The organism is Streptomyces sp. NPDC003379 (assembly GCF_053589195.1).
In genome coordinates, this window is the sequence record NZ_JBSFRK010000012.1 from 143893 (window position 1) to 200592 (window position 56700).

Consider the following 56700-nt stretch of genomic DNA (forward strand, 5'->3'; position numbering starts at 1 on the left):
GCTGCGCGAACCAGAACCGGATGCGGCCCTGCGACTCGGGGTCGGAGAGCCCGCGCCGCACCCGGTCCGCCTCGTCGCGCCCGCAGCCGGTCATGATGTCCACGATCTGGATGATCTGCTCGTGGAAGACGACGACTCCGTACGTCTCCTTCAGCGGCTCCGCGAGGTCCGGGTGCGGGAAGCGCACGGGCGCGCGGCCGTGCCTGGCCTCGATGAAGGGCCGCACCATGTCGGCGGCGACCGGCCCCGGACGGAACAGGGAGATGTCCACCACGAGGTCGTGGAAGGTCGAGGGCTGGAGCCGCCCGACCAGGTCGCGCTGGCCCGGCGACTCGATCTGGAAACAGCCGAGCGTCTCGGCGGACTTGATGAGCCGGTACGTCGCCGGGTCGCCCGGCGGCACCGCGTCCAGGTCGACCCGCTCCCCCGTGGCCCGCGCGACCTCCGTCACCGCGTGCGCCATCGCCGACTGCATCCGCACGCCGAGCACGTCCAGTTTGAGCAGGCCGAGGTCCTCGACGTCCTCCTTGTCGAACTGCGACATGGGCAGGCCCTCGCCGCTGGTGGGCACGACGGGCGTGCGCGCGAGCAGCGAGGAGTCGGAGAGCAGCACCCCGCACGGGTGCATGGCGACGCCGCGCGGCAGCGCGTCCAGCGCCTCGACCAGTTCCCACAGACGGTCGCGGCCGCCCAGCTCCTCGGCCACCGCCCGCAGTTCCGGCAGCTCCTCCATCGCCGCGCGGGCGTCGCGCGCGCGGATGTGCGGGAAGGCCTTGGCGATCTTGTCGATCTCGGCCGGGTCCATGGACAGGGCCGCCCCGACGTCGCGTACGGCGTGTCGTACGCGGTAGGTCTCGGGCATGGCGACCGTGGCGACGCGCTCGGTGCCGAAGCGGTCGATGATCGCGCGGTAGACCTCCAGGCGGCGGGCCGACTCGACGTCGATGTCGATGTCCGGGAGCACGTGCCGCCGCTTGGACAGGAACCGCTCCATGAGCAGCCCGTGCTCGACGGGGTCGGCGTGCGCGATGCCGATGAGGTGGTTGACGAGGGAGCCGGCGCCGGAGCCGCGCGCCGCGACCCGGACGCCCAGGTCGCGTACGTCGTCGACGACCTGGGCGACGGTCAGGAAGTAGGAGGCGAAGCCGTGGTGGGCGATGATGTCCAGCTCGTGGTGCATCCGCTCCCAGTACGCACGCCGGGAGTCGTAGCCGCGCAGCACCATGCCCGCCGCCGCCCGCGAGGCGAGGACGCGCTGCGCGGTGCGCCGTCCGGCGCCGACCAGGCGCGGCTCGGGGAAGTGCACGGAGCCGATGCCGAGGTCGTCCTCGGGGTCGACCAGGCACGCGGCGGCGGCCGCCCGGGTCTGTTCGATCAGGCGGTGCGCGGTGTCGCGGCGGAAGCCCGCGGCCTCGACGATCCGCTCGGCGGCGCGCAGCATGGCGTCCGCGTCCTTCAGCCACCGTTCGCCGCTGTCCAGCTCCTTGGTCGGGTCGACGGGGACGAGGCGGCGCGCGGCGTCCAGGACGTCGGCGACGGGGCCCTGCCCGGCGTCGGCGTAGCGCACGGCGTTGCTCAGGACGGGTCGTACGCCCTGCTCGGCGGCGAAGCCGACGGTGCGCGCGGCCAGCCGGAGCGAGCCGGGTCCGGTGCCTTTGCGGCCGTGCCAGACGGACTCCAGGCGCAGGTCGTCGCCGTACCGCTCGCGCCAGGGCGCCAGGAGGCGTGCGGCCCGGTCGGGGCGCCCGGCGGCGAGCGCGCGCCCCACGTCGGAGGCGGGGCCGAGCAGCACGGTCAGGCCCTCGCCGTGGTTCTCCTCCCACGGCAGGACGGGCTGCCCGTCAGCGGCGCGGTGCGCGGCGGTGACCAGACGGCAGAGCGTGGCCCAGCCGGTGGCGCCGCCCCGGGCGAGGTAGGTCACGCGCGGGGTCGACTCGTCGATGAAGGCACCGCCGCGCACAGGGGCCCGGCGCCGCTCACCCCTGGCCGGGGCGGGCTCCCCCACCGCCAGCTCGGCGCCGAAGAGCGGCCGTACCCCCGCCTTCGCGCAGGCCTTGGCGAACCGGACGGTGCCCGCGAGGGTGTCCCGGTCGGTGAGCGCGAGGGCGTCCATGCCCCGCTCGGCGGCGCGCTCGGCGAGCCGCTCCGGGTGCGAGGCGCCGTACCGCAGGGAGAACCCGGAAGCGGTGTGCAGATGCGTGAAGCCGGGCACACGCACCTCCTGTAACCCTGAACCGATCCGATCTCGTATCCCCCGCCTCCACCATAGACCAAGTTTCGAACGCATGTACGACACGCGTACGGAGCCCACCCCTGTAGACCCCTCAGGTCGCCCGTTCGGCCCGTCCCACCTGCGGAAACGACCGGCACCCCGGAGCGTGGGGGCATGAGGTTCGCCGACGAATTGAAGAGCGCCGTCACCCCGCGAGCAGCCCTGCTCGTCATCGGCGTACTCGCCCTGCAGCTGCTGTTCATCGCCTCCTACGTAGGCGCGCTGCACGATCCGAAACCGAAGGACGTGGCCTTCGGAGTGGTCGCCCCCGGCCCCGCCGCCCAGCAGACCGCCGACCGGCTGAAGAAGCTCCCCGGTGAACCGCTGGACCCCCGCGTCCTCAAGGACGAGGCCACCGCCCGCCGCCAGATCATGAACCGGGACATCGACGGCGCCCTGCTCGTCGATCCGCGCGGCACGACCGACACCCTGCTGGTCGCCTCCGGTGGCGGCACCGCCCTCTCCAGGGCCCTCACCACGCTCGCCACCGAAGTCGACGCGGCCGAGAAGCGCACGGTGAAGACCGTCGACGTGGCCCCGGCCTCGCGCCACGACTTCAACGGGCTCTCGTCCTTCTACCTGGTCGTCGGCTGGTGCGTCGGCGGCTATCTGTGCGCGTCGATCCTGGCGATCAGCGCGGGCTCCCGGGCCGCCAACCTGCCGCGCGCGGTCATCAGGCTCGCCACCATGGCGCTCTACTCGATCGTCGGCGGGCTCGGCGGCGCGGTCATCATCGGGCCGATCCTCGGCGCCCTGCCCGGCAGCGTCATGGGCCTGTGGGGCCTGGGCGCGCTGGTCGTCTTCGGGGTCGGCGCGATCACACTCGCCCTCCAGGCGCTCACCGGCATCGTGGGCATCGGCCTGGCCGTCCTCATCGTGGTCATCGGGGGCAACCCGAGCGCGGGCGGCGCCTTCCCGCTGCCGATGCTGCCGGACTTCTGGAAGGCGATCGGGCCCTGGCTGCAGCCCGGCGCGGGCACCTGGGTGGCGCGCTCCATCGCGTACTTCGAGGGGAACGCGATCACCGGACCGCTCCTCGTCCTGGCCGCCTGGGCGCTCGTCGGCACCGTCGTCACCCTCGCCCTGTCCGCCCGGCGGCGCGAGACACCCCACAGCTCGATCGACCTCAGCGGCACGAACTACGGCAGGGGCCTCGGCGCCCGCTGAGCGCCTCGCCGAACGCAGAGCCCCGCCCCCGCGTCTTTCGCGGGGGCGGGGCGCGATGCGTCCGGCAGACTCGGCCTCAGCAGACTGGCCTCAGCAGCCTCAGCCTCAGCCTCAGCCGATTTCCGCGCCGTAGGCGCTCAGCGCCTCCGGCACCGGCTGGAAGAACGTCTCGCCGCCGGAGGAGCAGTCACCGCTGCCACCCGAGGTGAGACCCAGCGCGGTGTCACCCGCGAAGAGCGCGCCACCGCTGTCGCCGGGTTCGGCGCAGACCGTGGTCTGGATCAGACCCTCGACCGTCCCCTCCTGGTAGTTCACCGAGGCGTCGAGCGCGGTGACCACACCGTCGTGGACCTGGGTGGTGCTGCCGCTGCGCGTCACCTTCTGCCCGACCGTGGCGTCCCCGGCCTTGGTGATCGCCTGGGCGCCGCCGTCGTAGAGGTTCACCTCGCTCGGGTGCGGGATGTCGGCCGTGTACTTCACGAGGGCGTAGTCGTCGCCCGGGAAGCTCGACGCCTCCGTGGCGCCGATCTCCTGGCCGCCCTGCGAGTCGGACCAGCTCTTGACCGCGTTGCCGCAGTGGCCCGCCGTCAGGAAGTACGGCTCGCCGCCCTTGACGACGTTGAAGCCGAGCGAGCAGCGCGAGCCGCCGCCCCAGATCGCGTCGCCGCCGGCGATGAGGGCCTTGAACTCTCCCTTGCTGTGCTTGAGTTCGGCCTTGCCGCCGAGGCTCTTCACGACGGATTCGACCTTGTCGAGCTTCGCGCCCTTGACCGTGCGGTCCGCCGTGACGACGACCTTGTTGGTGGCCGGGTCCATCGCCCATGAGGTGCCGGGCACGGCCGCCTTGTCGTCCAGCGTGGCGCGGGCGCTCTTCAGCTCCGCGAGGGAGTTCTCGACGATTCTGGCCTTGCCGCCCGCCGACTCGACGGCGTCCGCCGCGCTCTCGTTCAGCACGTTCACGACGAGGGTCCTGGCCTCGGCGTCGTAGTACGTGCCCGCGGCGTCCGCGCCGAGGTCCTCGCCCAGGGACGAAGCGAGCTTTCCGGCCTTGGCCACCGAGAGGGTGTCGGGTGTGGGTGAGGGCGAGCTCTCGCTCGCGTTCGCACTCTGGAAGGTGATGCCCGTGGCGACCAGCGCGGCGATGCCCGCGCCTGCCACGGCGGCACGCCGCTTGGGTATGCGTCGGTGCTTCAAAACTCACGACCTCCTGTGGGGGGAACGACCCGGTCGCAGTGGGGTTCTGACGGGTCGTAAGGTGGTGCGCGGCACGGAGTGGACACACTGGGGCTGCGGCGTTCACCGCGCCGAGGTGACCGCGTCCATGCCAATTTACTTGTCCACTATCCCGACGCCTTGCGGTCGCACACAAGGTCGACTTCAGGACGCGCACGCGGAAACGCCTGTGCGCCCCCTGGTCATCGCGAGCCCCCTGGCACCACGCCGGGTTCCCGTTGCAAACACCGCGCGCTGAGGGGTGGTCGTCAGCCTGTGAGGACTAGTCCTGTCCGGTTCTCGCCCCTTCGGAGGGGGCGGACGGCTGTTGCTGGGGCGGGGGTGACTGCTGTGGCAGGGCCTGCTGGGCCCGCTCCAGGAAGCGGAGCAGCTCCACCGGGAAGGGCAGGACGAGGGTGGAGTTCTTCTCGGCGGCGACGGCCACCACGGTCTGGAGCAGCCGCAGTTGGAGCGCCGCGGGCTCCTCCGACATCTCGTGGGCGGCCTCGGCGAGTTTCTTGGACGCCTGCAGTTCGGCGTCGGCGTTGATGACGCGGGCCCGCCGCTCGCGGTCGGCCTCGGCCTGCCGGGCCATCGACCGCTTCATGGTCTCGGGCAGCGATACGTCCTTGATCTCGACCCGGTCGATCTGCACGCCCCAGCCGATGGCCGGGCTGTCGATCATCAACTCCAGGCCCTGGTTCAGCTTTTCGCGGTTGGAGAGCAGGTCGTCGAGGTCGCTCTTGCCGATGATGGAGCGCAGTGACGTCTGCGCCATCTGCGAGACCGCGAAACGGTAGTCCTCCACCTGCACGACGGCCTCGGCGGCGTCGACGACCTTGAAGTAGATGACCGCGTCGACCCGGACCGTGACGTTGTCGCGCGTGATGCCGTCCTGTGCGGGCACCGGCATCGTCACGATCTGCATGTTGACCTTACGGAGCCGGTCCACGAAAGGCACGATCATGGTGAACCCCGGGCCGCGCACCGCGCGCTGCAGCTTGCCGAGCCGCAGCACCACACCCCGCTCGTACTGCTTGACGACGCGCGCCGCCGCCAGCACATAGACCGCTCCGACAGATCCCGCGGTCACTCCCGCCGCCACCAGCTCCTCGACCATGCCGGCCCCCCAGGGTCCGAAGTGGGCGTGTTGAGCGTCCACTTCGAAGGTAGCTGGCCCCCTGGAAGAGGGCGAGCCCCCGCCCGGAAGCCGGGCGGGGACTCATCCTGCTGTGACTTGCGTACGCGGTCCTCAGTAGACGCTGACGCTGTACGCGCGCAGCGCCTCGGTGACCGGCTGGAAGAAGGTCGTACCGCCGGACGAGCAGTTGCCGCTGCCGCCGGAGGTCAGACCGAGCGCCGTGGTGCCGGAGTACAGCGGGCCGCCGCTGTCGCCGGGCTCGGCGCAGACCGTGGTCCTGATCATGCCGTAGACGACGTCGCCGCCGCCGTAGTTGACGGTCTGGTTCAGCGCGGTGACCCGGCCGCTGTGCGTGCCGGTGGTGGAGCCGCGCCGGGTGACGTTCTGCCCGACGGTGGGGTCGGCGGCGCGCGTGATGTCCTGGCTGCCCACGGTGCCGGACTTCGTGATCGAGTCGTTGGTGTAACGCACGATGCCGTAGTCGTTCGTCGGGAAGCTGGATCCCGACGTGGTGCCGAGCACGGTGGTCCTCGCCGCGTTGGCCCACCACGTCGTCGCGCCGTCGGTGCAGTGACCGGCGGTCAGGAAGTAGTAGGCGCCCGCGCTGTTGCGCACGTTGAAGCCGAGCGAACAGCGCCAGTTGCTCGCGTAGATGGCGTCGCCGCCGGATATGTACTTCTGGAACTTGCCCGGGGTGCGCTGGATCTTCAGCGCGTCCGCGTTGGACCCGGCGGCCGCCTTTATCTCGGCGATCTCGGCCTTGGAGACCGTGCTGTCGGCGGTGACGACGACCTGCTTGGTCTTCGGGTCGACGCCCCAGGCGGTGCCCGCGACATCGGCGTCGAGCACGGCGTCACTGGCCTGTTCGAGCTGCGAGGCGCTGAAGGTCGCCATGCCGTCCTGCGCGCTGGCCGCGGGGACGGCGAGCGCTCCGGCGGCGACGAGCCCGGTGGCCACGGCGAGCAGACGGGTACGTCTCGCCGTACCGGCGTGGGGGATGGTGCGCTTGATCCTCACGTTGTTCCCTCCCGAGGGAAGTCAGTGGGTCCGCGTGGGTTGAGGACCCGTGAGGCGCAGCCAAAGAGCAGGCCCGGATTCCGGATACGCCGTGCCCCTGACAAGCGCTGCTCGGGAGTATTGGGGGGCGAGGACCGGCCGCACAAGGGCTCCTTTCGGCCGTCGACCGGTCGTCGTTCCGTCTCGCCCTGACGCCGCGTCAGCGGTCGATGAGGTTCCGCTCTCCCGCCGCGATCCCCGTGACCAGGGTGTTGCCGGGCGGCGGGAAGGGGCAGATGAAGTGGTCGGCGAAGGCGCACGGGGGCAGCAGCGCGCGGTTGAAGTCGACCGTGGTGCGCCCTTCGGCGTCGGGCGCGGCGGGCCGCAGGAACCGGAAGCGGTAGCTGGACGCGCCGCTGGTGGCATCCGCGAAAACGGCCCAGAGCGAGCCATCGGCCTCGACGCTCACCTGGAGGGTGTGCTCGGTTCCCCCGAGGCGGAAGGAGAGCTCACCGCCGAGGCCGAGGCCGCGCTCCTTGCCGTCCGCGTTGCCGACCGTGACGGTGCGGTCCTCGCCGTACGGCGTGAAGCGTCCGGGCACGGCCCAGCGCGCGTCGTACGAGGTGGCCTCGATGCCCTTGAAGGCGCGGCGCGTGGCGGCGTCCGGGTCGAAGTCGCGTACCGCCCAGAGCCCTTCGCGCCGGATGACGACGAGCCTGCGCTCGCCGTGCGCGACGCGGGCGGCGGCCGGGCCGCTGTCGGCGCCCAGCCGGGCCTCGCCGGTCAGGGGCTGTCCGTCGACGGTCAGACCGTCCTCGGCGCGGGCGGTCAGGGCGACCGCGTCGGGGGTCTCGGCCCACCGTCCCGGGATGTCCGGGATCGAACCATCCGGATGGTCCGCGAGCCAGTGCGTGCCGGTGAGAGCGAGCGGCCCGTAGGGGGCGGCGACCGTCTCGGTGCGCTGTTCGTGCCAGTGCTTCCACTCTCGTACGGCGTCCGCGGCGGCGTTCTCGGAGGCCTCGGCATGCTCGGCGTTCTCGGTGCTCATGGTGGTCAACCCTTCCATACGGGCTCGCGCAGCCCGAGGTGGGAGCGCAGCGTCGCGCCCTCGTATTCCGTGCGGTACGCGCCGCGCTCCTGGAGCAGGGGCACCACCTTCTCGACGAAGTCGTCGAGGCCGCCGGGCGTGAGGTGCGGGACGAGGATGAAGCCGTCGGCGGCGTCGGTGCGTACGAATTCCACCAGCTCCTCGGCGACCGACCGGGGCGTGCCGATGAAGGACTGGCGGGCGGTGGTCTCGATGACGGTCTGACGGATGGAGAGCCCCTTGGCCTCCGACAGGGCCCGCCACTTCGCGGCGACGGCGAGGGGGTCGGCGATCTTCACGCGGCCCTGGGCCAGGTCGGACGTGGGGTCCGGGTCGATGTCGGGCAGCGGCCCGTCCGGGTCGTACGAGGAGAGGTCCACGCCCCACACCTGCTCCAGGGCGAGGATCGCGTTCTGCGGGGAGACCTGCTTGCGGCGGATCTCGGCGGCCTTCTCCTGGGCCTCGGCCGCGGTGTCGCCGAGGACGCAGGTGACCCCGGGCATGATCAACAGGTCGTCGGCGTCCCGCCCGTACTTCGCGAGCCGCCCCTTCACATCGGCGTAGAAGGCGCGGCCCGCCTCCAGTGTGCCGTGCCGGGTGAAGATCACGTCGGCGGCCGACGCGGCGAACTCCCGCCCCTCGGGCGAGTCCCCCGCCTGGATCACGACGGGGTGCCCCTGCGGGGAGCGCGGGACGGTGAACTCGCCCTCGATTCCGAAGTGCTCCCCGTGGTGTACGAAGGGCCGCGGCCGGCCCTGCGGCGTCCAGGAGTCCCACAGCTCACGCGCCGTCGCCAGGAACTCGGCGGCCCGGGTGTACCGGTCGGCCCGGTCGAGGTAGCCGCCGCGCCGGAAGTTCTCGCCCGTGAAGGCGTCCGATGTGGTGACGATGTTCCAGGCCGCGCGGCCCGCGCTGAGGTGGTCGAGCGAGGCGAATCTGCGGGCCAGTTCGAAGGGCTCGTTGAAGGTCGCGTTGACGGTGCCCGCGAGGCCGAGCCGCTCGGTGACGGCGGCGAGCGCGGCCAGGACGGTGAGCGACTCGGGCCTTCCGACGACGTCCAGGTCGTGGATGCGGCCCTTGTGCTCGCGCAGGCGCAGCCCTTCGGCGAGGAAGAAGAAGTCGAACAGGCCGCGCTCGGCCGTGCGGGCCAGGTGCGCGAAGGAGGAGAAGTCGATGTGGGAGCGGGAGTGCGGGTCGGACCAGACGGTGGTGCTGTTGACGCCCGGGAAGTGGGCGGCGAGATGGATCCGCTGGTGTCGCTGTGTCATGACGGCTCCCCCGCGAGCGCGGCGTATCGGTTGGCCGGGCGGGCGAGCCCCAGGTGTTCCCGGAGCGTGCTGCCCGGATAGAAGGTGCGGAACAGGCCGCGGTGCTGGAGCAGCGCGACGGTTCCGTTGACGAGCCGCTCCAGGTCGCGGCGCGGCTCGACGGGCGTGAGGTGGAAGCCGTCGACGGCGCCCGCGCGGTGCCAGTCGGCGATCAGCTCGGCCAGGTCGACGGGCCCGCCCCGGTACGCGGGGCCCTCGGCGGTCGGCAGCGGCCCTCCCCCATGGCCCGGCTCGGCGGCGCACTCGCCGCCGCCGAGGTCGACGACGAGGGCGGCGAGCACCCGCAGCGTGTCCGGGTCGCGCCCGAACCGGGCGGCGAGTCCCCGCAGTTCGGCCCGCGCGGCGTCGGCCTGGAGGGCGGAGGAGGCGCGCACCAGGGCGACGTCCGCATGCCGGGCGGCGGTCTCACGGGCGGGCGGGGCGGTGGCGTCGACGACTCTCACGGGGTGGCCCTGCGGCGGCCGCGGCACGATGGAGGGGCCCCGCACCGAGAAGGCGCTCCCGGCGAAGTCGACGTGGTGCAGCTTGTCCCGGTCGATGAAGCGGCCGCTCGGCACGTCCCGTATCTCCGCGTCGTCCTCCCAGCTGTCCCACAGCCGGGCGGCCACGTCGGCGACCTCGCCGGCCTCGCGCCACAGCTCCTCGCGGGGCGCGGCGTGGCGCCGCCCGAAGAGCCGGGCCTCGGCCTCGGTCGCCGACACGTCGATGGCCCAGCCGGCCCTGCCACGGCTGACCCAGTCGAGCGTGGCCACGGCGGCCTGCACGTGGAACGGTTCGGTGTGCGTGGTCGTGACGGTCGGTACGAGCCCGACGCGGCCGGTGCCGGGCGCGACCCCGGCGGCCACGGCGAGCGCGTCGGGCCCGGACCGGGCGAAGGAGTCGCCGAGCGTCACGAAGTCCAGGGCCCCGCGCTCGGCCAGCCGCGCCAGCTCGGTGTAGGGGGCGGCTCCGTGGACGCCGGGCAGGTCGATGGCGGCGGCGAGGTGGAGGGAGCCGCGGCCGGTGGGTGCGGTGGTCATCGGGCGGAGGGGCCTTTCTCTGGGAACGGGTGCTGGACGGCTTCTGGAGGGCCTGGCGTTCATCGCGCGGCTCCCAGGAGGTCGAGTACGGCACGCGCGGTGGCGTCGTTCTGCCGGAAGGAGGGGCTGTTGGTGCGTGGCCGGGTGAAGGCCCCGGCGCCGCGCGCGTCGGTGTGCGGGCCGAGCGCGAAGCGGCGTGGGTGCGGCACGCCCGCGCGGTCGAGGACGCGTCCGTCGGCGGGGTCGACGGCGAGCAGTCCCGCTCCGGTCGCCGCGGCCCCTTCGGCGTACAGGGCGCGCAGCAGCGGGTCGCGGGTGCGGGCGAGCGTGGGCTGCGGCAGCCGCGCCTCGACGAGGGCGCGGGCCTCGGTGACCCGCCCCGGCAGCGTGGGGCTCTGCGCGCGGAACACGCCGCCCTCGGCGGCCACTTGGAGGCCCGCGCCGAGGAAGCGCACCACGCCTGCGTGCGAGAGGGCGAGCAGCTGCCGCAGCCGGGGCCCCGGTGGCCCGGACGCGAGGGAGCTGAAGAACCCGTGCCACCACGTCCCCATGTCGCCGAGCCGCGTCAGCTGCCCGTAGACGGAGAGGAGTCCGAGGAAGACCGCGAGGTCGGGGCTGTGCTCCGGACCGTGCCGGCGTGCGAGGTCGGCGGCGATGTGGCCGCGCAGGCCGTCCTGGAGCGCTTCGTACGAGGTGTGGCGCACCCCGGCCAGCGGGTGGTCGAGCGCGGTGAGGTCGAGCCGGTCGGCGGGGTCGGGCACGGCGGAGGCGACGAGGGCGTCCAGCTCCGGGCTGCCGGGCGCGCAGACCTCGTACTTCTCGTCGAAGTCCGTCCAGGCGGTGCCGGTGCGCTCGGGGTGCGCGGTGAAGAGGCGGTGGTAGTGGGCGAAGCCGAGCTCCTTCTCGATGAGCGGCCACACGTCCCGCCGGAAGTCGAACCCGCCGGCCCTGGCGAGGAGTCCGTCTATCTCGCCGGGCCCCAAGTAGCGCGGCAGGGGCGGGCGTTCGCCCGTCCAGTCGTAGCCGATCTTGGAGTGGTAGGGGACGCCGCGCCGCGAGCCGACGTACAGCACGGGCTCGCGCCCCGAGGGCAGGTACCGCTCCCCGTCGTACCGTCCGCCGCGCCCCTCGGTGAGCAGCACCATCAGGTCGACGAAGGCGAGCCCGAAGCCGCGCACGATGACGGGTTCGCCGGGGGCGAGCCGCGTGAGATCGGTGTCGGCGGTGAAGTCGGGCGGCAGGTGCTCGAGCCCGTTCCGTTCGGCGTGAGCCGCCAACGCGGCCTGCTCGTCGTCGAGTTCGGCGTCCAGGTGGCCCTGGGCGAGGACGACGGCGTCGGCGGCGAGCGGTGCGTCGACGCCCTCCAGCCACACCTCCTGGCGGCCCGTGCGCTCCCCGGTGACGCGCAGCGCCCTGCGCCGGTGGTGGTGGACGACGGCACCGGGCGGCATCCCGGCCACGGCCTTCTCGTACACCCAGCGCAGATACCGGCTCTGCTCGCGGCGGCTGACGAAGGTGCGTCCGTCCAGCCCCGACCACTCGTCGAGGGAGGGGCCCGGCAGGACGGGCCCCGCGACCTCCACCGTCTCGTCGGTGAACATCGTGACGTCCTTGGCCTGCGAGTTCATCCACAGCAGCGGCGACTGGTCGTGCCGCCAGACGCGGCCGCCGCCCGGCGGGCAGGGGTCTACGAGGTGTACGTCGATCCCCGGACCGCCGTACAGGGAGGGCGCGTTGGCGGCGATGCGCTCCAGGATGCCGGTGCCGCGCGGCCCGGCCCCGACGATCACCAGCGAGTGCCTCACCGGGCACGCTCCGAGCCGCGGGCGTAGTGCCGCTCGACGTAGTACTGGCCGACGCTGAGCACCGAGGTGACCACGACGTACCAGATGGTGGCGACCATGAGCAGCGGGATGACCTGGTAGGTGCGGTGGTAGACGAGCTGCACGGAGTAGAGGAGGTCCTGCACCGCGATGACGCTGACGATCGAGGTGCCCTTGAGCGTGCCGATCAGCATGTTTCCGGCGGACGGCACGATGGACCGCATGGCCTGCGGCAGGACGATCCGCCGCCGGCGGAGCCACCGCCCGAGACCGAGCGCCTGCGCGGCCTCGGTCTGTCCGGGGTCGACGGAGAGGATGCCGCCGCGCACCACTTCGGCGGCGTACGCGGCCTCGTGCAGCGTGAGCCCGATGACGGCGATGGTGACGGGCCCGAGCAGATTCACCGTCGCGACGCCGAACACCTGCGGGTACAGCGCCCCGATGTTGAACCAGAAGAGCAGCTGCACGAGGATCGGCATCGACCTGAAGAACCAGACGTATCCCCAACTCACCGCTCTCAGTACGGGGTTGGCGGAGAGTCGGCCGATGGCGAGCAGCGTGCCGAGCGCCATGACGGCGGCGGTCAGCCAGAGCGTGAGCCCGAGGCCGCGCAGCACGGACGCCGTGGTGAAGTAGTCGGCGACGACGCCCCACTGGAACGCCTCATTGCGCGCGACGGAGTTGACGGCGAGCGCGAGCAGCGCGAGGACGAGCGCGGCGGCCGTCCACTGCCCGACGCGGGGCCGGGTCACGATGCGCGGCGTAAAGGCGGGGATCGCCGACGGTTCTTCGGGAGGAGGGGCGGTCGCGACTTTGGCGACAGTGCCGGAAGAAGACATGCGGAAGGCTCCGTGGATGCGGAAGATCGAACACGGTGGCGCCTTCACACGGAACACGGAACGCGGACCGAGCCCCTCAGCACGATCCGCCTCCGAGATTACGGGGCGGTTCACGCGCGCTGTCAAGGCTGTCCAGGATGTGAGCGTGACGTCTCACGGCAGTTGACGCGGAAACGGATGCCTGTTCCACTTGCCCCATGCATCCGCAGCAGTGGCTGGTCACGCGCTCCCACATCGACTTCGGTCGAGTGTGGTCGGCGTCTTGTTGATGTCCTCCTGAGCCGGCCCCCTGCGCCCCACGCACCACCCGAGCCCGCTCCGCACACGCTGAGCCCGCTCCGCCGCACCCGGGTCGGCCCCCGCGCTCCCAGCGCTTCCACCTCAACGCCCGTGTCAGCGCGCGCCGTTGGCGCCCTCGCCTTCACACGCGAACCTCACCGCTCCGCCGCCTGCCGCGAGCGATGACACCCCTCCCCTCGTACGTCCGCTTCACCCTGCCCTGCCGAGCCCTGCCCTGCCCTGCCCTGCCGAGCTGGAGACCGTCACGCCATGAGCACGCCCCCGCGTCCCCGTCCCGTCGCGCGTTCCCTCCGCATCCCGGCGGCCTTCGCCCTGATCACCGCCGCCACCCTCGCGCTGACCGCCTGCGGCTCCGGCGACCCCGCCGGTACCGCGGGCGGTGCGGCCCCCGCGGGAAAGAACGCCGAGATCCCCACCGCCGACGTGGTCTCCTCGGTCAAGAAGGACGAGGCGGCGGCGGAACTGCTGCCGTCGGCCGTACGGAAGCGGGGCACCCTCCGCGTCGCCGCCTCCGTCGGCGGCACCCCGCCCGGGGCCCTCTATCTGGAGGACGGCAGGACGATCGTCGGCCAGGACATCGACTTCGCCGACGCCGTCGCCAAGGTCCTCGGGCTGGAGCTGAAGAGGGAGGCGGCGAGCTTCGAGGCGATCCTGCCCGCCCTGGGCAGCGGCAAGTACGACGGCCAGGGCTTCGCCGTCCGCGCGGACAGCGAGCTGAAGAAGGTCACCGACTTCGAGCAGCTGTGCGGCCTGAACGTGGCGACCGGCGCGGGCACCACCTTCGAGGTCACGCTGGAGGACAACAAGCACGTCTGCGAGGAGGCGGGCAAGGAGCCGTACAGCGTGAAGACGTACGCCGAGGCGGGCGCCGTCTGGCCCGCCCTGCGGCAGGGTCGCGCCGACGTGGTCATGTCCACCATCAACGGTCTGCGCTACGCCGTGTGGCAGCAGGAGGGCCTGAAGTTCCTGGGCGAGTACCGCCGGCTCGACGTCGGCTTCGCCTTCAAGAAGGGCACGAAGCCGGCGCCGGCGTTCCGGGCGGCGGTGAACCGGCTCATCGAGGACGGGACGTACGACCGCGTCCTGAAGAAGTGGGGCACGCGGGGCTCGGCGATCGACACATCCCGGATCTCCCCGCCGGAGATCAAGGACTGACAGACGTCGTCCAGACGTCACCTACGGCTGTCCAGGCTCCGCAGTCGCGGCAGGAGCAGCACTCGCAGCAGCCGCAGTCACGGTTGCAGTCACAGTTGTTTCAGCAGCTCTCCCGCTTCTTGCGGGACCTGGGGCTCGAACGCGGGCCCGCCTCCGTACCGCCCTGATGTTTCGTCACCTCATGTGCCCCGTGCCCGCAGGACGCGCTCCCGAAGGCACGGTCGACCGACCGGCGCAGCTCATGCGCGAGCAGCATGTGGGCCGGCTTGCCGTCGACGACATGGTCACGGACCTTGCGGTACGCCGCCCGCCCGTCGGCCGCTCGGCCTGAGCCTCCGTCAGAACGGGGATGATGAGTCCGTCGTGGTTGGTGACGACGCGGGCGAACTGCCCGTGGTCACCACGGAGTGCGAGGCAGAGCCCGCACAGGTGCGCCATCCACTGCGCCTTGAGTCCCTCACCGAGGCGATGGCTGCAGGACCTGACGATTCCGGACAGGACGACTTCCCCGAGCGGCCCGAAGCTGATCAACCCCGGCATCGTAGCGAGCACCGTTCACCCGTACGTACCCGCCGTCACCCATACGCCGTCAACCATCATATTTCACTGTCCGTCAGCGAACGCACACAGTACGAGCCTTGAAGTACCGCGCGCGTCGGCGTGCTGACTGTGCACCAGTACCGTCACGAAAACCCCGCGCGGCGACTATCCACTTGGCGCACCATCCGCATCATGGACGAGCATAGGGGTGCGGATGCAGGGAAACCGCTGCGAGAGGAGGCGTCCATGGGATCGGTGCGCAAGGCGAGTGCCTGGCTTGGCCTCGTCGACGACAACAACGACGAGCGTTACTACGACGACGGCTACGAAGACGACCGGGACGAGGGGCCCCGGCCGGAGCCCTGGGTCACCGACCCGCGCGCGCGGGTGGCGGCCGAGAGGGCCGAGGACCAGGAGCGCCGGATCGGGACCGTGACTCCGGACAGCTTCCGGGACGCGCGCCACATCGGGGAACTCTTCCGGGACGGCGTCCCGGTCATCATGAACCTCACGTCCATGGAGCCCACCGACGCCAAGCGCGTGGTCGACTTCGCGGCCGGTCTCACCTTCGGTCTGCGCGGTTCGATCGAGCGCGTGGCGACGCGGGTCTTCCTGCTCACCCCCGCCGACACGCACATCGTCAGCGGCGAGGCCGGCGGCCGCCCGTCGGACGGATTCTTCAACCAGAGTTAGGGGCAAGGCCGCTCACCGCGGCCCGGCCGGGTCACCGGAAGGCATCGAGACCGGTGAGCGCCTTGCCCAGCACCAGCTGGTGCATCTCGACGGTGCCCTCGTAGGTGAGCACCGACTCCAGGTTCGTCGCGTGCCGCATGACGGGGTACTCCAGCGAGATCCCGTTGGCGCCCAGGATCGTCCTGGACGTGCGGCAAATCTCGATCGCCTCTCGTACGTTGTTGAGCTTGCCGAAACTGACCTGCTCGGGACGGAGCCTGCCCGCGTCCAGACGCCGTCCCAGGTGGTGGGCGAGCAGGATGCCCTTGTGCAGCTCGACCGCCATGTCGGCGAGCTTGGCCTGGGTGAGCTGGAAGCCGCCGATGGGCCGGCCGAACTGCTCGCGGGTCTTCGCGTACTCCACCGCCGCCTCGAACGACGAGCGGGCGGCGCCCATCGCACCCCAGACGATGCCGTAGCGCGCGTGGGACAGACAGCTGAGCGGTCCCTTGAGGCCGACGACCTCCGGCAGGGCGGCGTCGGCGGGCAGCCGCACCTCGTCCATCACCAGCTCACTGGTGACGCTGGCCCGCAGCGACCACTTGTGCCTGATCTCGGGCGCCGAGAAGCCGGGACTGTCCGTCGGCACGACGAACCCCCTGATCCCCTCGTCGGTCTGGGCCCAGACGACGGCGACCCCGGCCACCGACCCGTTCGTGATCCACATCTTGCGCCCGCTGAGCAGCCAGTCGGCGCCGTCCTTCTTCGCGTACGTCCGCATGGAACCCGGGTCGGAGCCGTGGTCGGGCTCGGTCAGGCCGAAGCAGCCGATGGTCTCGCCCGCGGCCATCCCCGGCAGCCACCGCTGTTTCTGCTCCTCGGAGCCGAAGCGGTGGATGGCGTACATGGCGAGGGAGCCCTGCACGGAGACCAGCGAGCGGATGCCGGAGTCGGCGGCCTCCAGCTCCAGGCAGGCGAGCCCGTACTGGACGGCGCTCGCGCCCGCGCAGCCGTAGCCCTCAAGGGACATGCCGAGCGCTCCGAGGGAGCCGAGCTCCCGGGCCAGCTCGCGGATGCCGGGCAGCTCGCCCTTCTCGTACCAGTCGGCGATGTGCGGCAGGACCCGGTCGGCGGCCCAGGAGCGGACGGTGTCGCGGATCGCGAGGTCCTCGGGGTCGAGGAGGTCGTCGATGCCGAGAGGGTCGGCGGGGTCGAAGGGCGGCAGAGGGGTGCGGGCGCTTGCGGACATGCGGGCCTCCGGCGGCACAAAACTAGCACTGGTAGTTAGCTACGGCTCGCGCTGACGTTACGACGCAGTGTCCCGCACGTCCAGAGAGCGGATCCGCGCCCCACTCCGCGCCCGACGGGCATCCCGCCCCGAAAAGGCGGGCGGGTGGGAATGTCCCCCGGCCGAAGGCCGCCGCCGAGCTCAGCGAAGGGACTCCACGCCCACCCCGGCGGGGTCCCGGGGAGCCGGAATCGCCTGCTCGGCGCGGGCCACGGGCGCCCCGCACTCCATGCCCCGGGGCAACCTCAGCGCCGCGACCGCCCCGAGCAGCAGCAGCCCGGCGCTGACCAGCAGAGTCACATGCAGCCCATGCACGAAGGAATCCCGCGCCGCGGCCCGCAGGGCCGCCCCCGTATCCCCGCCGAGCCGCGCAGCGACCTCGTACGCCTCGCCCAGCGAGTGACTCGCCGCCGCACTGTCCGCGGCCGGAACGCCCCGCACGGAGGAGAGCCCCGGCGCATACGCCGCGTTCATGACCGTGCCGAGCAGCGCGATGCCGATGCCCGCGCCCAGCTGGTAGGAGGTCTCGCCGATCGCCGCGGCGCCGCCCGCCTCGGACTGCGGAGCCTCGCTCAGCATCGATTCGTACGCCCCGAAGAGCGTGGTCTCCAGGCCGAAGCCGAGCAGGACGAAGCCGGTGAGCAGCAGGCCGTCGTTGGCGTGGCCGCCCATGCCGGTGAGGACGACCACGGCGGCCGCGGTGAGGCAGAAGCCGGCGCAGACCATCCGCCGCGGCCCGAAGCGGTGCAGCAGCTTCGATCCGGCGAGGCCCGCGGCCATCGCGGCGAAGGTGAGCGGCAGCAGCCGCAGCCCGGTCTCCAGCGGGGACAGGCCGAGGACCAGTTGCAGGTACTGCGCGGCGATCAGTTCCAGGCCGACGAGGGCGAGCATGGCGAGCACGATGCAGCCGACGGACGTGCTGAACGCGGGCCGCGCGAACATCGACAGATCGACGAGTGGATGCGTGCGCCGCCGCTGCCTGCGGACGAATCCGGCGATCAGGGCACCGCCCACGGCCAGCGAGAGGAGGGTCGTGGCGCCGAGCGGCGACTCGCCACCGCCGAGCCGCTTCACGCCGAGCACGAGACCGAAGAGACCGCCCGCGGCCATCAGCGCGCCGACCACGTCCCACGGACCGTGGCGGTCCCCGGTCGACTCGGGCAGCAGCCAGCGCCCGATCGGCAGGCTGACCAGCATCAGCGGGATGTTTATGAGGAAGACCGAGCCCCACCAGAAGTGCTCCAGGAGGAACCCGCCGAGCAGCGGCCCGACGGCCGCGCCGACGGCGGCCACCGCGCTCCAGACGCCGATGGCGACGGCCCGCTCGCGCCGGTCGGGGAAGACCTGACGCAGGATCGACAGCGTCGCGGGCATGATCATCGCGCCGCCGACGCCGAGCAGCGCCCGGGCGGCGATCAGGACCTGCGCGTTGTCGGCGAGGGCCGCGATCGCGGAGGCGACGCCGAAGAGGGCGTATCCGAGCAGGAGGACGCGTCTGCGGCCGACGCGGTCGCCGAGCGTGCCGAAGAGGATGAGGAGCGAGGCGCAGACCAGTGGATAGATGTCGACGATCCACAGCAGTTCTATCGCGCCGGGTCTCAGGTCCTCGGTGACCGCGGGCACGGCTACGTGCAGGACGGTGGCGTCGACGGCGACCAGCAGCAGGCTGACGCAGAGGACGACGAGCACGAGCCAGCGATTGGCCCCGGCACCGGCCCCGGATCCCCGACGGCCCTGCGGTGCTGCGGCCGTGGTCGTCCCGGACATGTGCGTACCTCCCAGTGATCCCTCGCATCGGCGGCCTGCGGGATGGGGACTCCCCGCTCCGGCGGCGCGGACTATGGCGAGTGAGCCGTCAGAGTACGCGAGTTCACGCGGGGGGCGCGTGGCGGACCTCTCACGGTTGCACGGGCACGGTGTGGCGTGCGCCACGCCTCCTCTCCCTGGACCACGCCCCGGGCGGGCGCCCGGTTCCCCCCACGGCCGATAATCGAGCCCGTGACCGATTCTGATCGACGCCTCTCGCCGGCCCCGGCGGGCCATGCGCTGCGCCGCGCCGCGCCCGCTCTCCTCGTGTACGCCGGGGTGCGCGCGCTGGGCCTCGCGGTGCTCGCGGTGTGGGGCGCGGCGGCGGGCGGGAGCCCGCACACGCTGCTGACCGCCCGCTGGGACTCGCTCTGGTACACCCGCGTCGCCGAGCACGGCTACGGCTGGGAGGTGACGCTGCCGGACGGCAGTGTGCACTCGAACCTCGCGTTCTTCCCGCTCCTTCCCTGGCTGGAGCGGCTCGTCTCGGCGGTCGGCCCCTTGTCGTACGCCGACGCGGGTCTGGTGGTGAGCTGGCTCGCGTCGCTCTTCGCCGCCGCGGGGATCTTCGCGATCGCCGACCGTCTGTACGGGCGCCGGGCCGGGATCTGCGCGGCCGCGCTCTGGGCGGTGCTGCCGGTGGGCGTCGTGCAGTCGATGGCGTACAGCGAGTCCCTGTTCACGGCGCTGGCCGCCTGGTCGCTGTACATGGTGCTGAGGGGGCGCTGGATCTGGGCGGGCGTGCTCGCCTCCTGCGCGGGGCTGACCCGGCCGGTGGGCGTGGCGGTGGTCGCCGCGATCTGGGTGGCGGCGGGCGTCCGGATGTACCGGGAGCGGCGGGCCGACGGGCGCGCGCTCCTCGGGATGGCCCTGGCCCCGCTCGGCGCCGCGGGCTATGTGCTGTGGGTCGGCCACCGCACCGGAGGGGGCCTCTTCGGTTATCTCGACGTCCAGGCGGGCTGGGGCAACGGCTTCGACTTCGGCTACGCCTTCGCACGTTTCATCGGTGAGAAGTTCACTTCTGTCCCCGGCGCCCTCGCGGGCATCGGGCTCCTCGTCGGCGTCGCGCTGGTGGTCCGGCTGTACGTCATCGGCGTACGGCGTGGGCAGCCGCTGCCGCTGCTCGTCTACTGCGGCATCGTCGTCGCGCTCGCGCTCTGCGCCGCGGGCTACTTCGGCTCGAAGCCGCGCCTCCTGCTACCCGCCTTCCCGCTTCTGCTGCCCATCGCGGTGGCGCTGGCCCGGCTGCGTACGTCCAGGTCGGCGCTGGTCCTCGGGAGTGTGGCGGTGGCGAGCGCGGTGTACGGGGCGTTCTGGCTGCACGGCTCGGGACCACCGTGATCCCGTCATGATCATTTCCTGACCCCGCGGTGATCGGGCGCGACCGAGCGGTGGTCGCACATGATCGTGTGTGATCGGCCGGGAAATTCGGCACCAGGTCCCGGTGAACGAATTCATAAGGGCCATAAAACGACATCGGAAACGATCAACGAATTGAGTAAGGGCGCCGCGTCCGAATAAGGAATTCCCGGAATAAACACCGCCCTGAGATCAATCCCACATCACATCGTCATCACAAAGCCACTGATTCGGCCTAGTGCCAGACTCACTCGCTGTAACGTCGATTGGGTGCGTACCGAACGAAACCTCACCCGTCTTGACCGGGTCTTCGCCCGGCTGGACCGTGAGCCGGAACGACCGGCCCACCTCGATGTGCCGAGGATGAGCCGGCACCGGGTCGTGCTCTTCAGCGCGACCCTGGCGTTCTACCTGGCCATCGTCGTCGCCGTGCTGACCACCTCGTGGCTGGTGCGCTTCGACTGGCAGGTCATGTTCTTCCGGCCCTACCAGCAGTGGCCGGAGATCCACGCCTTCCTCGACTACTGGGTCGTCCTCGGCCAGCGCGGCCCGACCGCCGTCATGGTCGCGGCCTGGCTCGGCTGGCGCTCCTGGCGGCAGCACACGCTGCGCCCGCTGCTGATGTTCGGCGCCGCCCTGCTCCTGCTCAACGTGACGGTCGGCGCCGCCAAGCTCGGCATGGGCCGCCTCGGCCCGCACTACGCCACCGCGATCGGCTCGAACGAGATGTGGCTCGGTGGCGATATATTCCCCTCGGGCCACACCGCCAACGCCGTCGTGACCTGGGGAATCCTGGCCTATCTGGCCTCCACCCCGCGCACCCGCCGCTATCTGTCGGCCCTGTCGGCCGTGGTCTCCCTGAGCGTCGGGCTCACCACCGTCTACCTCGGTACGCACTGGTTGAGCGACGTCTTCCTCGGCTGGGCCGCGGGGCTGCTCATCCTGCTGGCGCTGCCCTGGTTCGAGTCGCTGATCGCCCGCGTCGAGGGCGTGATCTTCGGCGTCCGCGAGGCCTGGCGCACCCGCCGTGCGGGTACCGCGCCGGTGCCCGGCCTCGCCGGGGCCCCCGTCGGCACCCCCGCGTTGGTGCCGCAGCGCCCCGCCGCGCAGGAGCCGGCGCCCGCCCGTGAGCCGGTCGGCGCCGCCCGCGCCGGCCGTCCCCCGGCCTACCTCGCGCCGGGCCCGCACACGGCCCGCTCCGAGCGCACCCCGGTCACCCCGGTCGGCAGCCGCCGTCCGCCGCACTCCGACCGCGTGCCGCGCGGCGCCGCGTCCGCCCGCCCGGTGGCGGGCGGCTGACCCCACCGACAGCGGGGGCCGGTACGCACAGCCCATCCCCCGCATGGCGAAGGCCCCGGTTCCTTTTCAGGAGCCGGGGCCTTCGTCGTACGCGGGTGTCGCGTCGTACGGAGGTGTCGCGGGCGGCGCTCAGCCCTTCCAGGAGCGCGTCACGACGCCTTCTCTGACCTCGAAGTTGAGCCGCCCCGCGAGGTACTCCATGGTGATGATCGCCCCCGGCGGCAGCGACCTGACGGTGGACCAGCCGTGCTCGCGCGCCTGCCGCTCGGCGGCCTCGGCCGCCAGGCCCACGTAACGGTCCGGGCTGTCCTGGGGCTCTGCGGGAGGGGTCGGGATGTGTGCCATGGCCGCCACGTTAGGCGGCGCGGCACCGCCGGGGAAGGCCGGGGCCGGACACCATGCGTCACGGACACCCCTCCGGTCACGCTTTTGTCACAGGATCACGACGTGCGTTTCGTTCGAACTCCGTCACACGTACGGGCGGTTCCGTGCCCGTGATGGTGTAATTCGCGGAGGCCTTCGGGGCCGCGTGAAGCCGTCTCGGCGGCCCCTTGAATAGTGCCTCCCGAATAGTCGCGGCGGCCCTTTACGAACCCTCCGCATTTCGGAATCCCGGCCCTCCGCCCGGATGTGACGGCGCATAGGGAATTCATGGTTCCGGCACAGCGCCCGGGGCGCCGCCCGGCCGGAAGCGGCGTACGCCCCCTGTCGGAGTCGGCGCCGACGCGAGCATCATGGCGTGAGCTTCGAGCAGGCTTCGGACGGCCCGGGACGCGACGGCGAAGGGGCAGGCGATGGGGACCGAGACGGTGCGGGCGAGCGAGGAGCCGGTGCGGGAGCGGCGGCCGGGCCGGGTGATCGTGGCGTGGCTGACCACCACGGACCACAAGAAGATCGGCCACCTCTACCTCATCACGTCGTTCGTCTTCTTCCTCGCCGCCGGTCTGATGGCCCTGATGATGCGGGCCGAACTGGCCCGCCCGGGCCTGCAGCTGATGAACAACGAGGAGTTCAACCAGGCCTTCACCATGCACGGCACGATCATGCTGCTGCTCTTCGCGACGCCGACGTTCGCGGGCTTCGCCAACGAGATCATGCCGCTGCAGATCGGCTCGCCGGACGTCGCCTTCCCGCGGCTGAACATGCTCTCCTACTGGCTCTTCCTCTTCGGCGGCCTGATGGTGCTCGGCTCGCTGCTCGTGCCGAGCGGCCCCGCCGCCTTCGGCTGGTTCGCGTACGCCCCGCTCAACAGCATGGAACGGTCGCCCGGCATCGGCGCCGACCTGTGGATCATGGGGCTCGCGCTCTCGGGGTTCGGCACGATCCTCGGCGCGGTGAACTTCCTGACGACCATCATCGGGATGCGCGCGCCCGGCATGACGATGTTCCGGATGCCCGTCTTCACCTGGAACGTACTGTTCACGTCGATCCTGGTACTGCTCGCGTTCCCCGTGCTCGCCGCCGCGCTGCTCGTCCTGGAGGCCGACCGGCGTCTCAACTCGGTCGTCTTCGCCTCGGAGAACGGGGGCGCGCTGCTGTGGCAGCACCTCTTCTGGTTCTTCGGGCATCCCGAGGTCTACATCATCGCGCTGCCGTTCTTCGGCATCGTCACGGAGATCATCCCGGTCTTCAGCCGCAAACCGATCTTCGGCTATCTGACGCTGGTCGGCGCGACGATGGCCATCACCGGTCTGTCCGTGGTCGTCTGGGCGCACCACATGTTCGCGACGGGCGCGGTGCTGCTGCCCTTCTTCTCGTTCATGTCGTTCCTCATCGCGGTCCCGACGGGCGTGAAGTTCTTCAACTGGACGGGCACGATGCTCAGAGGCTCGCTGTCCTTCGAGACGCCCATGCTGTGGGCGGTCGGGTTCCTGGTGAGCTTCCTGTTCGGCGGTCTCACCGGCGTCATCCTGGCCTCGCCGCCGCTCGACTTCCACGTCACCGACACGTACTTCGTCGTCGCGCACTTCCACTACGTGGTCTTCGGCACCGTCGTCTTCGCGACCTTCGGCGGCTTCTTCTTCTGGTGGCCGAAGCTGACCGGCAAGATGCTCGACGAACGGCTCGGCAAGATCCAGTTCTGGACGCTCTTCGTGGGCTTCCACACCACGTTCCTCGTCCAGCACTGGCTGGGCGCCGAGGGCATGCCGCGCCGCTACGCCGACTATCTGGCGGCGGACGGCTTCACGGTCCTCAACACCGTCTCGACCATCGGGGCGTTCCTGCTGGGCCTCTCCACCCTGCCCTTCCTCTACAACGTCTGGAAGACCGCCAAGTACGGCCGGAAGGTCGAGGTCGACGACCCCTGGGGGTTCGGCCGCTCCCTGGAGTGGGCGACGTCCTGCCCGCCGCCCCGGCACAACTTCGTCACGCTGCCCAAGATCCGCTCCGAGTCCCCGGCGTTCGACCTGCACCACCCGCAGTACGCCGCGTTAACGGCGTGGGACTCGGACCGGCCTCCCGAGGATCCGCAGACGGAGCACCCCGGTCCAGGGCCCGGCTCAGGAGGTCCCGGGAGTTCCTGATCCGGTCGGTGAGTCCGGCGGGCTCCACGACCTCGAACTCCAGGCCCATGAACATCACGTGGAAGACCATCACGTCCAGGCTCGCCGCCCCCGTGCGCAGCAGGCAGCTCCGCCCGGTCTCGGCCTGCCCGCGAGTTCGGTCAGGACGGCGGCGTCCGCGCCCTGCGGCTGCGGGGCGCGGAGCCATCGGCACGGCATAGGCGTTCAGGGCCCACACGGCGGCGCAGCCTGCTCGGCAGCACCTGTTCCAGCTTGGCGAGGGCGCGCACGGAGGCCTCGCCGAGGTCTCCAACATGGACGCGATTGTGCCCCGGGTTCAGGACAGCCACGGTCCGCGATGTCAGCTCTCCGTGCCGGACCCCTACTCGCGCTTCTCTCCGGGCTCCGTCTCGCGGACGCTGACGGACAGGTCGTTGTCGACGGTGTAGTACGGGCCCGTCTCGACCACCCCGTACGCCGTCTCGCAGCGCACCGCCGGGTACGTGAAGATCGCCTTCTTGTCCGGGACGTCGTCCAGGATCCGCGCCAGGCGCACCCGCGGCCCGCCCTCGCCCGCCGGGCACAGCCACAGGTCCCAGGGCCCGGGTCCGCCGTCCGCGAGCGCGCCGTGACGCAGCCCGAAGGTGAACTCCGGCCCGTCGGCGGTGACGTCGGCCCGGTGGACGGTGTCCGGTTCGGCGCGCCGGACGGCCTCGACGTACGCGCCGTCGCTCAGCGAGGTGCCGTAGAGCCGGCCCCGCACGGTCAGGGACGCGTCCGCTATCTCGATCTCGCCCGCCTCGGCGTGCGGCGCCCGCAGCCAGCTGCGCACCGAGAGGTTGCCCTGCTTCGTCGCGTACGGGATGCGCACCGCGACATGGCCGCGGCTGCCGCTGGGCGCGCGGTCGACCAGTGAGCGCAGGTCGTTCACGCCCGGCATCAGGCGGCGCGGCTCACCGCCCGCGATCTGCGCGTACGCGTTCCAGCGGCCCTCGGCGAGCTCGACGCTGCTGGGCAGCGCGGCCCGCAGCCGCCCGTCCGCCGACGGGGAGAGCGGCAGCCGCACGTAGTCCTCGGCGGAGTCGGCGTCGCGGCGGCGCAGCAGCAGATAGGCCGCGCTCCTCTCCTCGAACCCCCCGGGCTCCGTCACGTCGAAGGTGAGCCCTCCGGCGGAGTCGGCGACGCAGTCGGCGCGCGGTGCCGTGGACGTCTCCTGGCCGTCCCCGGGGTGCGACGCGGCGTGCGAGGTGGCCAAGGCCGTCATGCGGTCGATCCCTTCGTCTGTACGCGTCCCAGGTCGCGCACCGCGTACGCGCCCCCGAGCAGGGCGCCGCGCGTGCGGTGCAGGGAGCCGCGCATCCGGCCCCCGAACGAGCTCCCGCGGGTGAGCATCCCGGAGAACATCGCGTCGTAGCGCTCGGCGATGTGTTGCGGGTCGAAGCGCTCGGAGTCCTGGAGCGCCGCGCCCGCCATCCGCTGCCGGAGCGAGTCGTTGTTGATCAGTTCGAGCAGGCCCCTCGCGATGGCGTCGGGGTTGCCCGGCTCGACGAGGCGCCCGTCGACACCGTTGTCGATGATCTCGCCCGGACCGTGCGGGCAGTCGGTGGCGACGACGGGCAGTCCGCAGCGCATCGCCTCGACGATCGTCATGCCGAAGGACTCCAGGCTGGAGGTGACGGCGGCTATGGAGCCCTTGGCCCACTCCGGTTCGATGGGGTGGGCGGGTCCCATGAGGAAGACGTGGTTGTAGAGGCCGAGTTCGTCGATCAGGGCGCGCAGCTTCTCCTTCTGCTTGCCGCCGCCGTAGATCCGCAGCCGCCAGTCGGGGCGCTCGCGCCGCACCCTGTCGAAGGCCCTGATCAGCAGGTCGTACCGCTTGACCGGGGCGAGCCGCCCGGCCGCGACGACCCACTTGTGGGTGCCGTCGGCGGGTTCGATGCCGGGCGCGGGCACGGGGTTCGGCACGGCCTGCACATGGACGCCGGGCAGCCGCATCTTGCGGGTGTAGGCGCGGGCGTCGGCCTCCGTCGTCGTGGTCAGGATGTCGAGGCGGGGGTAGACGCTGCGCAGCTGGCGGCGGAGTTCCTTGGAGTGGCTGTCCAGCGTGAGGTGCTCCTGGCCCACGCGCAGGGGGCCGCGCGCGGTCTGGCGGGCGATATGCACATTGAGGCCGGGCCGGGTGCCGACGACGACGTCCGCGTCGAGGGCCGCGAGGTGCGCGGCGATGCGCCGGTCGGTGAGCGCGTTGTACTGGTGGTAGCGGCCCTCGCCGCTGGGGAACGTCCGGGCGGGCCGCAGATACTCGGGGTCCTCGCCCTCGTAGCCCGGGGTGGCCTTGCGCATGTCCACGAGGTGGCTGAGGCGGACGCGCTGGTCAGGCGCGAACACCGGCTCGTCGCGGTGCCGGAAGACGGAGACGATCTCGACGTCATGCTGCTGGGCCAGCGTGTTCGCCAAGTTGTACGTCGTCCGGATCGTCCCTCCGATCCCGTACGCATTGTGAATGAGGAAAGAGATGTGCATGCGTCCCCGTATTCCGCGTTTCCATGCGGACAGTCCCCCTCGCCCGCCTACCGCAGGGTTAGACGGCAATTCCTGGCCAAGGGTTGGGTGCCGACACCATCTTGTCTTGAAACAGATACATGATCGATAGCCAAGGGGGGAACTTTCCGGCGGCCTCGCGCATCAAGGCCGGTAGGCGAGCTGAGGAACGTCGAAACAGTTCTCGCCCATGTCCCCTCCTTGCGTGACCCAGCCTTTCCCGTCCCGCCAGCGGGCGACCGACACACACGTCCTGCGTTTCCCTGGCGGCTCGGCGCGGCGCTCGAAGGTGATGGGCAGAAGCAGTCCGCGCGCCGAGTACGGCTCATTCCTGTTCATGAATCCGTCCACGCACGCGCGCGTGACCTCACCCCCGGCCTCTCCGCCGCTCAGGCAGGACCTCGCGGCGTCGGTGAACCACATGGCGGCGGCCCAGCCCTCCAGCTGCCACTGGGAGAGCGCCTTCCCTCTCATGGCGGCACGGAACTCGCGTACGGCCGGGTGCCCGGTGTCCTCGTAGTTCCTGCTCGATCCGGTGGCCCACAGGGCGTTGCGGCAGCGCGGCGCGTCCTTGTAGTCGTCGCCGACGGTCGAGGTCCAGTTCTGCACATTGCTCACCTTGGCGGTGACCTCCGCCCCGACGTCGTCCATCGCCTCGCACAGCCGGGCGTTGCCGTGCGTGTCCATCGCGTCGAAGACCAGGTCGGCGCCCTGCTCCTTCAGATCGGCGGCGGCCGCGCGGAAGTTGGGCAGCGCGAAGTCGACCTGCTCGGTGACCACCTTGTAGCCCTCCGCCTTCAGGCCCCGCGTGACGAGGCGGGCGTACGCGGCGGACGCGGCCTGGTTGTACGAGACGACGGCGGCGGTCCGCGCCCCCTGCTCCCGCTTGAAGTAGCGGTAGACCTCGGTACCGCCGTACAGCTTGCCGTCCCAGCCCGGCTTGCCGTTCCGCGGGGCGAGGCTGCCGTAGATGCCGTACAGATGCGGATACGTCTCATACGCGGAGCCGATCGGCTGTCCACCGATGTCGGGCACGCGCGCGTGGGAGACCCTGGAGGCGCCCGCGTAGTCCAGGGAGGCGGTCGCCACGAGCGCGACGACCTTGTGCTGCTCGACGAGTTCGCGCACGCAGTCGTTGTTGCCGACACCGCTGCCACCGTCGTCGCAGGTGCGCACCTCCACCTCGCGTCCCTGGATGCCGCCGCGCGCGTTCAGCCGGTCGAAGTAGGCCTTGGCCCCGTCGCGCGGCCCGGTGAACGCGGCGCCGCCGACCGGGCTGGTCGCGCTGGTGATGATGCCGACCCTGACCGGCGCGCCCCCGGCGGGCGCGGGGGTCGTGCCGCGCCGCTCGAAGTCGCTCTCGGGCAGCCGGGAGCCACAGGCCGCGCTCGCCACGCTCGCCGCCAGGAGCGCGGCTGCGAGCAGAACGTCAGCAGCCCGGACCGGGCGACGCATTCCCGCTCAGCTTCACCAGCGCGCAGAGGGTCTTGACGGACACCTTCCAGGTGTCGTCCTCGTTGACGGCCGTCCCGGAGGCGTCGGGCAGCGCGGTGGCGCCCTTCAGGGTCAGCGCGTACGTGACGTCGGCCTCGTCGGACGAGGCGAACTCGACGTCGCCGACCTCCGCCGCGACCTGCTTGCCGCGCTCGTCGCCGCTGAAGCCCTCCAGGACGGCGCGCATCTTGGCGCCGTTCTCCAGGACGGCTTCCTTGTCCTTCAGCGAGACCTCGGGGTCGAAGAACTTCTCCCAGTTCTCGCGGACCTCCTTCTCCGCGGCCGCAGGGTCGGCGGGCGCGGTGGCGCCGTCCTGCGCGGACTCGGACGGATCGGACGGCTCGGACGACTTCTCCACGGACGGCTCGGGCGGCGTGCCGCCGTCCCCGCCTCCGCTGTCGTCACCGCAGGCGACGGCGGCCGGAACGATCAACAGGACGGCGGCGGCCGCCAACGCCGCGCCGCGCACTCTTCCCCGAACCATCTGGCTCACCACCGGGTGTCGGTCCGGGCCGTCAGGGCCCGGAGCTTTCAGGGTCGGCTTCCAGAGGGCATAGTGCAAGCGATCGGCTGACATGGACAGAGCGCCGACGTGACCGACGTGACCGATGACGTGTCCCAGGGGGCCTCGATGCGGGCGGCTCAGACAGCTCGGACAGCCAACCCGGCCCGGCCGCGCGCCGCGCGTCCCGTCCTGTGGGCGGCCTTCGCGGCGCTCGCCGGCGGCGCGGTGCTCTGCGTGCTCGGCTGGTACGGCATCTCCGGGGAGCGCTTCGCGGAGCGGCAGTTGCCCTATCTCGCCTCGTGCACGGTGCCGGGCGCGGCGCTGATCGTCGCGGGCGCGGTGCTGCTCACGCACGGCAGAAGCGCCCTCGCGGCGGCGCGCGTGGAGGAGTTGTACGGACTCCTGGTGGCGACGGAGCCCGCCGGGTCCCCGGAGCGGGACCAGGCGCCCGTGGCGACGAGCGGCGAACTCCTCATGGTGCCCGGCGGCACGCTGTGGCACCGTGCGGACTGCCCCCTGGTCGCGGACAAACCGGAGGCGGTCCCGGCGGACGCCACGATCCTGTCGCAGGGCGCCCTCGCCCCTTGCCCGATCTGCGAACCACAGCGCCAGGCGGGCCAGTCCAAGACACCAGAAGCCCCACCGGACAACCTTCCCGACCCTCCCCCCGACCTTCCCGACGAGTCGTCCCCGGAGCGATGACCCGGTGGCGTCCCTGAGCTACGACCTCACGCTGGCCGGGCTCTCGGTCGGCGGCGCCGCCGCGCTCACCGGCATCGGCCTGATCGTCACGTACCGCGCGACCGGCGTCCTCAACTTCGCGCACGGCGCGATCGCCATGGTCTGCGCCTACGTCCTGCGCCAACTGACAGCCGAATGGCACTGGCCGCTCCCGCTGGCCGCCGCGCTCACGCTGCTCGTCGTGGCGCCCGGCATCGGCCTCGTCCTGGACCGCGCGGTCTTCCGCCCGTTGGCGGTCCTGGGCGGGGACCCGGCGCAGACGCTGGTCGCCTCCATCGGCGTCTTCGTCCTCCTCGTCGGCGGAGCGGCCCTCCTCTGGGGCCCGGGCGCCCGCGACGACGCGCCCACGCTGCTCTCCGCCGACCCGTGGGTCCCGCTGGGCGCGGCCATCGCCCTGGCCGCCGCCGTCGGGGCGGTCACCCGCTGGACCCGCTTCGGCGGCGAACTGCGCGCGGTGGTGGACAACCGCGGGCTCGCCGCGCTCTCCGGCGTCGACGCGGACCGGGTGGCGGCGGCGGGCTGGGCGTTCGGCTCCTTCACCGCTGGCCTGACCGGCGTGCTCCTCGCGCCTTACGTACGTCTTGACCCGTACGGCATGCCGCTGCTGGTGATGGAGGTGGTGGCGGTCGCCGTGGCGGCCGGGATGCGCAGCCTGCCCGTCGCCGTCACGGTGGCGCTCGGCCTGGGCGTGGCGCAGAGCCAGCTGACGCGCCTGCACCCGTCGGGCTGGCGTGAGCAACTCGTCCAGACCGCCGGGGCGAACCTCTTCGTCGTGGCCCTCCTCATCGCGGCGCTGATCCTGCCGGGCATCGGCTCCCGGGCCGCGCTGCCCCGCACGGCGACGGCCCGCGTGCCGACCCCGCCGGGCGCCTGGATAGTGGCGGCGGTCCTCTTCCTCCTGCCCCTCGGCTTCGCGGGCACGGACCTGACGACCTCGGTCCAGGTGCCGGCGCTCGCGGTGATCCTCCTGTCCCTCGTGATCGTCACGGGCCGCGGCGGGCAGATCTCCCTGGGCCAGGCGGCGTACGCGGGACTGGGCGCCCTCTTCACCGCCTTCCTCGCGGCGGGCCGCTTCCCCGGCCTGCCCGAGCTGCCGCACCTTCTGGCGCTGGCCGTGGCGGTCCTCCTCGTCGCACCGCTGGGGCTGCTCACCGGCTGGCCCGCAATCAGCCGCCACGGCCTTGCGCTGGCCCTGGCGACGTTCGCGGTCGGCGTGGGCGTCAGCCGCTTCGTCTTCACCCAGCCGTACGCGACGTCGGGACTGACCCTGGACCGCCCCGCCGGGCTCGGGGGCGACCGCGCGTACTACGTCCTCGAACTCGCGCTGCTCACCGGGGCGTTGCTCGTGGTCACCGCGTTGCGCCGAGGCCGTGCGGGCCGCGCGCTCGCGGCGATGCGGGACCACGAGGCGGGCGCGGCGGCCGCCGGGGTGCCCGTGCGGGCCCTCAAACTCACGGCGTTCGTCACCGGGGCGGCGCTGGCCGCGCTGGGCGGCGGCATGCTCGCGATGGGGCAGCGGGCGTTCGACTCCGGCTCGTACGACCCCGTGCGCGGGCTCCTCTGGTTCGCGGCGGTGGTGGTCCTCGGCTCGGACAGCGTCCTCGGGGCGCTGCTGGCCGCGGCGCTGCTGGTCGGTCTGGACGCGGGGGCGCGGGGCGGGGTGGCGGCGGCGGTGATCGGTGTCCTCGCGGTGCTGATCGGCCGCTTCCCGGGGGGCCCATACGAGGCGCTGCGCGCAGCGATACCGGGCACCCGCCGCGCCCATCTCACATCCCTAGGCAGAGCAGCCCACAAGTCCCTCACCCACGCCCCCCGCACCCCCTCACCCCCAAACACCCCTCTCCCACCCACCCACCCGTTCACCCCGCATCACCCACTGACCGAACAAGAAGAACAACCAAGGACCGACCACACCCACCCGACCACCCCGGCCCCAAAGCCGACGACGAAGCGCACCCCCACCCACCGGACCACCCCCCAACACCGGCCGCCCGAACAAGAACAGCAGACGACAGCCCCCCGCACCCACCCGACCGCCGCCCCCCAGCCAGACTCGACGACAGACAGCCCCACCCACCCACTCGCCCCACCGCACCCGTCACCCGAACAAGAACCAGAGACGACAGCCCCCCGCACCCACCCCACCGCCGCCCCCCAGCCAGAGCCGACGACAGGCACCCCCACCCACCCGCAGTCGCGCGACCGAGCCGAGGGGACGTGGGGGTATCTGCGAGCGGAGCACCTGGCTTTTCGTGGCCGAGGCGAAGAAAGCGGGCGCCCAGGCCAAGATGGCGAGCACGCAGATACCCCCGCGGCCCCGCCCCCACGACGCACCGTAGGCGCAGGGGGAGTACAAGGTGCCGGAGGCGCAGAAGGCGCACCACACGCACCCGGCCAACCCGCCACCCGCCACACCCCCCTGACCGCCCACCACCTCACCCTCACCTACGACGGCTTCACCGCCCTGGACGACGTCACCCTCACCGTCCCCCGAGGCCACATCACCGCAGTCGTAGGCCCGAACGGCGCCGGCAAAAGCACCCTGTTCCACTGCCTGGCCGGCACCCTCCGCCCCGACACGGGCCGCATCACCCTCGGCGCCCGCGACATCACGAGGCTCCCGGCCCACGCCCGCACCCGCATCGGCACGGCCCGTACCTTCCAGCAACTCGCGGTCTTCCCGTCCCTGACGATCGCGGAGAACGTCCAGGTGGGCGCGGAACAGACCCCCGTACAGGCAAGCCGATCAACCCCGGCGACGGCGACGGCGACCGCGGCGACGGCGACGGCGACCACCCACACCCTCCGCCTCCTCGGCCTGACAGAGCTCCGAGACCACCCGGCCACCGACCTCCCCACCGGCACCCTCCGCCGCACCGAACTGGCCAGGGCCCTCGCGAGCAACCCCCACACCCTCCTCCTGGACGAGCCGGCCGCAGGGCTGGACACGGCTGAAGTGACCGCCCTGGCCACCCTGCTCCGCGCCCTCGCCGCCGACGGCATGGCGCTCCTCGTGGTCGAGCACGACCTCGACCTGGTGGCGGGCCTCGCCGACACCGTGCATGTGATGACGGCGGGCCGCGTCATCGCCTCCGGCCCGGCGGACCAAGTACTGGCAGAGCTGGAAGAGCTGCAAGAGCTGCAAGAGCTGGAAGAAGAGGCGCGCTGAATGAACAACGGCATCGAGCTCCGCGCCGCCCACGCCCACTACGGCCCCTTGGAGGCCCTGCACGGCATCACCCTGGCCGCCCCCGCCGCCACCCTCACCGTCCTGCTCGGCCGCAACGGCTCCGGCCGCACCACGGCCCTGCGCGCCCTCGCCGGCACGATCCCCCTCTCCTCAGGAGCCGTGGTCCGCGACGGAAGGGACATCACACGCCGCCCGGCCCACGAACGAGCGGCCCAGGGCCTGTGCTTCGTACCGGACCGCCGGGCGGTGTTCTCCTCCCTCACCGTCGCGGAGAACCTGGAGCTGTCCCACCCCGAGGGCGACTTCGGCCGCGCCCTGACCGCCTACCCCGAGCTGCGCCCGCTGCTCCCCCGCCGGGCAGGCACCCTCTCGGGCGGCGAGCAACGCATGCTGGCCCTGTCGCGGGCCCTGCTCTCCCAGGCAGCGGTGGTCCTCGTGGACGAACCGACACAGGGCATGTCATCGTCCGTCGCCGCCCGAACGTACGTACTCCTGAGCGAGTTGGCTTCCCCAACCGTCCCGGGCCCGAAGAGCCGGGCCACCTGCGTCGTCGTGGCGGAACAACGACTGCCGCCCGCCTTGCGCGAACGCGCGAGCCGGACGGCAGTGGTGGTGCACGAACTGCGCCGAGGCGCGGTGGTGTTCAGCGGCGAGGCGGCAGAGCTCAGACCCGCCCCGGAATGACGAGCTTCGTTCCGACCCCGAGCCGGTCGGGACTGCTCCCCACGACGTCCTGGTTGGCCTGGTAGAGGGCCTGCCAGCCCCCCTTGACCCCGTACCGCCGAGCGATCGAACTCAGCGTCTCCCCGGACTCGACCACATGCACGCGCCGGTCGAACCGCTCGATCCGCACCTTCTTGGAGCAGGCCGGCCAGGCCTTCCAGCCCTGAGTGCGCAGCACCTTCTCGGCGACCATGATCTGTTCTTCCTTGGTGGCGAGATCGGCGCGCGGCGCGTACTCGAGCCCACCGTGCTCCACCCAGGTGGGCTGCCAGAACTGCAGCCCTCCGTAGTAGCCGTTGCCCGTGTTCGCATCCCATCGACCATTGCTTTCGCACTGGGCGAGGCAGTGCCACGGCCCCTTCTCCGTGGGACAGTCGTACTTCTCGGCCGGGGGCGGGGCGCCCCGCGCCGGCGACGGGGCCGCGGACGCGGCGGCCGGTGGCAGCACCACAGCGGCCAGAACCACGCCCACGACCACAGCCAGGGACCTGAGACGCCACATCGGCACAACATGCACCGAGGCACACGTCACATATGGCGAATATGACCAAATCCTATGATTCATCGGGCCACGCTAGGCACCCCCGCCACAGGTCCGAGCCGTGCCGCGCCGCCGCGGCCGCGACCCCACCCGGACGGCGGCTCAGACCCTGAGCCGCTGCCCCGGCACGATCGCATGCGGATCGCCGCCGATAACCACCCGGTTGGCGGCGTACAGCTGCTGCCAACCGGTCCCGTGCCGGGCCGCGATGCCGCTGAGGGTGTCACCCGCCCGGACGGTGTAGTTCCCGGAAGTGCCCCGCGAGGCCCCCCGGTCGGCATGACCGGACACGGTGCCGGGCTGCCGCTCAACGGGCTTCGGCGCGGGCTTGACGGCCTGGGGCGCGGGCTTCGCCGGCTTGGGCACCGGCGCCGCCGCGGACGGCGCACTGCCGTACGCTCCCGCCCGCGCCGCGCAGGTGGGCCACGCGCCCCACCCCTGGGCGCGCTGGACCTTGGTGGCGACAGCGATCTGCTGGGCTTTCGACGCCTTGTCGGCGGTGGGCGCGTAGGCCCCTCCGCCGTACGCGCGCCAGGTGCTGGCGGAGAACTGGAGTCCGCCGTAGTAGCCGTTGCCGGTGTTGATCCGCCAGTTGCCGCCGCTCTCGCACCGTGCGATGCGGTCCCACACTCCGCCGTCTGCCGCGGCGGCCTGGCCGGTCGCGGCGAGCAGCCCCAGCGGGGCGAACAGCGCGGCCCCTCCGATCACTGCTGTCGTGCGAATGCGCTTGGGACGTGCGGACATGAAAATCCCTCTCGACGGACTCGGGCTCCCCCTGACCGTACGGCCCCTCGCGCGTCCGGCGTCCGAGGTCCGGCCGACCCGTCCGCCGGTGTGTCGGCTCTGAACCGACCGTGCGACCGGTGGACGTACCCGAGCGGTGCTCGCTGCACACGGCGGTGGAATCTAGGAGCCCGCTCGCCCCGATAACAACCAACTCGTTGTCATTCCAGGCCAGTTGTGTGTTACCGAGGGTAGCAGCGAGTTTCGGCCACCCACTTCATTCCCTGATATCGGCATTTGTCGACCGTCCGAGCCGGTGATCTGTGACTCACCTCACCGCCCCAACTTCCCTGCACCACACACCTGTTGGCGCGGAGTGACAGATTCCGGCAGCGGGCTCACCCTCCGCTGCGGATGGTGCGATTCCGTTCGCTTCCATCCGTGACTTGCGCCACTGATCGGCCGTTGTCTTCTTATGAGCCGGGCACCTCCCGGCGCGCCACACCCACCACAAGCACCCCACGTGACAATCCCGAGGAGCCACCCGTGCCGCGCATGCTCGACGTCAGCGACGACGTACGCGCCGAGATCGGCGACGAAGAAGCCGACCGGCTGCTCGCCGGAGAGAACACCCCGGGCAGCTACGACTGCACGTCCTGCCGTACCCCGGGCGACTCCGAGCAGGAACGCACCAGCACGGTCCTGTTCGTCGGCGACGAGACCGCCGTACTCGCCTTCGCCCACGCCACCTGCCTGCCCTCCCAGATCGTCACGGTCTCCGAGGAGCAGCTGCAGGGCGCCGTGCGGTCCATCACCGGCGAGGACGCCGCGGGGGCCGACGAGGCCATGTCCGGCCCGGCCGTGCTCGGCGTGACCAGCGGCCTGGTCCTGATCGAGGGCGAGCTGCGCCCCGCACTCGTCGTCGAGCCCACCGGGCCCATCTCCCGCCCCGGCGCCGCCCCGGGCGGCGGCGACGAGTTCCTGCCGCTCCTGGTCGAGCAGGGCTTCATGCCGACGACGTCCCTCGGCGGCGTACCGCCCATGCTGCACGGCTGGTCGGTGCTGCTCGCCATGGGCCAGCTGCACGCCGTCCTGCAGCCCGGCGTCAACGGCGGCTCCCCCGTCGCCTGGTGGCAGGCCCACCAGCCGCTCCACGTCACCGACGCCTGGCGCGCCGCGGCGAACAAGACGCAGAGCGTGCTGCTCTTCGCCGCGCCCGCCGGCTCCATCGGCCGGCAGCCGCGCGAGGACCTGCTGCGGGACGCGCTCGACAGGACCGCCGCCCACGGACAGCTCGTCGCCTGCACGATGCCGCTCGCCGGCACCTGACCGGCTACCCGCCAAGCGCCCGCACGACCGCCCCCCGGGCCACGAATGCGCCGGTCACGCTCCTGCCGACCCCGGAAAGCGACGCGGCCCCCGCATCCGTCGGGCGACGGTTTCGTTGGCACAGACGTGCACACATACGACCCCTCCCGCCACCGGCCGACGTACCAGAACCCGATCCCGTCCATGCGCTCCGCGCCGGACACCACGGGCGAGCACTCGGCCACGCCGATCTACGACGCGTTGTACTCGGAGTACCGCAGGTCCTTCCGCGCCCTGCCGGGTGACCGCACCGGCGAGGAGAATATGGGGTTCACGGCGTTCGCCACCGGGCCGTACGACATGCGGCACCGCGGCGACGGGCGGTACGACCCGCGTCACGACACGCGCCAGAACTCCTTCGGCCAGCTCCACATGGCCAGCTACGGCCAGCAGGACCACCAGGCCGCGGGCCACCCCTACCTCACGGCCCTGCCACCGGGCCCGCGCCGCGAGCACTGAGCAGCGCGATGCCCGGCCCCCGAAGCGGGGAGCCGGGCATTCACGTACGTACGTACCTGTCGGCGGCTACTTCTTGCGGCCGCGCTTCTCGCGCACCCGCACCGAGATGTGGATCGGCGTCCCGTCGAAGCCGAACTCCTCGCGCAGACGGCGCTCCAGGAAGCGGCGGTAGCCCGCCTCGATGAAGCCCGACGCGAAGAAGACGAAGCGCGGCGGCTTCGTGCCCGCCTGCGTGCCGAAGAGGATGCGGGGCTGCTTGCCGCCGCGGACCGGGTGCGGGTGGGAGGCGACGATCTCGCCGAGGAACGCGTTCAGCCGGCCCGTCGGCACGCGCGTCTCCCAGCCCGCGAGGGCCGTCTCGATCGCCGGGACGAGCTTCTCCATGTGCCGGCCGGTGGCCGCCGAGACGTTGACGCGCGGCGCCCAGGCCACCTGGGCGAGCTCGGTCTCGATCTCCCTCTCCAGGTAGTAGCGGCGCTCCTCGTCGAGGGTGTCCCACTTGTTGTACGCGATGACGATCGCGCGGCCCGCCTCGACGGCGCTGGTCACGATGCGCTGGTCCTGCACGGAGATGGTCTCGGAGGCGTCGATGAGGATCACCGCGACCTCCGCCTTCTCGACGGCGGCGGCGGTGCGCAGCGAGGCGTAGTAGTCGGCGCCCTGCTGGAGGTGGACGCGCTTGCGGATGCCCGCCGTGTCGATGAACTTCCAGACGACGCCGCCCAGCTCGATGAGCTCGTCGACCGGGTCACGGGTGGTGCCCGCCATCTCGTTGACGACCACGCGGTCCTCGTCGGCCACCTTGTTGAGCAGCGAGGACTTGCCGACGTTCGGCCGGCCGATCAGCGCGATGCGGCGGGGGCCGCCGACGGCCGTGCCGAAGGTCTGCTCGGGCGCCTCGGGCAGCGCCTCCAGGACGGCGTCCAGCATGTCGCCGGTGCCGCGGCCGTGCAGCGCGGAGACGGGGTGCGGCTCGCCGAGGCCGAGCGCCCACAGGGCGGTGGCGTCGGCCTCGCCGGAGGGGCCGTCGACCTTGTTGGCGCACAGGACGACGGGCTTGCCGGCCTTGCGCAGGAGACGCACGACCGCCTCGTCGGTGTCGGTGGCGCCGACCGTGGCGTCGACGACGAAGACCACGGCGTCCGCGGCCTCGATGGCGTACTCCGCCTGGGCGGCGACGGACGCGTCGATGCCGAGCACGTCCTGCTCCCAGCCGCCGGTGTCGACGAGCTTGAAGCGGCGGCCCGCCCACTCGGCCTCGTACGTGACGCGGTCGCGGGTCACGCCGGGGCGGTCCTCCACGACGGCCTCACGGCGGCCGATGATGCGGTTCACCAGCGTCGACTTGCCGACGTTGGGGCGGCCGATGACGGCGAGGACGGGGAGCGGGCCGTGGCCCGCCTCCTCGATGGCGCCCTCGACGTCCTCGATGTCGAAGCCCTCTTCGGCGGCGAGCTCCATGAACTGCGCGTACTCGGCGTCGCCGAGCGCCCCGTGGTCGTGCTCGGCGGAGCCGTCGCCCTCGGGCTGGGTCTGGTCGCTCATGAAGTCCGTACCTCGTCGTTCATCGTGGTGATCGGTGCGCCGGCCTTTCGACGGCCGGGGCACTACTTGATAAGTCTCGACTTGATAAGTCTCGCTCAGCGCCCGGTCAGGCGCCTGGCGTTTTCCAGGTGGGCGGAGAGCCGCTGCTGGATGCGCACGGTCGCCTCGTCGAGGGCCTTGCGCGTACGCCGTCCGCTGCCGTCGCCCGCTTCGAACGGGTCGCCGAAGACGACGTCGACCCGGCTGCGCAGCGGGGGCAGCTGCTTTATCAACCGCCCGGGCCTCTCGGTGCTTCCCAGTACCGCGACCGGGACGATCGGGGCGCCGGACCTGACGGCGAAGTACGCGAGCCCGGCGCGCAGCGACGCGAAGTCGCCCTCGCCCCGGGTTCCCTCGGGGAAGATCCCGAGGACGCCGCCCTGCTCCAGGACGCCGAGGGCCCGGGTGATGGCCGTCCGGTCGGCGATCGAGCGGTCGACCTTGACCTGGCCGATGGCGTCCAGGAAGGGGCCGAGCGGGCCGACGAACGCTTCCTTCTTGATCAGGAAGTGCGTCGGCCGGGGCGCGACGCCCATGACCATCGGGCCGTCCACGTTGTGCGAGTGGTTGACGGCCAGGATCACGGGGCCGCGCGCGGGCACCCGCCAGGAACCCAGGACGCGCGGCTTGAACAGGCCGTACATGAGGCCGACGCCGATGCGTCGGCCGACCTCCGCGCCGCGCTCGGAGGCTCCCCGCTCACAAGCACCCTGGGTCACTTGGCGGCCCGCTTCTCCTCGACGAGGGTGACGACGCACTCGATGACCTGCTGGAGCGTGAGCTCGGTGGTGTCGACCTCGACGGCGTCGTCGGCCTTGGCCAGCGGGGACGTCTTGCGGCTGGAGTCGGCCGCGTCCCGCTTGATCAGGGCTTCCTGCGTCGCCTTGACGTCGGCGCCCTTGAGCTCGCCGGAGCGGCGGGCGGCGCGCGCCTCGGGAGAGGCGGTGAGGAAGATCTTCAGGTCGGCGTCGGGCAGCACGGTCGTGCCGATGTCGCGGCCCTCGACGACGATGCCCTGCTCGGCCGACCGGGCGATGGTGCGCTGCAGCTCGGTGATGCGGGTGCGCACCTCGGGGACGGCGCTGACCGCGCTGACCTTGGAGGTGACGTCGGTGGTGCGGATGGGGCCCGCGACGTCGGTGCCGTCGACCGTTATGGTCGGGGCGGCCGGGTCGGTGCCGGAGACGATCTCGGGCTTGCCCGCCACGGCGGCGATCGCGGTCGGGTCGGTGAGGTCGATGCCGTTGTGCACCATCCACCAGGTGATCGCCCGGTACTGGGCGCCGGTGTCCAGGTAGCTGAGGCCGAGCTGGGCGGCGACGGCCTTCGAGGTGCTCGACTTGCCCGTGCCGGAGGGCCCGTCGATGGCGACGATCACTGCTGCCGGGGCGGCGGTTGCTGCGGTTTCCACGGGGAGCGGGCACCTTTCGCGGTACACGGGGCGGGGTGGCGGGGCGCGAACACGCCCCGCACAAGGTTACTGGCTCGCGCACCCTGCCCCGACAGCCCCTTCGCACGGCCGTCCGGCGCCCGGACCGGGCCGCCGCCGGATCGGCCGATCGGGCTACTGCCGGATCGACCAGCCCCGCTCCCGCAGCGCCGCGCTCAGCACGGGCGCGGCCTTCGGTTCGACCATGAGCTGCACGAGGCCCGCCTGCTGGCCGGTCGCGTGCTCGATGCGTACGTCCTCGATGTTCACGCCCGCGCGGTCCGCGTCGGCGAAGATGCGGGCGAGCTGGCCCGGCTGGTCGTTGATGAGCACCGCGACGATCTCGTACGCCAGTGGGGCCGATCCGTGTTTGCCGGGCACCCGGGTCTGGCCGGCGTTGCCGCGCCGCAGCATGCTCTCGACGCCCGCCGCGCCCTCGGTCCGCCGCTCCTCGTCGGTGGACTGGAGCGCGCGCAGCGCCGTCACCGTCTCGTCCAGGTCGCCCGCGACCTGCGCCAGCAGGTCGGCGACCGGGCCGGGATTGGCGGACAGGATGTCGATCCACATCCGGGGGTCGGACGCGGCGACCCGGGTGACGTCGCGGACACCCTGGCCGCAGAGGCGCACCGCGGACTCCTCGGCGTGCTCCAGGCGGGCCGCGACCATGCTGGAGACCAGGTGCGGCATGTGGGAGACGAGGGCGACCGCGCGGTCGTGGGCGTCGGCGTCCATGACGACGGGGACGGCGCGGCAGAGCGCGACCAGCTCCAGGGCGAGGTTGAGCACCTCGGTGTCGGTGTCGCGGGTCGGGGTGAGCACCCAGGGCCGGCCCTCGAAGAGGTCGGCGGTGGCGGCGAGCGGGCCGCTGCGCTCGCGTCCGGACATGGGGTGCGTGCCGATGTACGAGGTGAGGTCCAGGCCCAGCGCCTCAAGGTCGCGGCGGGGGCCGCCCTTGACGCTGGCCACGTCGAGGTAGGCGCGGGCGGCGCCGCGCCGCATGACGTCGGCCAGTGTGGCGGCGACGTGCGCGGGCGGCACGGCGACGACGCACAGGTCGACAAGTCCCTCAGGGGATTCATCGGTACCGGCGCCGAGCGCGGCGGCGGTGCGCGCCTGTGCCCGGTCGTGGTCGGCGAGGTGGACGGTGACGCCGCGGGAGGCGAGGGCCAGGGCGGCGGAGGTGCCGATCAGGCCGGTGCCGATGACGAGGGCGGTTCTCACTGGGCGATGTCCTTGCGGAGTGCGGCGGCGGCGCCGAGGTAGACGTGTGCGACCTCGGAGCGGGGGCGGTCGGTCTCGATGTGCGCGAGGACGCGGACGACGCGGGGCATGGCGCCCGCTATGTCCAGTTCCTGGGCGCAGATCAGCGGTACGTCGGCGAGTCCGGTGCCGAGCCCGCGCGCGGCGGCCGCGGGGAAGTCGGAGTGCAGATCGGGCGTGGCCGTGAACCAGATGCTGATCAGGTCGCCCCCGGTCAGTCCGTTCCGCTCAAGGACGGCGGTGAGCAGCGCCCTGACCTGCTCGCCCATGTGCCCGGCCTCGTCCCGCTCCAGTTGGACGGCGCCCCGGACCGCTCGTACCGCCACAGTGCTGCTCCTCGCTCGCGTACGTACGACTGTCGTCCGGCAAGGGTAGTCAGCGCCCGGCACGGGAGCGCGGGGCGCCCGTCTGCCGAGACGGGCGGGGGAGGCCGGAGCCGGAGCGGCTCAGGCGTCCCAGAGCGTCCCGAACTCCAGCAGCTCGTCGCGGTGCTCGATCCGCTCGACCCAGTCGGCGGGCCACGCGTCGGCGCCGAGGCGCGCGCCCGCGAAGGCGCCCGCGAGGCAGGCGATCGAGTCGGAGTCGCCCGAGGTGCAGGCGGCGCGGCGCAGCGCGGTGACGGGCTCGTCCACGAACATCAGGAAGCAGAGCAGGCCGGTGGCGAGCGCCTCTTCTGCTGTCCAGCCCTCGCCGGTGGCCAGGCAGGGGTCGGTCTCGGGGTTGGCGTGCCTCAGGGCGGCTGCCAGGCGCTCCAGGACGGCCAGGCACTCGTCCCAGCCGTGGGCGATGAACCGCTCGGGCGTGGCGGCCTCGCCCCGCTTCCACAGCTCGCCGAGCCAGCGCTCGTGGTACGTCGTCCGGTTGTCGTACGCGTAGGAGCGCAGCAGTCCGATGATCCCCATCGGTTCGGCGCCCTCGGCCAGCAGCCGTACGGCGTGCGCGGTGAGGTCGGAGGCGGCGAGGGCCGTCGGGTGGCCGTGGGTGAGCGCGGACTGCAGCTGCGCCGCGCCCGCACGCTGCTCGTCGCTCAGGCCGGGAACGAGCCCGAGGGGCGCGACGCGCATGTTGGCGCCGCACCCCTTGGAGTGCACCTGACTGGCCTCCTCCCAGGGCTTGCCGTTCTTGAGGAGGCCGCAGGCTTTCAGGCAGGTGTTCCCGGGCGCGCGGTTGTTCTCCGGCGACTGGTACCACGCCACGAACTCCTCGCGCAGGGGCCGCTCCAGCCGCTTCGGGCCGAGTGCGCCCCGGCCCGTGGCGGTGCGCAGGCCCCGGGCCAGCGCGAGGGTCATCTGCGTGTCGTCCGTGACGAAGGCCGGCTTCGGCAGCTCCATGCCCCGCCAGGGACCGCACTTGGCGAGGATCGAGGGCACGTCGTTGAACTCGGTCGGGAAGCCCAGCGCGTCCCCCAGGGCGAGGCCCAGCAGGGATCCGGTGGCGGCGCGCTTCATGAGGGCTGTCCTTCCGAGGTGGGGCGGAGAAGAGGCGGGTGGAGGGCGGTGGCGGTGCCCGCGCGGAAGAGCGTCGCGGGCTTGCCGCGCCCGCCGGTCAGCCGGGCGGCGCCGGGGATCGCCTCGACGAGCCCTGCGGTGCCGACGACCTTGCGCCGGAAGTTGGCGGGGTCGAGCTCGGCGCCCCACACCGCCTCGTAGACCTGCCGCAGCTCGCCGAGTGTGAACTCGGGCGCGCAGAAGGCGGTGGCGAGCCCGGTGTACTCCAGCTTGGCGCCGACGCGTTCATGGGCGTCGGCGAGGATCCGGTCGTGGTCGAAGGCGAGCGGGCGGTACGTCGCCGGGCTGTAGGGCAGCCAGGCCGCGCGGGCCGCGTCGCCTCCCCCGCGCGCCTGAGGCGGGTCGGCGACGAGCGCCGCGAACGCCACGGAGACGACCCGCATGCGCGGATCGCGGTCCGGCTCGCTGTAGGTGCGCACCTGCTCCAGGTGGAGCCCGCTGACGTCCGCGAGCCCGGTCTCCTCGGCCAGCTCACGCTGCGCCGCGCTCTCGGCGGACTCGTCGGGCAGCACGAACCCGCCGGGCAGCGCCCAGCGTCCCGCGTACGGCTCCTGACCGCGCTCGACGAGCAGTACGTGCAGCGCGCCCTCGCGGATGGTGAACACCGCCAGGTCGACGGTGACGGCGAACGGTTCGTAGGCGTGCTTGTCATAACCCCGCATGCACAACCACCCCCCTCTCTTTATGGTCTCGATGACTATAAAGAGAGGGGGGTGGCCCACGCAAGGGGCCCCTCCGGGCCTAAAGGTCCACAGGCCTACAGGTCGACTTCCTTCATCAGCATGCCGACCTCCGTGTTGGACAGCCGCCGCAGCCACCCGGACTTCTGGTCGCCCAGGGTGATCGGCCCGAAGGCCACCCGCACCAGCTTGTCGACGGGGAAGCCCGCCTCGGCCAGCATGCGCCGCACGATGTGCTTGCGGCCCTCGTGCAGCGTGACCTCGACGAGGTAGTTCTTGCCGGTCTGCTCGACGACGCGGAAGTGGTCCGCCTTGGCGTACCCGTCCTCCAGCTGGATGCCGTCCTTGAGCTGCTTGCCCAGGTCACGCGGGATCGGGCCCACGATGTGCGCGAGGTAGACCTTCTTCACGCCGTACTTGGGATGGGTCAGGCGGTGCGCCAGCTCGCCGTGGTTGGTGAGCAGGATGACACCCTCGGTCTCGGTGTCGAGCCGCCCCACGTGGAAGAGCCGCGTCTCGCGGTTGGTCACGTAGTCGCCGAGGCACTGGCGGCCCTCGGTGTCCTCCATGGTGGAGACGACACCGGCGGGCTTGTTCAGCGCGAAGAACTGGTACGACTGCGTGGCCACGGTCAGGCCGTCGACCTTGATCTCGTCGTTCTCGGGGTCGACGCGCATGCCCTGCTCCACGACGATCTCGCCGTTGACCTCGACGCGGGCCTCGTCGACCAGCTCCTCACAGGCACGGCGCGAGCCGTAGCCCGCACGGGCGAGGATCTTCTGCAGGCGCTCGCCCTCCTGCTCGGCGCCCGGGAAGGTCTTGGGCGGGCTGACCTTCGGCTTGCCCGCGTACCGCTCGCGGTTGCGCTCCTCCTGCCGGGCGTCGAACTCACGCGAGGTCGCGGGGGTGCCACGGCGGCTGCCGCGGGCCCCACTGCCCTGGGAGGTGCGGGGGCCGCCCTTGGCGCCGCCGCGCGCCGCAGCGCCCCGGCCCTTCCTCGCCTGGGCCCCGAAGACCGCGTCCGAGCCGCCTACGTCGTAGCGACGCTCCTCGGGGCGCGGCTTGCTCGGCCGGCTCGGCTTGTCGTCGCGCCGGTCGTCACGCCTGCTGTCACCACGCTTGTCATCGCGCCTGCTGTCGCCACGCTTGTCGTCGCGCTTGTCGTCTCGCTTGTCGTCGCGGCCGTTACCGGCGGCACCCCGGTAAGTGCCGCGGCCACCGCTGCTGCCACGGCCGCCGCTGTTGCCACCACGGCTCCCGCCGTTGTTTCCGCTGCTGTTCCTGCCGTTGCTGCTTCGCATCAAAAGTTCCGTCTAGTCGACTGTGTCCTGGGTGTACTCGTACCCCGGCGCATCGGGTGCGTCCGGGTCGAACGACGGAGCGCCTTCCTGCGTCTCGGCCTCGATCGCGTCCGCCTCGGGGAGGAAGGGCGCGAGCTCCGGGAGCTCGTCCAGGCCGCGCAGGCCCATCCGCTCCAGAAAGTAGTTCGTCGTCCTGTACAGGATCGCACCTGTTTCGGGTTCCGCGCCCGCCTCCTCCACCAGACCCCGCTGGAGGAGGGTGCGCATCACGCCGTCGCAGTTCACCCCGCGTACCGCGGAGACCCGCGAACGGCTGACCGGCTGGCGGTACGCGACCACGGCGAGGGTCTCCAGGGCCGCCTGGGTGAGCCTCGCCAGCTGACCGTCGAGGACGAAGCCCTCCACGGCCGCGGCGTACTCGGGACGGGTGTAGAACCGCCAGCCGCCCGCGACGAGCCGCAGCTCGAAGCCCCGCTTCTGCACGGTGTACTCGTCGGCCAGCTCGCGCAGCGCGTCGGCGACCTCGCGCCCGGTCCGCCCGAGGATCTTCGCCAGGTGCTCCTCGGTGGCCGGCTCGTCGACGACCATCAGGACGGCCTCCAGCGCGGGCCGCAGCTCCAGCTCCGCGACGGCACCGGCAAGCTCCCCCACGGGGCTGTGCACACTCACGCCTTCTCCTCCATCGGCTCGGGGGCCCGGTCGAACTCGTCGGTCACCATCGGCTCCCCGGCGCTGTCGCCGCCGGTCCAGCGCACGGTCAGCTCGCCGAGGGGGTCCTCCTGGTCCAGGGCGACGACCTTCTCGCGGTACAGCTCCAGGAGGGCGAGGAAGCGCGCGACGACGGTGAGGGTGTCCCCCGCGTCCTCCACGAGCACCCGGAAGCCGATCTCCCCCCGCTCCCGCAGCCGGGCGACGACGAGGCCGGCCTGCTCCCGCACGGAGACCAGCGGGGCGTGGATGTGATCGACGTACACCTGCGGCTTCACGCGGGGCCGCATCGCCTTCACGGCGAGCTTGGCGAACCCTTCGGCCCCGATGCTGATGACGACTTCCGGCAGCAGCTCGGCGTGGTGCGGTTCGAGCCCCACGGTGCGCGGATAGCGCCGCGCCTCCTCGTCGAGCCGCCCGCTGAAGATGTCCGCGATCTGTCTGTACGCGCGGTACTGCAACAGCCGCGCGAAGAGCAGGTCCCGCGCTTCGAGCAGCGCCAGGTCGGCCTCGTCCTCGACCTCGGCGGTGGGCAGCAGCCGCGCCGCCTTCAGATCGAGGAGCGTGGCGGCGACCACCAGGAACTCGGTCGTCTGATCGAGGTCCCAGTCGGACCCCATGGCGCGGATGTGCGCCATGAACTCGTCGGTCACCTTGGACAGAGCGACCTCGGTGACGTCCAGCTTGTGCTTGGCGATCAGCTGAAGCAGCAGATCGAAGGGCCCTTCGAAGTTGGCGAGGCGGACCTTGAACCGCCCGTCGTCGGGCCCGGCCGGGGGTTGCTCCGAGTCGCCGCCGCGGTCGTGCCCACGGTCCGCAGGAGACGGACCCGCCTCGGCCACGGGCTCCGGCTCCGCAGGAGCCGCCCCCGGCCCCCGGCCCAGGGTGCGGCGGCGAGCAACGGGAGGCGGTGCGGAATCGTCATTCAGGGGCATCGGCGGGAAGGCTATCCCTTACCGCCCACGCAATCGTCGTACGAGAATGCTCGCGTCCCCCCGCGACTCCAGGTCGGCGAGGACGACGGCGACGGCCTCCCGCACGATCCGCCCGCGGTCGACCGCGAGCCCATGCTCCCCGCGCAGCACGAGCCGCGCGTGTTCGAGGTCCATCAGCTCCTCGGCGGAGACGTACACGGTGATCTTCTCGTCGTGCCGCTCGCGCCCGCTGGGCCGCCGGTTCGCGGCCCGGGCCCGCCGCCGCGCCTGCGCGGTCGAGGAGCCGGACTTGCCGCCGCCCTGGGCGGCCGAACCTTCCTGCGCCGCTGACGAGCGGCGTCCGGAGCCCTTCTCGGCGTCGCCCGCGGAACGGCTGCGGGACTCGCCGGAGCCGGACTCCGCGTCCGTGGCCGCGTGTTCGGCGGGCTCACCGCCGTCGCCCTGTGCGGTGTCGTCGGCGGAGGCCGCGGTCTCGTCGCTCTCGCCCGCCGGGGCGGGCACGCGCGCCTCGCCGTTGGCCGGGCGCCGCGGGGTGGACGACTGGAGGGCCATCCCCCCTGTCGTACGGAACAGTTCGTCGGCCCCGGGCAGACTCACTCGGCGTGACACCGGGCGAGCACCTCCCTGGCGAGCTGACGGTAGGCGGCCGCGCCGACCGAGTTGGAGGCGTACGTGGTGATCGGCTCACCGGCGACCGTGGTCTCCGGGAAGCGGACCGTGCGCCCGATGACCGTGTGGTAGACGTGGTCGTCGAAGGCCTCGACCACGCGCGCGAGCACCTCTCGGCTGTGCACCGTGCGGGAGTCGTACATGGTCGCGAGGATGCCGTCGAGCTCCAGGTCGGGGTTGAGCCGCTCCTGGACCTTCTCGATGGTCTCCGTCAGCAGCGCCACACCGCGCAGCGCGAAGAACTCGCACTCCAGCGGCACGATCACCTTGTGGGCCGCCGTCAGGGCGTTCACGGTGAGCAGGCCGAGCGAGGGCTGGCAGTCGATCACGATGTAGTCGTAGTCCTGCATCAGCGGCTTGAGCGCCCGCTGCAGCGTCGACTCGCGCGCGACCTCGCTCACCAGCTGCACCTCGGCGGCCGACAGGTCGATGTTGCTGGGCAGCAGGTCCATGTTGGGGACCGCCGTCTTCAGGAGCACCTCGTCCGCGGACATGCCGCGCTCCATGAGGAGGTTGTAGACCGTCAGGTCCAGCTCCATCGGATTGACACCGAGGCCGACCGAGAGGGCGCCCTGCGGGTCGAAGTCGACGAGCAGGACCCGGCGCCCGTACTCCGCGAGGGCGGCGCCCAGGTTGATGGTCGACGTCGTCTTGCCGACGCCGCCCTTCTGGTTGCACATCGCGATGATCTTGGCCGGACCGTGGTCGGTCAGCGGGCCGGGGATCGGGAAGTACGGCAGCGGGCGTCCCGTGGGGCCGATGCGCTCGCGGCGCTGGCGGGCCGCGTCCGGCGCGAGCGTGGCCGCGTACTCCGGATCGGGCTCGTACTCGGCGTCGGGGTCGTAGAAGTGCCCCTGGGGCAGTTCCTCGTAGTCGGCGAGGTGGGTGTGGGTGTTATCGCCACTCCGGTCGCCGGCCATGGCGTTCACGTGATGGCCATCCATGCTCTGGGGTGCTGACTGTGTCGGCTGGGGGCTCTGCCTGGCTTCGAAGGTGCGGACAGCGACGGAGCCGACAGCCTCGAGCCCGACGGGTCCTTGGCCCCGCACAGACATTCCTGGTTGACCACCCCCGGGAGCAAATGTCGACTCATTCACAAGTCGTCTTACCTCCTTGGTGACCAGGAAACTTCTCGATAGGTCAGCGTGGCACCATGCCGACGGTTGGCGACTCTATGGCGTGTCACCGCTCCGCAGCAACACAATCCGCCGGACCGGGCCCGATGTGTCGGCAAAGGAACACCTCGATGTCAAGGGCATGAGGGTTGCCAACGGCACGTATCGGGGGTGGGCGAAACGGCTAAAGGGTTACGTTCAAGGCGAGTTGAACGTGTCCACACTGATACGCATACGGCCGGACCCCTCTCAAGGTCCGGCCGCGGGCGTGAGATTGACGACTCTCGTTGACGAAAGTGTCCGAGACCGACCGGAGTCGGTCACCTGGGTCAGCCGAGGAGCGACTCCAGCTCGACGTGGTCGAGACCGTGGGACTCGGCGACCTCCTTGTAAACGACCTTGCCGTCATGGGTGTTGAGACCCAGGGCCAGCGCCGGGTCGCGGCGCAGGGCCTCGACCCAGCCGCGGTTCGCCAGCTCGACGATGTACGGCATCGTCGCGTTGGTCAGCGCGTAGGTGGAGGTGTTGGGCACCGCGCCGGGCATGTTGGCGACGCAGTAGAAGACCGAGTTGTGGACCGGGAAGGTCGGCTCGGCGTGCGTGGTGGCGTGCGAGTCCTCGAAGCAGCCGCCCTGGTCGATCGCGATGTCGACAAGAACACTTCCCGGCTTCATGCGCGAGACGAGCTCGTTGGTGACCAGCTTCGGGGCCTTGGCGCCCGGGATGAGGACGGCGCCGATGACGAGGTCGGCGTCCAGGCAGGCCTTCTCCAGCTCGAAGGCGTTGGAGACGACGGTCTGGATCTTCGTACCGAAGATCTTGTCGGCTTCCTTGAGCTTGTTGATGTCCTTGTCGAGCAGGGTCACGTGGAAGCCCATACCGATGGCGATCTGCGCGGCGTTCCAGCCGGAGACGCCGCCGCCGATGACGACGGCCTTGCCCGCGGCCACACCCGGGACACCGCCCGGCAGGACACCGCGGCCGCCGTTGGCGGCCATCAGGTGGTAGGCGCCGACCTGCGGGGCGAGGCGGCCCGCGACCTCGGACATCGGGGCGAGCAGCGGGAGCGCGCGGCCCGCGGTCTCGACGGTCTCGTACGCGATGGCGGTCGTGCCCGACTCCAGGAGCGCGTCCGTGCACTCCTTGGACGCGGCCAGGTGCAGGTACGTGAAGAGGGTCTGGTCCTTGCGGAGGCGGTGGTACTCCTCCGCGATGGGCTCCTTGACCTTCAGGAGCAGGTCCGCGGCGGCCCAGACCTCGTCGGCGGTGTCCAGGATCCGGGCACCGGCCGAGACGTACTCGGCGTCCGTGATCGAGGAGCCGACGCCGGCGTTCCGCTCGATGACGACCTGGTGGCCGTGGCGCACCAGCTCGTGCACACCGGCGGGGGTGATGGCCACCCGGAACTCGTTGTTCTTGACCTCGCGGGGGATGCCGACCTTCATCGTCGATCACGGTCCTTGGCTCAGGGGATGTTTCGGGCAATGCACCCCAGACCGGTGCACATAAGGGCGCAACGGGGGGCACCACGGTTGTACGCGGCGGAGCCAGTCTAATGAAGGATTTCTCGCTGTCTAGCCTTTCAATACTTCAATGCTCTGCGGATGCACTACGGATTTCGTAGGCGGAAGGCGCTACTCCACCGTTCGTTTCAAGCCTCGGGGCCTCCGGGTACTCCGTTCCCAGCATGCGCTCGGCCGCTGCCCGGTGCAGCCGGGCGGCCGCCGGGTCGCCGAGCCGCTCCAGCGTGTCGGCGAGGCGCAGCTGCAACGCCGCCTGCAGGCGTACGTCGTTGGCGTGCCGCGCCCACTCGACGGCTTCCTGACAGGTACGCAGGGATTCCTCGGGCCTGCCCGCGTACTCCTGCACGCGCGCCATCTCGCTCAACGCCCTTGCCTGGGCGGTCACATCGCCGTTCTTGCGGTGTCCGGCGACGGCCGAGCTCCAGTTGCGCAGCGCCTCGCCGTAGCGGCCCGCGTAGGTGTGCACCGCGCCGATGCGGCCGTAGAGGCGGGCGGCGTCGGCGCGCTCGTCGCGGGCCAGCCGCTGGGCGAGGGCCCTGCCGTACCAGTCGGAGGCCCGTGACCAGTCCCCCAGCTCCTGGTAGGCGCCGCCTACGGATTCCATCGCGCGCCCGGTGGCGTACGGATCCGCTGCCGCGCGGCCCGCGTCCAGCGCGGCCCGGTAGCGCGCGAGGGCCTCCGGTGTCCGCCCTGTCCGGGCGTCCAGATCCGCGAGGTTGAGCAGCGCGGCGGCCTTCTCGCGGGGCAGGTCCTGCCGCTCGGCCACGTCCAGGACCAGCCGGTGGATGCCGTAGAGATCGGGGGCCGCCTCCTCGGCGCCGCGGTGCGCGATCAGGGCCCGCGTCAGGGCCGCCATCAGGCGCCGGGCGAGGGTGTCCAGATCCCCGTCGGCCACCGCGAGGCGGGCCGCGGCGAGCAGCGCGGGCCGACGGACGGAGAGCCACTCGGCGGCGGCGCCGGGCCCGTCGAAGCGCAGGGCGCGCGGCAACCCCGACAGCTCCTTGCGGGCACCGGAGGCCTCCGGCTCGGTGATCGCCCGGCAGGACTGGAGCAGCCGTACGGTCCGCTCCAGCATCCGGGCGCGGGCCAGCTGGAGCTCGGCCGGGCGGTCCTGGGTCCCGGTGAGGGACCTCAGCAGGGGTACGAGGCAGCCCGGCACCTCGTACTGCGGGAGCGGCGAGTCCACGCGCCGGACCAGTCCGAGCGCGGCGAAATCGTCCAGCGCCGCCTTGGCCCCGGAGACCGAGCAGCCCGCGAGCGCGGAGGCGGTGTGCGGGTCGACGTGTCCGCACGGGGCGAGGGAGAGCAGGCGCAGCACCCGCGCGGAGGGCCCGGACAGCGAGGCGTACGTGTGCCGGAAGACCCGCGCGAGCGGCGGGCCCTCGTCGGGCAGGTCGTGCACCCGCTTGGCCAGATCGGCGACGGCCGCCTTGGGCCGTACGGAGAGCCAGCCCCCGGCGAGGACGAGGGCCGCCGGGTGGGCCGCGCACGCCTCGACCAGGGATTCCGCGGAGCCCGGGTCCACCTTGATGCGCACGGGTCCCGCGGCGCGGGCCAGCAGCTCCACCGCGGCCGCCTTGTCGAGGCCGCCGAGGGTGCATGGGCGTACGTCGGGGATGCCGGTGAGCGGGCCTTCGGAGACGGCGACGACCAGGCAGTCGGGGGTGTCCGGAAGCAGCGGGTCGACCTGCTCGGCGTCCGCCGCGTCGTCGAGGAGCAGCAGGGCCTTGCGCTCCTTCAGGGCGTCCCTGAGCCGCTCGGAGAGGTCGTCCTCGCAGGCGCCGGGCGGTGCGGGGACGGCGAGGGCGTCGAGGAGTTCGCGGGCGGTGCGTTCCGTCGGCACCCGCTGGCCGTCGGGCTCCGTGAGGCGGGCCCGCAGCACCCCGTCGGGATAGTCGCCGGCGAGCTGCCGTACGAGCTCCTCGGCGAGTGAGGTGCGGCCGGAGCCGGGGCGGCCCGCGACGAGCAGGACGCGGGCGCGGGGCGCTTTGCGGCCGGACAGGGTGTCGAGTCCCGCTCGGGCGATGTCCACGCGGAGTTCCTTCAACTCACGGGCCCGGCCGACGAACTGATCACTTGTCGGCTCACCGGCGGCACCGGCCGGGGACGGTACCGCGCCACCCGCCGCCGTACCGTCCGTGTCGACCGCCTGATCCGTCACGGGCCACGCTCCCGTCCGCCTGCGCACGAACCCGCCAGGACTTCGGGCGGGACGCTTTCAGAGCCTAGTTCAGGCCCTGCCACGCCTCCGGACACGCGCCGCGCACAAGTCCCCCGATCGGATCAGCAGATCGTCATACCGGTAGGGCCGACCGTGCGGCGACCCCGGGTCCTAGACCTCGAAGGGGCGCGCGGGCCAGGGCGCCTCGGCCGGGCGCAGTGCGTCGACACCGTCGCCCTTCAGGGCCGCGTACAGCGAAAGGACGCCCACGACCAGGCAGTTGTTGTGCAGCTCGCCGGCGAGCACCCCGCGGACCAGCTCGTCGAGCGGGACGCGGGTCAGCTCCATGTCGGCCTCCTCCTCGAAGACCTCGAAGCGCTCCCCCTCGGCCTCGGCGAGATCGCGGGCGAGGAAGACGCGCACGGCCTCGTCGCAGCCGCCGGGGGTGGTGTAGACGTCGGTGAGGACGCGCCAGTCCTCGGCCTTGACGTGCGCCTCTTCGTAGAGCTCGCGCTGCGCGGCGTGCAGGGGGTTCTCACCGGGGACGTCGAGCAGCCCGGCGGGGATCTCCCAGAGCTTCTGGCGGACCGGGTGGCGGTACTGGCGGATGACCAGGACGCGGCCCTCGCCGTCGAGCGCGAGGACGGCCACCGAGCCGGGGTGGACCTGGTAGTCGCGGTGGACGACGGACCCGTCGGGCATGACCACGTCGTCGGTGCGCACGGAGGTCTTGTTCCCGACGAAGGGCGTCTCCGTCGCCGTGACCTGCCACTCCTCGGCGGTGTCCTTGATCGTCATGTCGCGCTGTCCTCCCACACGTGCAAACGAAAACCGGGGCACGCGCCCCCAAAGGCGCGCACCCCGGCAACCGTATCGCTTAGTGTTACTTGCCCGACTTGGCGCCCGGCTTACGGGCGGCCTCCTGGCGCTCGACGGCCGCCTTCACCAGGCCCGCGAAGAGCGGGTGCGGACGCGTCGGGCGGGAGCGCAGCTCGGGGTGCGCCTGGGTGGCGACCAGGTAGGGGTGCACCTCGCGCGGGTACTCGACGTACTCGACGAGCTTGCCGTCCGGGGAGGTGCCGGAGAACTGGATGCCCGCCTTCTTCTCCAGGTCGGCGCGGTAGGAGTTGTTCACCTCGTAGCGGTGGCGGTGGCGCTCCTCGACGTACTCCTTGCCGTCGTACACCTCGCGGGCGATGGAGCCCTCGGCCAGCTTGGCCGGGTACATGCCCAGGCGCATCGTGCCGCCCATGTCGCCCTCGCCCGCGACGATGTCGAGCTGCTCGGCCATGGTGGAGATCACCGGGTGGGCGGTGGCGGCGTCGAACTCGGTGGAGTTGGCGTCCGGGATGTCCGCGAGGTTGCGGGCGGCCTCGATGACGATGCACTGGAGGCCGAGGCAGATGCCGAGCAGCGGCACCTTGTTCTCACGGGCGTACTGGATGGCGCCGACCTTGCCGTCGACGCCCCGCTCGCCGAAGCCGCCGGGGATCAGGATCGCGTCGACGTCGCCGAGCTGCTTCTTGGCACCCGCCGGGGTCTTGCAGTCGTCGGAGGTGACCCACTTGACCTTGACGCGGGCCTTGTTCGCGAAGCCGCCGGCGCGCATGGCCTCGGTCACCGACAGGTACGCGTCGGGCAGGTCGATGTACTTGCCCACCAGCGCGACGGTGACCTCGTGCTTCGGGTTGTGCACCCGGTCGAGCAGGTCGTCCCACTGGGTCCAGTCGACGTCGCGGAAGGGCAGGTCGAGCTTGCGCACGACGTAGGCGTCGAGGCCCTCGGTGTGCAGCACCTTCGGGATGTCGTAGATCGACTTGGCGTCGATGGCGGCGACCACGGCGTCCTCGTCGACGTCGCACATCAGCGAGATCTTGCGCTTGATGGCGGTCGGCACCTCGCGGTCGGCGCGCAGCACGATGGCGTCCGGCTGGATACCGATGTTGCGCAGGGCGGCGACGGAGTGCTGGGTCGGCTTGGTCTTCAGCTCGCCGGAGGGGCCGATGTAGGGCAGCAGCGAGATGTGCACGACGAAGACGTTGTCGCGGCCGACCTCGTGGCGGACCTGGCGGACGGTCTCCAGGAACGGCAGCGACTCGATGTCGCCGACCGTGCCGCCGACCTCGGTGATCACGACGTCGACGTCGTCGGCGGCCATGCGGCGGATGCGGTGCTTGATCTCGTTGGTGATGTGCGGGATGACCTGGACGGTGTCGCCGAGGTACTCGCCGCGCCGCTCCTTGGCGATCACCTGGGAGTAGACCTGGCCGGTGGTGACGTTGGCCGAGCCGTCGAGGTCGACGTCGAGGAAGCGCTCGTAGTGGCCGATGTCCAGGTCGGTCTCGGCGCCGTCGTTGGTGACGAACACCTCACCGTGCTGGAAGGGGTTCATCGTGCCCGGGTCGACGTTCAGGTACGGATCGAGCTTCTGCATCGTGACGCGCAGACCCCTGGCCTTGAGCAGCGCGCCAAGGCTGGAGGCCGTCAGCCCCTTCCCGAGGGAGGAGGCGACACCCCCGGTGACGAAGATGTGCTTGGTCGTCGCGGCTGTGCTGTTTCGGAAAGCAGCGGTCTGCATGGCCAAGAGGGGGCTCCCGTGGTCGCGGTGTGGAAGGTGCGTACCGGCGGCCTCACCGGGAATTCGGGGGAGGCGCCGTCGCTGCGGTTCGGGGGTTCTATGACCACCGGCTCACGGGCTACCAGGGTATCAGCGCCGGAAGGAGCCCGCTTCCGGCCACGCTCCGCCATCGGACGCACACGTCACTGTCACGGAATGCGCACGTTCCCCGGCCGGAGCGCGGGCCCCCCGAACCGCGGGGACACCAGGAGACACCCCCTCTCACCTGCCGCTCACCCGTTCGGCCGCGCCTCGTTGCCGGGAGGGGCGCGCAGATCACCAACGTGCGTCGTATCCTGCTCAAACACTCGCTGCCGAGCCCCCTCCGGCACACGGCACCACCCCGCCTTGCACCCGGAACAAGCGCTCGGCAACGATCACTTGACCGCTGACCAGTAAGTAAGCGCCCCGCGGGGCGAACGTGGCCGTTCGACTGGAGATGCACGTGGCCGGGCGCATCGAGGACTACGCACTCATCGGAGACATGCAGACCGCAGCCCTGGTCTGCCGGGACGGCACAGTCGATTGGCTGTGCCTTCCCCGCTTCGACTCCCACGCCGTTTTCGCCGGCCTGTTGGGCACCGAGGAGCACGGCTTCTGGCGCCTCGGGCCCGCACACGCACCGGAGGCGCAGCCACCCACGGCTGCCCGCCGCACCTATCGCGGCGACTCCCTGGTGCTGGAATCCGAGTGGGACACTCCGCGCGGCACCGTCCGCGTGATCGATTTCATGCCGCCGCGCGACACCGACTCACCGCAGCTGGTGCGGATCGTCGAGGGCGTCACCGGCCGGGTGCCGATGCGCTCGGCGCTGCGCATGCGTTTCAGCTACGGGCGTGTGGTGCCCTGGGTCCACAAGGTCGAGGGCCGCACGGTGGCCGTCGCGGGCCCCGACTCCGTGTGGCTGGACACCGACGCCGAGACCTTCGGCAAGGACCTGACCACGTACTCCGACTTCACGGTCGCGCCGGGTGAGCGCATCGCGTTCACCATCTCGTGGCAGCCCTCGCACAAGCAGCAGCCCCCCCTGCCGGAGCCCGAGGCGGCGCTCACCGCCACGGAGGACTTCTGGCGGGAGTGGGTCGAGCACTGCACGTACCACGGGCCCTACCGGGAGGCCGTGATCCGCTCGCTGATCACCCTGAAGGCGCTCACGTACGCCCCGACCGGCGGAATCGTCGCCGCGCCCACCACCTCGCTGCCCGAGGACATCGGGGGCTCGCGCAACTGGGACTACCGCTTCACGTGGCTGCGCGACGCGGCGATCACCCTCTCCTCGCTGCTGCGCACCGGCTACCGCGAGGAGGCCCGCGCCTGGCGCGAGTGGCTGCTGCGCGCGGTGGCGGGCGACCCGGAGAACCTCCAGATCATGTACGGCATCGCGGGCGAGCGCGAGCTCGGCGAGACGGAGCTGGACTGGCTGCCGGGGTACGAGGACTCCCAGCCGGTCCGGGCGGGCAACGGCGCCGCCCACCAGCTCCAGCTGGATGTGTACGGCGAGGTCACCGAGGCCCTGCACCTGGCGCACATGACGGGCCTGGCCCGCAACGACTACGCCTCGCTGCTCCAGCTGAAGCTGATCCGCTATCTGGAGGACCACTGGGACGAGCCGGACGAGGGCATCTGGGAGGTGCGCGGCCCGCGCCGCCACTTCGTGCACTCCAAGGTGATGGTCTGGGTCGCCGTCGACCGCACCATCAAGCTCCTGGAGTCCGGCGACGCCGACGGCCCGCTGGAGAAGTGGCGCGAGCTGCGCGACGACATCCACCGGGACGTGTGCGAGAAGGGCTACGACCCGGAGCGGAACACCTTCACGCAGTCGTACGGCTCCAAGGAGCTCGACGCCTCGCTGCTGCTGATCCCGCAGATGGGCTTCCTGCCGCCCGACGACAAGCGCGTCATCGGCACGATCGAGGCGATCCAGCGGGAGCTGTCGACGTCGGACGGGTTCATCCTGCGCTATCCGACGGCCGGCGACGACGAGGGCGTGGACGGCCTGGAGGGCGACGAGGGCGCCTTCCTCGCCTGCTCCTTCTGGATGGCCGACGACCTGGCGATGATCGGCCGGGTGGACGAGGCCCGCAAGCTCTTCGAGAAGCTCCTCGCGCTCCGCAACGACCTGGGGCTGCTCGCCGAGGAGTGGGACCCCGTGCTGCAGCGCCAGGTCGGCAACTTCCCGCAGGCGTTCAGCCACGTTCCGCTGATCGACACGGCGCTGCGGCTGACGGCTTCGGGGGCGTACGGAGGATAGGGCCGGGGGTCTCAGCTCCGGACGGCGACGGGCTGCCCGTCGCCGTCCGTGCGTTCGGCCGCGTCCTCCAGGACGACCCGGCCGATGATCTCGTACCGCCGGGGCCGCCTGGCCCGCAGGTACAGGCCGAGGGCGAGGCCGCCGAAGAAGACGAGGCCGACGATCCAGGGGATGGCCTTGAACAGCAGTGAGTCCGCCGCCGAGCCCGCCGCGGTGTCCATGTTGATCACCAGCAGGACGACGACGGCGATCATGCCGACGCCGCCGAGGAGCGGCGCGACCAGTGTCCTGAACCAGTGCCGGTCCTCGGGGTGGTTGCGCCGGAAGTAGCCGATCACGGCGAACGAGCAGAGCGTCTGCACGATGAGGATCGCCATCGTGCCGAGGATCGCGAGCAGCGTGTACAGGTGGATGTACGGGTCCTGTCCGGTCAGCCAGAAGGCGGTCACCAGGGTGACGGCGATGACGGACTGGACGTACGAGGCGATGTACGGCGAGCCGTGCGCGGGGTGGGTGCGGCCGAGGGCGGGGTGCAGGAAACCCTCGCGCCCGATGGCGTACAGATAGCGCGACGCGCACTGGTGGAAGGCCATCCCGCAGGCGAACGAGCCGGTGATCAGCAGCCACTGGAAGGCGTCGACCGCCCACGCGCCGATGAAGCTGTGCGCGGGGTCGAAGAACAGGTCCAGGGGGCTGTCCGACTGGGAGACCTTCACCGAGCCGCCGAGGCCGTTCCCGGCGATCGTCATCCACGAGACGTAGATGTAGAAGAGACCGACGCCGACGACCGAGATGATCGTCGCGCGCGGGATGACGCGCTTGGGGTCGCGCGACTCCTCGCCGTACATCGCGGTCGACTCGAAGCCG

General features: G+C 71.8%; 47 protein-coding genes and 4 pseudogenes (2 of these 51 cut by a window edge). 13 read left to right on the forward strand and 38 right to left on the reverse strand.

The features are described from left to right. A protein-coding gene (locus tag ACWDVB_RS14055) for a DNA polymerase III subunit alpha (RefSeq protein WP_451516714.1) crosses the window boundary here: on the reverse strand, positions 1 to 2212 show its 5' portion. 1247 nt of this gene lie to the left of the window's left edge; 2212 of the gene's 3459 nt are visible here — the first part of the coding sequence; its start codon is at positions 2210 to 2212; its stop codon lies beyond the left edge, outside the window. Between the two features lie 174 nt (positions 2213 to 2386). Here ACWDVB_RS14055 and ACWDVB_RS14060 point away from each other — a divergent pair, with 174 nt between their 5' ends. Continuing rightward, positions 2387 to 3439: a DUF3533 domain-containing protein gene (locus ACWDVB_RS14060; RefSeq protein WP_451516713.1), complete on the forward strand. Its 1053-nt coding sequence runs from the start codon at positions 2387 to 2389 to the stop codon at positions 3437 to 3439. A gap of 111 nt (positions 3440 to 3550) precedes the next feature. Here the strand turns inward: ACWDVB_RS14060 and ACWDVB_RS14065 are convergent, their stop codons facing one another. The 8 genes from ACWDVB_RS14065 to ACWDVB_RS14100 all read right to left on the reverse strand — a co-directional run bounded on the left by ACWDVB_RS14065 (position 3551) and on the right by ACWDVB_RS14100 (position 12884). After that, the gene (locus ACWDVB_RS14065; protein ID WP_451517908.1) at positions 3551 to 4633 is read right to left on the reverse strand and encodes a S1 family peptidase; all 1083 of its coding nucleotides are present in this window, start codon (positions 4631 to 4633) and stop codon (positions 3551 to 3553) included. Positions 4634 to 4934: 301 nt separating this feature from the next. Further along, positions 4935 to 5771 carry a slipin family protein gene (locus ACWDVB_RS14070; protein WP_451517913.1) on the reverse strand — a complete coding sequence of 279 codons (837 nt, stop codon included), beginning with the start codon at positions 5769 to 5771 and terminating at the stop codon, positions 4935 to 4937. 132 nt (positions 5772 to 5903) lie between these two features. Further along, positions 5904 to 6809 carry a S1 family peptidase gene (locus ACWDVB_RS14075; protein WP_451517907.1) on the reverse strand — a complete coding sequence of 302 codons (906 nt, stop codon included), beginning with the start codon at positions 6807 to 6809 and terminating at the stop codon, positions 5904 to 5906. Between the two features lie 199 nt (positions 6810 to 7008). After that, positions 7009 to 7836, reverse strand: coding sequence for a DUF1684 domain-containing protein (locus tag ACWDVB_RS14080; RefSeq protein WP_451517906.1), 828 nt, complete (start codon positions 7834 to 7836; stop codon positions 7009 to 7011). 5 nt (positions 7837 to 7841) lie between these two features. Then, the gene (locus ACWDVB_RS14085; RefSeq protein ID WP_451517905.1) at positions 7842 to 9143 is read right to left on the reverse strand and encodes an NtaA/DmoA family FMN-dependent monooxygenase; all 1302 of its coding nucleotides are present in this window, start codon (positions 9141 to 9143) and stop codon (positions 7842 to 7844) included. Next, entirely contained in the window at positions 9140 to 10222 is a 1083-nt protein-coding gene (locus ACWDVB_RS14090) for an LLM class flavin-dependent oxidoreductase (RefSeq protein ID WP_451517904.1), read from the reverse strand. The genes ACWDVB_RS14085 and ACWDVB_RS14090 overlap by 4 nt, the downstream gene beginning before the upstream one ends. A gap of 59 nt (positions 10223 to 10281) precedes the next feature. Then, a complete protein-coding gene (locus ACWDVB_RS14095) occupies positions 10282 to 12027 on the reverse strand; it encodes an FAD/NAD(P)-binding protein (RefSeq protein WP_451517903.1) in 1746 nt (581 codons plus the stop codon). Continuing rightward, a complete protein-coding gene (locus ACWDVB_RS14100) occupies positions 12024 to 12884 on the reverse strand; it encodes an amino acid ABC transporter permease (protein WP_451517902.1) in 861 nt (286 codons plus the stop codon). Before ACWDVB_RS14100 ends, ACWDVB_RS14095 begins: the two co-directional genes overlap by 4 nt. Before the next feature lie 549 nt (positions 12885 to 13433). On the opposite strand from ACWDVB_RS14100, the gene ACWDVB_RS14105 reads away from it, so the two are divergent. Together ACWDVB_RS14105 and ACWDVB_RS14110 are read left to right on the forward strand one after the other, a co-directional pair. Further along, the gene (locus ACWDVB_RS14105; RefSeq protein ID WP_451517901.1) at positions 13434 to 14339 is read left to right on the forward strand and encodes a transporter substrate-binding domain-containing protein; all 906 of its coding nucleotides are present in this window, start codon (positions 13434 to 13436) and stop codon (positions 14337 to 14339) included. Between the two features lie 190 nt (positions 14340 to 14529). Next, a complete protein-coding gene (locus ACWDVB_RS14110) occupies positions 14530 to 14670 on the forward strand; it encodes a hypothetical protein (RefSeq protein ID WP_451517914.1) in 141 nt (46 codons plus the stop codon). Here ACWDVB_RS14110 and ACWDVB_RS14115 read toward each other — a convergent pair. Then, a pseudogene (locus tag ACWDVB_RS14115) lies at positions 14634 to 14879 on the reverse strand (hypothetical protein); the annotation flags it as partial. The gene ACWDVB_RS14110 and the pseudogene ACWDVB_RS14115 sit on opposite strands and share 37 nt — an antisense overlap. A 246-nt stretch (positions 14880 to 15125) precedes the next feature. Here ACWDVB_RS14115 and ACWDVB_RS14120 point away from each other — a divergent pair. After that, complete coding sequence (locus ACWDVB_RS14120) at positions 15126 to 15572, forward strand: cell division protein SepF (RefSeq protein ID WP_451517900.1); 447 nt, start codon at positions 15126 to 15128, stop codon at positions 15570 to 15572. Between the two features lie 31 nt (positions 15573 to 15603). Here ACWDVB_RS14120 and ACWDVB_RS14125 read toward each other — a convergent pair whose 3' ends face one another. Both ACWDVB_RS14125 and ACWDVB_RS14130 read right to left on the reverse strand, forming a co-directional pair. Continuing rightward, the gene (locus ACWDVB_RS14125; protein ID WP_451517899.1) at positions 15604 to 16800 is read right to left on the reverse strand and encodes an acyl-CoA dehydrogenase family protein; all 1197 of its coding nucleotides are present in this window, start codon (positions 16798 to 16800) and stop codon (positions 15604 to 15606) included. Between the two features lie 180 nt (positions 16801 to 16980). Next, a complete protein-coding gene (locus ACWDVB_RS14130) occupies positions 16981 to 18606 on the reverse strand; it encodes an MFS transporter (RefSeq protein WP_451517898.1) in 1626 nt (541 codons plus the stop codon). 231 nt (positions 18607 to 18837) lie between these two features. On the opposite strand from ACWDVB_RS14130, the gene ACWDVB_RS14135 reads away from it, so the two are divergent. After that, positions 18838 to 19986, forward strand: a complete 1149-nt coding sequence (locus ACWDVB_RS14135; protein ID WP_451517897.1) for a glycosyltransferase family 39 protein — start codon at positions 18838 to 18840, stop codon at positions 19984 to 19986. A 288-nt stretch (positions 19987 to 20274) separates the two neighbouring features. Then, positions 20275 to 21303, forward strand: coding sequence for a phosphatase PAP2 family protein (locus ACWDVB_RS14140; RefSeq protein ID WP_451517896.1), 1029 nt, complete (start codon positions 20275 to 20277; stop codon positions 21301 to 21303). Positions 21304 to 21432: 129 nt separating this feature from the next. Here the strand turns inward: ACWDVB_RS14140 and ACWDVB_RS14145 are convergent, their stop codons facing one another. Continuing rightward, on the reverse strand, positions 21433 to 21648 hold the full coding sequence (locus ACWDVB_RS14145) for an I78 family peptidase inhibitor (protein WP_451517895.1): 216 nt from the start codon (positions 21646 to 21648) through the stop codon (positions 21433 to 21435). 449 nt (positions 21649 to 22097) lie between these two features. Here ACWDVB_RS14145 and ctaD point away from each other — a divergent pair, with 449 nt between their 5' ends. Then, positions 22098 to 23828: an aa3-type cytochrome oxidase subunit I gene (ctaD, locus tag ACWDVB_RS14150; RefSeq protein ID WP_451517894.1), complete on the forward strand. Its 1731-nt coding sequence runs from the start codon at positions 22098 to 22100 to the stop codon at positions 23826 to 23828. Between the two features lie 52 nt (positions 23829 to 23880). Here the strand turns inward: ctaD and ACWDVB_RS14155 are convergent. The 6 genes and pseudogenes from ACWDVB_RS14155 to ACWDVB_RS14180 all read right to left on the reverse strand — a co-directional run. Beyond that, a pseudogene (locus ACWDVB_RS14155) lies at positions 23881 to 23943 on the reverse strand (hypothetical protein); the annotation flags it as partial. A 2-nt stretch (positions 23944 to 23945) separates the two neighbouring features. Beyond that, positions 23946 to 24172 (reverse strand): annotated as a pseudogene (locus ACWDVB_RS14160) (hypothetical protein); the annotation flags it as partial. A 17-nt stretch (positions 24173 to 24189) separates the two neighbouring features. Beyond that, a complete protein-coding gene (locus tag ACWDVB_RS14165; protein WP_451517893.1) occupies positions 24190 to 25071 on the reverse strand; it encodes a hypothetical protein in 882 nt (293 codons plus the stop codon). Beyond that, on the reverse strand, positions 25068 to 26330 hold the full coding sequence (locus tag ACWDVB_RS14170; protein WP_451517892.1) for a glycosyltransferase family 4 protein: 1263 nt from the start codon (positions 26328 to 26330) through the stop codon (positions 25068 to 25070). Before ACWDVB_RS14170 ends, ACWDVB_RS14165 begins: the two co-directional genes overlap by 4 nt. A gap of 162 nt (positions 26331 to 26492) precedes the next feature. Beyond that, the gene (locus ACWDVB_RS14175; protein WP_451517891.1) at positions 26493 to 27803 is read right to left on the reverse strand and encodes an ABC transporter substrate-binding protein; all 1311 of its coding nucleotides are present in this window, start codon (positions 27801 to 27803) and stop codon (positions 26493 to 26495) included. Next, positions 27778 to 28326 carry a hypothetical protein gene (locus tag ACWDVB_RS14180; RefSeq protein ID WP_451517890.1) on the reverse strand — a complete coding sequence of 183 codons (549 nt, stop codon included), beginning with the start codon at positions 28324 to 28326 and terminating at the stop codon, positions 27778 to 27780. The genes ACWDVB_RS14175 and ACWDVB_RS14180 overlap by 26 nt, the downstream gene beginning before the upstream one ends. Before the next feature lie 147 nt (positions 28327 to 28473). Between ACWDVB_RS14180 and ACWDVB_RS14185 the strand changes: the two are divergent. The 3 genes and pseudogenes from ACWDVB_RS14185 to ACWDVB_RS14195 all read left to right on the forward strand — a co-directional run. Beyond that, positions 28474 to 28950 (forward strand): annotated as a pseudogene (locus tag ACWDVB_RS14185) (hypothetical protein); the annotation flags it as partial. Between the two features lie 103 nt (positions 28951 to 29053). Next, positions 29054 to 32257 (forward strand): ABC transporter permease subunit, encoded by a 3204-nt coding sequence (locus tag ACWDVB_RS14190; protein ID WP_451517889.1) that lies wholly within the window; start codon positions 29054 to 29056, stop codon positions 32255 to 32257. After that, entirely contained in the window at positions 32258 to 32962 is a 705-nt protein-coding gene (locus ACWDVB_RS14195) for an ABC transporter ATP-binding protein (protein ID WP_451517888.1), read from the forward strand. Here ACWDVB_RS14195 and ACWDVB_RS14200 read toward each other — a convergent pair. After that, positions 32943 to 33503 carry a LysM peptidoglycan-binding domain-containing protein gene (locus ACWDVB_RS14200; protein WP_451517887.1) on the reverse strand — a complete coding sequence of 187 codons (561 nt, stop codon included), beginning with the start codon at positions 33501 to 33503 and terminating at the stop codon, positions 32943 to 32945. The two genes, ACWDVB_RS14195 and ACWDVB_RS14200, sit on opposite strands and share 20 nt — an antisense overlap. Before the next feature lie 141 nt (positions 33504 to 33644). Continuing rightward, positions 33645 to 34286 (reverse strand): LysM peptidoglycan-binding domain-containing protein, encoded by a 642-nt coding sequence (locus ACWDVB_RS14205; RefSeq protein WP_451517886.1) that lies wholly within the window; start codon positions 34284 to 34286, stop codon positions 33645 to 33647. Positions 34287 to 34811: 525 nt separating this feature from the next. On the opposite strand from ACWDVB_RS14205, the gene ACWDVB_RS14210 reads away from it, so the two are divergent. After that, a complete protein-coding gene (locus tag ACWDVB_RS14210; protein WP_451517885.1) occupies positions 34812 to 35594 on the forward strand; it encodes a hypothetical protein in 783 nt (260 codons plus the stop codon). Between the two features lie 183 nt (positions 35595 to 35777). After that, positions 35778 to 36092 (forward strand): hypothetical protein, encoded by a 315-nt coding sequence (locus ACWDVB_RS14215; protein WP_451517884.1) that lies wholly within the window; start codon positions 35778 to 35780, stop codon positions 36090 to 36092. A 66-nt stretch (positions 36093 to 36158) separates the two neighbouring features. Here ACWDVB_RS14215 and der read toward each other — a convergent pair whose 3' ends face one another. The 16 genes from der to ACWDVB_RS14295 form a co-directional block, all read right to left on the reverse strand. Then, a complete protein-coding gene (gene der / locus ACWDVB_RS14220; protein ID WP_451517883.1) occupies positions 36159 to 37637 on the reverse strand; it encodes a ribosome biogenesis GTPase Der in 1479 nt (492 codons plus the stop codon). A gap of 95 nt (positions 37638 to 37732) precedes the next feature. Further along, the gene (locus ACWDVB_RS14225; RefSeq protein WP_451517882.1) at positions 37733 to 38434 is read right to left on the reverse strand and encodes a lysophospholipid acyltransferase family protein; all 702 of its coding nucleotides are present in this window, start codon (positions 38432 to 38434) and stop codon (positions 37733 to 37735) included. Continuing rightward, positions 38392 to 39087, reverse strand: a complete 696-nt coding sequence (gene cmk, locus ACWDVB_RS14230) for a (d)CMP kinase (protein WP_451517881.1) — start codon at positions 39085 to 39087, stop codon at positions 38392 to 38394. Before cmk ends, ACWDVB_RS14225 begins: the two co-directional genes overlap by 43 nt. Before the next feature lie 153 nt (positions 39088 to 39240). Beyond that, positions 39241 to 40326, reverse strand: coding sequence for a prephenate dehydrogenase (locus ACWDVB_RS14235; protein WP_451517880.1), 1086 nt, complete (start codon positions 40324 to 40326; stop codon positions 39241 to 39243). Continuing rightward, positions 40323 to 40691, reverse strand: coding sequence for a chorismate mutase (gene aroH, locus ACWDVB_RS14240; RefSeq protein ID WP_451517879.1), 369 nt, complete (start codon positions 40689 to 40691; stop codon positions 40323 to 40325). The genes ACWDVB_RS14235 and aroH overlap by 4 nt, the downstream gene beginning before the upstream one ends. A gap of 120 nt (positions 40692 to 40811) precedes the next feature. Next, entirely contained in the window at positions 40812 to 41813 is a 1002-nt protein-coding gene (locus ACWDVB_RS14245) for an ADP-ribosylglycohydrolase family protein (RefSeq protein ID WP_451517878.1), read from the reverse strand. After that, positions 41810 to 42535: an NUDIX hydrolase gene (locus ACWDVB_RS14250; protein WP_451517877.1), complete on the reverse strand. Its 726-nt coding sequence runs from the start codon at positions 42533 to 42535 to the stop codon at positions 41810 to 41812. Before ACWDVB_RS14250 ends, ACWDVB_RS14245 begins: the two co-directional genes overlap by 4 nt. Before the next feature lie 95 nt (positions 42536 to 42630). Further along, positions 42631 to 43854, reverse strand: a complete 1224-nt coding sequence (locus ACWDVB_RS14255; protein WP_451517876.1) for a pseudouridine synthase — start codon at positions 43852 to 43854, stop codon at positions 42631 to 42633. Positions 43855 to 43866: 12 nt separating this feature from the next. After that, a complete protein-coding gene (scpB, locus tag ACWDVB_RS14260; RefSeq protein WP_451517912.1) occupies positions 43867 to 44517 on the reverse strand; it encodes an SMC-Scp complex subunit ScpB in 651 nt (216 codons plus the stop codon). A gap of 2 nt (positions 44518 to 44519) precedes the next feature. Continuing rightward, on the reverse strand, positions 44520 to 45497 hold the full coding sequence (locus ACWDVB_RS14265; protein ID WP_451517875.1) for a segregation and condensation protein A: 978 nt from the start codon (positions 45495 to 45497) through the stop codon (positions 44520 to 44522). An 18-nt stretch (positions 45498 to 45515) separates the two neighbouring features. Further along, positions 45516 to 46106 (reverse strand): hypothetical protein, encoded by a 591-nt coding sequence (locus ACWDVB_RS14270; RefSeq protein WP_451517874.1) that lies wholly within the window; start codon positions 46104 to 46106, stop codon positions 45516 to 45518. Continuing rightward, on the reverse strand, positions 46091 to 47221 hold the full coding sequence (locus ACWDVB_RS14275) for a ParA family protein (protein WP_451517873.1): 1131 nt from the start codon (positions 47219 to 47221) through the stop codon (positions 46091 to 46093). Before ACWDVB_RS14275 ends, ACWDVB_RS14270 begins: the two co-directional genes overlap by 16 nt. A 389-nt stretch (positions 47222 to 47610) precedes the next feature. Further along, positions 47611 to 48726: an alanine dehydrogenase gene (gene ald / locus ACWDVB_RS14280; RefSeq protein WP_451517872.1), complete on the reverse strand. Its 1116-nt coding sequence runs from the start codon at positions 48724 to 48726 to the stop codon at positions 47611 to 47613. 145 nt (positions 48727 to 48871) lie between these two features. Beyond that, entirely contained in the window at positions 48872 to 50965 is a 2094-nt protein-coding gene (locus ACWDVB_RS14285; protein WP_451517871.1) for a tetratricopeptide repeat protein, read from the reverse strand. Positions 50966 to 51136: 171 nt separating this feature from the next. Continuing rightward, on the reverse strand, positions 51137 to 51763 hold the full coding sequence (locus ACWDVB_RS14290; protein ID WP_451517870.1) for an NUDIX domain-containing protein: 627 nt from the start codon (positions 51761 to 51763) through the stop codon (positions 51137 to 51139). A gap of 85 nt (positions 51764 to 51848) precedes the next feature. After that, positions 51849 to 53543, reverse strand: a complete 1695-nt coding sequence (locus ACWDVB_RS14295) for a CTP synthase (RefSeq protein ID WP_451517869.1) — start codon at positions 53541 to 53543, stop codon at positions 51849 to 51851. Positions 53544 to 54021: 478 nt separating this feature from the next. On the opposite strand from ACWDVB_RS14295, the gene ACWDVB_RS14300 reads away from it, so the two are divergent. After that, positions 54022 to 55833: a glycoside hydrolase family 15 protein gene (locus tag ACWDVB_RS14300; protein ID WP_451517911.1), complete on the forward strand. Its 1812-nt coding sequence runs from the start codon at positions 54022 to 54024 to the stop codon at positions 55831 to 55833. Between the two features lie 11 nt (positions 55834 to 55844). Here the strand turns inward: ACWDVB_RS14300 and ACWDVB_RS14305 are convergent, their stop codons facing one another. Continuing rightward, positions 55845 to 56700, reverse strand: partial view of an APC family permease gene (locus tag ACWDVB_RS14305; RefSeq protein ID WP_451517868.1) — the 3' portion only. 656 nt of this gene lie beyond the right edge of the window; the window shows 856 of its 1512 coding nt (coding positions 657-1512); its start codon lies beyond the right edge, outside the window; it ends in the stop codon at positions 55845 to 55847.

What these genes read in the sequence shown, in the direction of transcription:
- ACWDVB_RS14080 (WP_451517906.1), bottom strand. Translation starts at nt 7,836, where the DNA reads ATGAGCACCGAGAACGCCGAGCATGCCGAGGCCTCCGAGAACGCCGCC.
- ACWDVB_RS14100 (WP_451517902.1), bottom strand. Translation starts at nt 12,884, where the DNA reads ATGTCTTCTTCCGGCACTGTCGCCAAAGTCGCGACCGCCCCTCCTCCC.
- ACWDVB_RS14120 (WP_451517900.1), top strand. Translation starts at nt 15,126, where the DNA reads ATGGGATCGGTGCGCAAGGCGAGTGCCTGGCTTGGCCTCGTCGACGAC.
- der (WP_451517883.1), bottom strand. Translation starts at nt 37,637, where the DNA reads ATGAGCGACCAGACCCAGCCCGAGGGCGACGGCTCCGCCGAGCACGAC.
- ACWDVB_RS14295 (WP_451517869.1), bottom strand. Translation starts at nt 53,543, where the DNA reads ATGCAGACCGCTGCTTTCCGAAACAGCACAGCCGCGACGACCAAGCAC.
- ACWDVB_RS14300 (WP_451517911.1), top strand. Translation starts at nt 54,022, where the DNA reads ATGCACGTGGCCGGGCGCATCGAGGACTACGCACTCATCGGAGACATG.
- ACWDVB_RS14060 (WP_451516713.1), top strand. Translation starts at nt 2,387, where the DNA reads ATGAGGTTCGCCGACGAATTGAAGAGCGCCGTCACCCCGCGAGCAGCC.
- ACWDVB_RS14105 (WP_451517901.1), top strand. Translation starts at nt 13,434, where the DNA reads ATGAGCACGCCCCCGCGTCCCCGTCCCGTCGCGCGTTCCCTCCGCATC.
- ACWDVB_RS14175 (WP_451517891.1), bottom strand. Translation starts at nt 27,803, where the DNA reads ATGCGTCGCCCGGTCCGGGCTGCTGACGTTCTGCTCGCAGCCGCGCTC.
- ACWDVB_RS14165 (WP_451517893.1), bottom strand. Translation starts at nt 25,071, where the DNA reads ATGACGGCCTTGGCCACCTCGCACGCCGCGTCGCACCCCGGGGACGGC.
- ACWDVB_RS14200 (WP_451517887.1), bottom strand. Translation starts at nt 33,503, where the DNA reads ATGTGGCGTCTCAGGTCCCTGGCTGTGGTCGTGGGCGTGGTTCTGGCC.
- ACWDVB_RS14145 (WP_451517895.1), bottom strand. Translation starts at nt 21,648, where the DNA reads ATGGCACACATCCCGACCCCTCCCGCAGAGCCCCAGGACAGCCCGGAC.
- ACWDVB_RS14130 (WP_451517898.1), bottom strand. Translation starts at nt 18,606, where the DNA reads ATGTCCGGGACGACCACGGCCGCAGCACCGCAGGGCCGTCGGGGATCC.
- ACWDVB_RS14180 (WP_451517890.1), bottom strand. Translation starts at nt 28,326, where the DNA reads ATGGTTCGGGGAAGAGTGCGCGGCGCGGCGTTGGCGGCCGCCGCCGTC.
- ctaD (WP_451517894.1), top strand. Translation starts at nt 22,098, where the DNA reads ATGGGGACCGAGACGGTGCGGGCGAGCGAGGAGCCGGTGCGGGAGCGG.
- ACWDVB_RS14250 (WP_451517877.1), bottom strand. Translation starts at nt 42,535, where the DNA reads ATGCGGGGTTATGACAAGCACGCCTACGAACCGTTCGCCGTCACCGTC.
- ACWDVB_RS14255 (WP_451517876.1), bottom strand. Translation starts at nt 43,854, where the DNA reads ATGCGAAGCAGCAACGGCAGGAACAGCAGCGGAAACAACGGCGGGAGC.
- ACWDVB_RS14125 (WP_451517899.1), bottom strand. Translation starts at nt 16,800, where the DNA reads ATGTCCGCAAGCGCCCGCACCCCTCTGCCGCCCTTCGACCCCGCCGAC.
- ACWDVB_RS14245 (WP_451517878.1), bottom strand. Translation starts at nt 41,813, where the DNA reads ATGAAGCGCGCCGCCACCGGATCCCTGCTGGGCCTCGCCCTGGGGGAC.
- ACWDVB_RS14215 (WP_451517884.1), top strand. Translation starts at nt 35,778, where the DNA reads ATGCGCTCCGCGCCGGACACCACGGGCGAGCACTCGGCCACGCCGATC.
- ACWDVB_RS14170 (WP_451517892.1), bottom strand. Translation starts at nt 26,330, where the DNA reads ATGCACATCTCTTTCCTCATTCACAATGCGTACGGGATCGGAGGGACG.
- ACWDVB_RS14290 (WP_451517870.1), bottom strand. Translation starts at nt 51,763, where the DNA reads ATGACGATCAAGGACACCGCCGAGGAGTGGCAGGTCACGGCGACGGAG.
- ald (WP_451517872.1), bottom strand. Translation starts at nt 48,726, where the DNA reads ATGAAGGTCGGCATCCCCCGCGAGGTCAAGAACAACGAGTTCCGGGTG.
- ACWDVB_RS14085 (WP_451517905.1), bottom strand. Translation starts at nt 9,143, where the DNA reads ATGACACAGCGACACCAGCGGATCCATCTCGCCGCCCACTTCCCGGGC.
- ACWDVB_RS14195 (WP_451517888.1), top strand. Translation starts at nt 32,258, where the DNA reads ATGAACAACGGCATCGAGCTCCGCGCCGCCCACGCCCACTACGGCCCC.
- ACWDVB_RS14090 (WP_451517904.1), bottom strand. Translation starts at nt 10,222, where the DNA reads ATGACCACCGCACCCACCGGCCGCGGCTCCCTCCACCTCGCCGCCGCC.
- ACWDVB_RS14275 (WP_451517873.1), bottom strand. Translation starts at nt 47,221, where the DNA reads ATGTCTGTGCGGGGCCAAGGACCCGTCGGGCTCGAGGCTGTCGGCTCC.
- ACWDVB_RS14205 (WP_451517886.1), bottom strand. Translation starts at nt 34,286, where the DNA reads ATGTCCGCACGTCCCAAGCGCATTCGCACGACAGCAGTGATCGGAGGG.
- ACWDVB_RS14265 (WP_451517875.1), bottom strand. Translation starts at nt 45,497, where the DNA reads ATGCCCCTGAATGACGATTCCGCACCGCCTCCCGTTGCTCGCCGCCGC.
- ACWDVB_RS14070 (WP_451517913.1), bottom strand. Translation starts at nt 5,771, where the DNA reads ATGGTCGAGGAGCTGGTGGCGGCGGGAGTGACCGCGGGATCTGTCGGA.